General features: G+C 44.7%; 42 protein-coding genes and 2 pseudogenes. 18 read left to right on the top strand and 26 right to left on the bottom strand.

The window, feature by feature from the left end; translation table 11 throughout:
- Positions 1–118: 118 nt before the first annotated feature.
- Positions 119–523 (bottom strand): DUF2007 domain-containing protein, encoded by a 405-nt coding sequence (locus AK965_RS17880; RefSeq protein WP_099080881.1) that lies wholly within the window; start codon positions 521–523, stop codon positions 119–121.
- Between the two features lie 236 nt (positions 524–759).
- Between AK965_RS17880 and AK965_RS17875 the strand changes: the two genes are divergently transcribed.
- Positions 760–1722 (top strand): integron integrase, encoded by a 963-nt coding sequence (locus AK965_RS17875; RefSeq protein WP_099080880.1) that lies wholly within the window; start codon positions 760–762, stop codon positions 1720–1722.
- Between the two features lie 48 nt (positions 1723–1770).
- Here the strand turns inward: AK965_RS17875 and AK965_RS17870 are convergent, their stop codons facing one another.
- From AK965_RS17870 to AK965_RS17835, 8 genes are all read right to left on the bottom strand, one after another.
- Complete coding sequence (locus tag AK965_RS17870; protein WP_099080879.1) at positions 1771–2244, bottom strand: DUF2947 domain-containing protein; 474 nt, start codon at positions 2242–2244, stop codon at positions 1771–1773.
- Between the two features lie 13 nt (positions 2245–2257).
- Entirely contained in the window at positions 2258–2845 is a 588-nt protein-coding gene (locus AK965_RS17865) for an HD domain-containing protein (protein ID WP_099080878.1), read from the bottom strand.
- Positions 2846–3430 carry a GNAT family N-acetyltransferase gene (locus AK965_RS17860; protein ID WP_099080877.1) on the bottom strand — a complete coding sequence of 195 codons (585 nt, stop codon included), beginning with the start codon at positions 3428–3430 and terminating at the stop codon, positions 2846–2848. It lies immediately after the preceding gene.
- A gap of 36 nt (positions 3431–3466) precedes the next feature.
- Positions 3467–5011: a transcriptional regulator TyrR gene (gene tyrR, locus AK965_RS17855; protein WP_099080876.1), complete on the bottom strand. Its 1545-nt coding sequence runs from the start codon at positions 5009–5011 to the stop codon at positions 3467–3469.
- A gap of 100 nt (positions 5012–5111) precedes the next feature.
- Positions 5112–6152 (bottom strand): YcjF family protein, encoded by a 1041-nt coding sequence (locus AK965_RS17850; protein WP_099080875.1) that lies wholly within the window; start codon positions 6150–6152, stop codon positions 5112–5114.
- A complete protein-coding gene (locus AK965_RS17845) occupies positions 6149–7525 on the bottom strand; it encodes a YcjX family protein (RefSeq protein ID WP_099080874.1) in 1377 nt (458 codons plus the stop codon). Before AK965_RS17845 ends, AK965_RS17850 begins: the two co-directional genes overlap by 4 nt.
- A gap of 150 nt (positions 7526–7675) precedes the next feature.
- The gene (locus AK965_RS17840; protein ID WP_099080873.1) at positions 7676–7861 is read right to left on the bottom strand and encodes a hypothetical protein; all 186 of its coding nucleotides are present in this window, start codon (positions 7859–7861) and stop codon (positions 7676–7678) included.
- Between the two features lie 180 nt (positions 7862–8041).
- Positions 8042–9559, bottom strand: coding sequence for a fumarate hydratase (locus tag AK965_RS17835; RefSeq protein WP_099080872.1), 1518 nt, complete (start codon positions 9557–9559; stop codon positions 8042–8044).
- A 290-nt stretch (positions 9560–9849) separates the two neighbouring features.
- Here AK965_RS17835 and pabB point away from each other — a divergent pair, with 290 nt between their 5' ends.
- From pabB to AK965_RS17810, 4 genes are all read left to right on the top strand, one after another.
- The gene (pabB, locus tag AK965_RS17825; protein ID WP_099080870.1) at positions 9850–11211 is read left to right on the top strand and encodes an aminodeoxychorismate synthase component I; all 1362 of its coding nucleotides are present in this window, start codon (positions 9850–9852) and stop codon (positions 11209–11211) included.
- 170 nt (positions 11212–11381) lie between these two features.
- The gene (locus AK965_RS17820) at positions 11382–11981 is read left to right on the top strand and encodes a CoA pyrophosphatase (RefSeq protein ID WP_099080869.1); all 600 of its coding nucleotides are present in this window, start codon (positions 11382–11384) and stop codon (positions 11979–11981) included.
- Positions 11982–12325: 344 nt separating this feature from the next.
- A complete protein-coding gene (locus AK965_RS17815; protein WP_099080868.1) occupies positions 12326–13579 on the top strand; it encodes an aromatic amino acid transport family protein in 1254 nt (417 codons plus the stop codon).
- Between the two features lie 97 nt (positions 13580–13676).
- Complete coding sequence (locus tag AK965_RS17810) at positions 13677–15038, top strand: L-serine ammonia-lyase (protein WP_099080867.1); 1362 nt, start codon at positions 13677–13679, stop codon at positions 15036–15038.
- 129 nt (positions 15039–15167) lie between these two features.
- Here the strand turns inward: AK965_RS17810 and queD are convergent, their stop codons facing one another.
- Positions 15168–15530, bottom strand: a complete 363-nt coding sequence (gene queD, locus AK965_RS17805; RefSeq protein ID WP_099080866.1) for a 6-carboxytetrahydropterin synthase QueD — start codon at positions 15528–15530, stop codon at positions 15168–15170.
- A gap of 508 nt (positions 15531–16038) precedes the next feature.
- Between queD and AK965_RS17800 the strand changes: the two are divergent.
- The 4 genes and pseudogenes from AK965_RS17800 to AK965_RS17785 form a co-directional block, all read left to right on the top strand.
- Positions 16039–16205, top strand: a pseudogene (locus tag AK965_RS17800) (methyl-accepting chemotaxis protein); the annotation flags it as partial.
- Between the two features lie 187 nt (positions 16206–16392).
- On the top strand, positions 16393–17793 hold the full coding sequence (gene asnS / locus AK965_RS17795) for an asparagine--tRNA ligase (RefSeq protein WP_099080865.1): 1401 nt from the start codon (positions 16393–16395) through the stop codon (positions 17791–17793).
- 166 nt (positions 17794–17959) lie between these two features.
- Positions 17960–18199, top strand: coding sequence for a hypothetical protein (locus tag AK965_RS17790; RefSeq protein WP_099080864.1), 240 nt, complete (start codon positions 17960–17962; stop codon positions 18197–18199).
- A 422-nt stretch (positions 18200–18621) separates the two neighbouring features.
- Positions 18622–19812 carry an amino acid aminotransferase gene (locus AK965_RS17785; protein WP_099080863.1) on the top strand — a complete coding sequence of 397 codons (1191 nt, stop codon included), beginning with the start codon at positions 18622–18624 and terminating at the stop codon, positions 19810–19812.
- 67 nt (positions 19813–19879) lie between these two features.
- Here AK965_RS17785 and AK965_RS17780 read toward each other — a convergent pair whose 3' ends face one another.
- Positions 19880–20521 carry an outer membrane beta-barrel protein gene (locus AK965_RS17780; RefSeq protein WP_099080862.1) on the bottom strand — a complete coding sequence of 214 codons (642 nt, stop codon included), beginning with the start codon at positions 20519–20521 and terminating at the stop codon, positions 19880–19882.
- Between the two features lie 208 nt (positions 20522–20729).
- Between AK965_RS17780 and AK965_RS17775 the strand changes: the two genes are divergently transcribed.
- Both AK965_RS17775 and AK965_RS17770 read left to right on the top strand, forming a co-directional pair.
- Positions 20730–22619, top strand: a complete 1890-nt coding sequence (locus AK965_RS17775; RefSeq protein WP_099080861.1) for a putative nucleotidyltransferase substrate binding domain-containing protein — start codon at positions 20730–20732, stop codon at positions 22617–22619.
- An 8-nt stretch (positions 22620–22627) separates the two neighbouring features.
- Entirely contained in the window at positions 22628–23347 is a 720-nt protein-coding gene (locus tag AK965_RS17770; protein WP_172438187.1) for a 3'-5' exonuclease, read from the top strand.
- Between the two features lie 65 nt (positions 23348–23412).
- On the opposite strand, the pseudogene AK965_RS17765 reads toward AK965_RS17770, so the two are convergent.
- Together AK965_RS17765 and AK965_RS17760 are read right to left on the bottom strand one after the other, a co-directional pair.
- A pseudogene (locus AK965_RS17765) lies at positions 23413–23676 on the bottom strand (methyl-accepting chemotaxis protein); the annotation flags it as partial.
- A gap of 60 nt (positions 23677–23736) precedes the next feature.
- Complete coding sequence (locus tag AK965_RS17760) at positions 23737–25308, bottom strand: BCCT family transporter (protein ID WP_099080859.1); 1572 nt, start codon at positions 25306–25308, stop codon at positions 23737–23739.
- 390 nt (positions 25309–25698) lie between these two features.
- Here AK965_RS17760 and AK965_RS17755 point away from each other — a divergent pair, with 390 nt between their 5' ends.
- Positions 25699–26175, top strand: a complete 477-nt coding sequence (locus AK965_RS17755) for a MarR family winged helix-turn-helix transcriptional regulator (RefSeq protein WP_099080883.1) — start codon at positions 25699–25701, stop codon at positions 26173–26175.
- Positions 26176–26227: 52 nt separating this feature from the next.
- On the opposite strand, the gene AK965_RS17750 is transcribed toward AK965_RS17755, so the two are convergent.
- From AK965_RS17750 to AK965_RS17725, 6 genes are all read right to left on the bottom strand, one after another.
- Positions 26228–26866, bottom strand: a complete 639-nt coding sequence (locus AK965_RS17750) for a response regulator transcription factor (RefSeq protein WP_099080858.1) — start codon at positions 26864–26866, stop codon at positions 26228–26230.
- Positions 26859–28214 (bottom strand): cache domain-containing protein, encoded by a 1356-nt coding sequence (locus AK965_RS17745; protein WP_099080857.1) that lies wholly within the window; start codon positions 28212–28214, stop codon positions 26859–26861. Before AK965_RS17745 ends, AK965_RS17750 begins: the two co-directional genes overlap by 8 nt.
- A gap of 142 nt (positions 28215–28356) precedes the next feature.
- Entirely contained in the window at positions 28357–29640 is a 1284-nt protein-coding gene (locus tag AK965_RS17740; RefSeq protein ID WP_099080856.1) for a TRAP transporter large permease subunit, read from the bottom strand.
- Between the two features lie 12 nt (positions 29641–29652).
- Complete coding sequence (locus AK965_RS17735; protein ID WP_099080855.1) at positions 29653–30192, bottom strand: TRAP transporter small permease subunit; 540 nt, start codon at positions 30190–30192, stop codon at positions 29653–29655.
- A 145-nt stretch (positions 30193–30337) separates the two neighbouring features.
- Entirely contained in the window at positions 30338–31429 is a 1092-nt protein-coding gene (locus AK965_RS17730; RefSeq protein ID WP_099080854.1) for a TRAP transporter substrate-binding protein, read from the bottom strand.
- 486 nt (positions 31430–31915) lie between these two features.
- Positions 31916–32317 carry a MarR family transcriptional regulator gene (locus AK965_RS17725; RefSeq protein ID WP_099080853.1) on the bottom strand — a complete coding sequence of 134 codons (402 nt, stop codon included), beginning with the start codon at positions 32315–32317 and terminating at the stop codon, positions 31916–31918.
- Positions 32318–32621: 304 nt separating this feature from the next.
- Here AK965_RS17725 and AK965_RS17720 point away from each other — a divergent pair, with 304 nt between their 5' ends.
- Positions 32622–33287 (top strand): DUF2982 domain-containing protein, encoded by a 666-nt coding sequence (locus AK965_RS17720; protein ID WP_099080852.1) that lies wholly within the window; start codon positions 32622–32624, stop codon positions 33285–33287.
- Positions 33288–33318: 31 nt separating this feature from the next.
- Here AK965_RS17720 and AK965_RS17715 read toward each other — a convergent pair whose 3' ends face one another.
- The 6 genes from AK965_RS17715 to gyrA form a co-directional block, all read right to left on the bottom strand.
- Positions 33319–33975: an MBL fold metallo-hydrolase gene (locus AK965_RS17715; RefSeq protein ID WP_099080851.1), complete on the bottom strand. Its 657-nt coding sequence runs from the start codon at positions 33973–33975 to the stop codon at positions 33319–33321.
- A gap of 96 nt (positions 33976–34071) precedes the next feature.
- Positions 34072–34620: a YcbK family protein gene (locus tag AK965_RS17710; RefSeq protein WP_099080850.1), complete on the bottom strand. Its 549-nt coding sequence runs from the start codon at positions 34618–34620 to the stop codon at positions 34072–34074.
- A 172-nt stretch (positions 34621–34792) separates the two neighbouring features.
- Positions 34793–36337, bottom strand: a complete 1545-nt coding sequence (locus AK965_RS17705) for a murein L,D-transpeptidase (RefSeq protein WP_172438188.1) — start codon at positions 36335–36337, stop codon at positions 34793–34795.
- A 426-nt stretch (positions 36338–36763) separates the two neighbouring features.
- Positions 36764–37411: a GTP cyclohydrolase II gene (gene ribA / locus AK965_RS17700; RefSeq protein WP_172438186.1), complete on the bottom strand. Its 648-nt coding sequence runs from the start codon at positions 37409–37411 to the stop codon at positions 36764–36766.
- 577 nt (positions 37412–37988) lie between these two features.
- Positions 37989–38177, bottom strand: a complete 189-nt coding sequence (locus tag AK965_RS20965; RefSeq protein WP_367379322.1) for a hypothetical protein — start codon at positions 38175–38177, stop codon at positions 37989–37991.
- 653 nt (positions 38178–38830) lie between these two features.
- The gene (gene gyrA / locus AK965_RS17685; RefSeq protein ID WP_099080847.1) at positions 38831–41461 is read right to left on the bottom strand and encodes a DNA topoisomerase (ATP-hydrolyzing) subunit A; all 2631 of its coding nucleotides are present in this window, start codon (positions 41459–41461) and stop codon (positions 38831–38833) included.
- Between the two features lie 309 nt (positions 41462–41770).
- Here gyrA and ubiG point away from each other — a divergent pair, with 309 nt between their 5' ends.
- The 4 genes from ubiG to yfaE all read left to right on the top strand — a co-directional run bounded on the left by ubiG (position 41771) and on the right by yfaE (position 46749).
- Positions 41771–42478 carry a bifunctional 2-polyprenyl-6-hydroxyphenol methylase/3-demethylubiquinol 3-O-methyltransferase UbiG gene (gene ubiG, locus AK965_RS17680; RefSeq protein WP_099080846.1) on the top strand — a complete coding sequence of 236 codons (708 nt, stop codon included), beginning with the start codon at positions 41771–41773 and terminating at the stop codon, positions 42476–42478.
- A 497-nt stretch (positions 42479–42975) separates the two neighbouring features.
- On the top strand, positions 42976–45258 hold the full coding sequence (gene nrdA / locus AK965_RS17670) for a class 1a ribonucleoside-diphosphate reductase subunit alpha (RefSeq protein WP_099080845.1): 2283 nt from the start codon (positions 42976–42978) through the stop codon (positions 45256–45258).
- 79 nt (positions 45259–45337) lie between these two features.
- Positions 45338–46471, top strand: coding sequence for a class Ia ribonucleoside-diphosphate reductase subunit beta (nrdB, locus tag AK965_RS17665; protein ID WP_099080844.1), 1134 nt, complete (start codon positions 45338–45340; stop codon positions 46469–46471).
- Positions 46471–46749, top strand: a complete 279-nt coding sequence (yfaE, locus tag AK965_RS17660) for a class I ribonucleotide reductase maintenance protein YfaE (protein ID WP_099080843.1) — start codon at positions 46471–46473, stop codon at positions 46747–46749. Before nrdB ends, yfaE begins: the two co-directional genes overlap by 1 nt.
- 72 nt (positions 46750–46821) lie before the next feature.
- Here the strand turns inward: yfaE and AK965_RS17655 are convergent, their stop codons facing one another.
- A complete protein-coding gene (locus AK965_RS17655; RefSeq protein WP_099080842.1) occupies positions 46822–48054 on the bottom strand; it encodes a CinA family nicotinamide mononucleotide deamidase-related protein in 1233 nt (410 codons plus the stop codon).
- Between the two features lie 198 nt (positions 48055–48252).
- On the opposite strand from AK965_RS17655, the gene AK965_RS17650 reads away from it, so the two are divergent.
- Entirely contained in the window at positions 48253–49155 is a 903-nt protein-coding gene (locus AK965_RS17650) for a DUF3943 domain-containing protein (RefSeq protein ID WP_099080841.1), read from the top strand.
- Positions 49156–49290 lie beyond the last annotated feature (135 nt).

Here is a 49290-nt window from a genome sequence, read left to right as displayed (position 1 = left end):
GCCTGCGTTCGCAAGATGGTTGTGATACTAAATTCTATGTTAAGAGATGGCGTCATGTGGGATGAGAACATAGCGAAAAATTAGCTATTGACGCCATAGTCGTTTGTTATGCCACGACTCAAAGCTTTTCACTGAACTCGCCACATTGTTTACATTTATAGCCTTGTTTGTAGAAAAATAGTGGGAAACCTAACAATATGAAAACTAGAAATGCGGGACGCTTGCCCTGTGTGTGAGCAGTTATCTCACTACTGCCACAATGGGGACAAATATCTTGTTGCTCTCCCATAGCTTCAGAGTGCTTTTCAAGACTTTCAGAAAAATCACTAGTCAGGATTTCAGTAGCTTCTTCAAAGTCTTTTTCTGAAACCATCAAGCGCACACCTCCAATAGCATTTGAATATAACCATTGTGTATTCACCGTATGCTCATCTGCAATGAAGCTTTCGATGCCAGCACTTTCAAGGTTAGCTCTCGCTATATGAGCTTCATGAGGAAAAGAAAACCTTGCTACTACAATCATGAATTTCTCCTTGTGGCATAACGCTTTCTATACGGCCAATTGCCGCCTTTTAGGCACACTACCGCCTTCTTTCATGACAAAAGAAAGTATGAATACTAGCACTTATCTTAATGAAATAAACAGAAAAGCAGTATGAATATGTGTGCTCAAACACGCAATTAGACGGCGCAATAACGTCTAATTTTCATAATAGGGTTATGTTTATAAGACTGTACAAACATCCAGGTAAAATGTTCATGAAAAGTCAATTTTTGCTTAGTGTCAAAGAACACATGATCACTCGTCACTACGCCAATAAAACCATCAAAAGTTACCTGTTTTGGATAAAACGTTTCATTATCTTCCACCAGCTTGCGCACCCATCAACGTTGTCTGAAGGCGACGTTGAGCGCTTTCTTAGCCATTTAGCGGTTGATCAAAAAGTAGCAGTAAAAACACAAGCACTCGCGCTTAACGCGATTTCATTTTTATACCGAGAGTACTTTCAAATGCCGCTATCACTTGATATGCGATTCCAAAAATCCTTGACAGAAAAGAAGCTGCCGGTTGTTTTAACGAGAGAAGAAATTCGACGTTTTGTGCAGCACATTGACCCAAGATATAAGCTTCAAATTCAGCTGTTATACGGTTCCGGCCTACGGATAATGGAATGTTTACGACTCAGGATCCAGGACATCGATTATGATTACGGTGCGATTCGAGTTTGGCAAGGTAAAGGCGGTAAAAATCGTACGGTAACATTAGCCAAAGAGCTACATGAACCTCTCAAAGCTCAAATGAACTTAGCTCGAGATTACTATTTAAAAGATCGCCATGCCGCGGGTTATTCTGGTGTGTATATATCCGAAGGATTGCGAAGAAAATACCCAGGCGCAGAGTTGGATTTCAATTGGCACTTTCTATTTCCCTCTACCAAGCTAAGTATTGATCAAGAAACAGGAGAGCTAAGACGTCATCATATTAACGAAACAGCCATTCAGCGTGCTGTAAAACGTACAGCCAAGGAAGCTAGAAAAGATAAAATCGTCACCTGCCATACGCTTAGGCATAGCTTTGCTACGCACTTATTGGAGTCCGGAGCAGACATCCGAACGGTCCAGGAACAGCTTGGTCATAGCGATGTGAAAACCACTCAAATTTATACTCATGTTATTGAACGTGGTGCCGGAGGCGTACTGAGCCCTCTTTCCAGCTTGTAGAAATACAAAAGCCACTTTGCAGTGGCTTTTAGAGATACGAGAGTTTAGTTAATTTCGTTCACCTAGCTTAACGTGACCTTTTGAGTCAAACCAGAGCGCTTGTGAACGGCGACGACCAAGTAGCATCGGGCCGTCATCGTAAAACAAGAAGTTCTTCCAGTGCTTTTTAAAGATTGACCACTTGGTCTCGATCACATTGTACTTCTCATAGCAAAAGTACACGGTCACATCGTCTTGCCAATCAATAAACGCATCAACTTCTTCTGGTAGACCAGGCTCGTCTGCTTCCCAAGCGGCCATCCAATCTACTTCCTCTGGCCAATTCGATTCTTTCATTGGCCAGTCTGAAGAGCTCAAACGATCCATATCTGGACTTTGTGCACTAATATTCTCTTTCCAGAACTGAGCGGCACGCGCCAAGCTCATCGGCTTAATAAAAGCGAGATCTTCTTCTGGCACCGGCATCGACTGGTGAGTAAAAATCCATTTTCTTTGGTATTCGTCCAAAGGCAAATAAGACATTCAGTCTCCTTTTTTACGACTTCAGCCAACCTTTTTCGGTGGCTCCTTCAATCAGCTGTTTGGCTTTGTCCCACAAGGTGACAGAACCAAGTTCAATTCTTTTGTTAATCGTCAACGCTTGCTCGCGCGTTACCCCATTCTCAATCCAACTTTGACCATCATTGTGGTAGTTAAGCAACATTGGGATCAGACGATCCAGTGCTTTGGCATACTTGGCGTCATCTGTTTGAGCTGCTTCAAATTCATTCCACAACGCAAGTAGCTCATCACCTTGCTCGCTTGGTAGCATACCAAATAAACGTTGAGCCGCTTGGCGCTCTTTCTCTTCTTGCTCTTGTGATGCAGCAGTATCATAAACAAAGGTGTCGCCCGCGTCGATCTCTACCACGTCATGAATAAGCAGCATTTTCATTACTCGAGCAATGTCAACTGGTGCATTGGCGTGTTCTTGCATTAATACTGCCATCAGCGCAACATGCCAACTGTGTTCAGCGCTATTTTCTAACCGCCCGTTTGCGCTTTTTACACGGGTTCTACGCAACACATTTTTCAGTTGGTCGAGTTCAATTATCAGCGCTAATTGCTTTTCAAGCCTTTCCATTTATCGAGCCTCCTCTTTCCAATTAGGATTGGTCAACGATGTCAGTACATGATCTTGCCACTCACCGTTAATCAAGAGATAGTCCTTTGCATAGCCCTCTTTCACAAATCCAGCATGCTGTAAGACCGCTTCACTACGTTTGTTGTGCGGCATATATCCTGCCTGAATACGATGCAGCTTTTGCACCTCAAACATATAATCACAAGCCATTTTAAGTGCACGGCGCATATAACCATGACCTTGTGCATCTTCAGCAAGAGAATAGCCAACATTACAGGCATAAAGTGGGAATCGTGTCAGGTTACTGAAAGAGAGCGTACCCAGCATTTTTCCAGATTTCGCCTCAACGAGTAAGCAATAGTAACCAAGTCCTAAGCGATGAAGCTCATTAAGTTTTATCAACTTTTGCAACCAACTATTGACCGAAAAGAACGCTTCTTCGCGTTTAGGCTCAAACGGTTCAAGGTATTTTCTGTTCACTTGGAAATAAGCTGCAATCATATCGGCATCACCGATTTCGGCAGTACGTAGAAGCAAGTCGCCGTCCAGCTTATGAACGGCGATAGATGAGCTTTTGTCTTCCATTTTAAATGACAACTTCCGTTTTAAATTCGATACCGCTTAATTCTTACGAATACCGTAATCGCGCAATTTGTTTGCGATTGAAGTGTGTGAAACGTTGAGACGTTTCGCTAACTTTCGGCTTGACGGGAATGACTGATACAAACGTTCAAGTATCTGAGATTCATAATCACGCATGATCTCATCCAGCGAACCATCCAAATTTAATGTCGCACTACCGCCACCAACCGCCTGTGGCTGAGGTAAGTTAAAGTGTTCTGTTTTAAGTAGATGGCCTTCCATCTCCGTCAATGCACGAAGTACCATGTTATCGAGCTGGCGCATGTTCCCTGGCCATTGGTAGCTTGCTAGGGCATCCACTAATTCTTCATCTAAATCTGGCTTATCGATCCCAAGTTGTTGCGAATGTTTCGTCACGAACAGATCCAGTAATGGCGCAACATCGTTAGAACGCTTACGCAGAGGTGGAATCGTTAACGTCAGAACATTAAGGCGATAATACAAATCTTCACGGAACTTGCCTGCCTCTGCGAGCTCGGCGAGGTTGTGCTTAGTTGACGCAATAATACGAACGTCTACATGCATCTCATCTTCTGCGCCTACACGGCGGAAATTACCATCTTGTAAAAAGCGCAGTAGCTTAATTTGCAGATGCGAGCTCATTTCACCAATTTCATCTAAGAAAACAGTGCCGCCATTAGCTTGCTCGAAAATACCTTTGTGGCCTTGCTCATGATTAAACGAACCAGGTGCATGTCCGAACAGTTCCGTTTCGGCAACATCATCCGGCATCGACGCACAGCTCAACACTAAAAATGGCTTATTAGCACGGCCTGAGCGGCTGTGACAGGCTTTGGCTAACATCTCTTTACCCGTCCCAGTCTCCCCTTCAATCAACAGTGGTTGGTCAAGAACAGAGAGTTTTTTTGCTTGATTCATCAACGCTTTATGACGATTAGACAAACCAACAAAATGTTCAAAGCCAAGTTGATTTTGCAGTGGCAGTGTTTCTTCAATTTGCGCACCTTGTTGGCTAGAACGAATAGTCATTAGCGTACTGGCGAGCGTTGAGTTTTGTGCCTCGTCTTTGATGTACACTGGCATTAACTCAATCACGTAATCCAAACCATCAATAACCAAGCTTTCGCGCGTGCGCGCATTAACGCCTTCAGTCCAACGAGAAAAACGCACGCTTGGCAGCAGCGTACCAATTTGCATACCAATGACATCTTGCTTGTGTTGGCCAAGAAGAGAAAGGGCGGCCATATTCGCCATGTCTACCGCACCTTTTAGGTCAATGGCAAACACGGGATCTGGCAAGTTATCCACCAACGACAACAGCTCCGTATTGTGGCGCTCCATTGGCATAAATTGGATTTTACGTACGTCTTTTACCCCCGGAATACGGCGGATTTCAGCCATCAATTCACTAAAGGTATCAAAATCAATATCTGGGCAATTTAAGTAAATGATGCCACTGATATCAATTTCGATACCACGCAAATCGATACTTTTAGACGCTAAAATATCGAGCAATTCTCGGGTTAAGCCGAGTCTATCTTCACAAAGGACTTCAAGACGCACTGAAAATATCCCAATTCACAACTGTCAGGAAAAGTTGACAGTAGTTTCTACCAAGCTTGGAATGCCGTCAAGCAATCCTGACGGTCAAAGATGACATTCGTTACGGTTTCATTGTAATTGATGCAACTTTCGCCACGATCTCTTTACGAATTGCGCTGAGTTTCACTTGTCGCTCTGGGTACCAAGGTAATGGACGCAATAGTGTCATTGCTTTTAAACCTAGACGCGCGGTAAGAATCCCAACCCCCAAACCTTGCCCTGCTCTGGCCGAAACTTTACCCGCAAGATCCATCGACATTAAATCCATACCTGCGTCGATAACCAGTTCACTCGCACCCGCCGCCGCCATGTTGACGAATACCGAGCGTAGTAACTTAATGCGTGACGCATAGCCAAGCTCAACCCCATACACTTTCGAAAGGTTGTCGATCATCTTGAAATTGCGCCAAGCCACTAGCAACATGTCAGCGGCGGCCAATGGGCTCACGGCAACTAACGCGGCAGATTCGGTTGCATGCTGAGAGACCACCTTAGTCGCGAGTTTATCTTGTTGGCTCACCACCATGGCATCGTACATATCCAGAATTTCCGCATCACTGTGTGCGGGATTAACGCTATTCTTCCAGCGATCGAAACCTGGATTTTCTGGCAGTACGCCACTTTGTTCAGCCAATTTGTCACAAAATGCTTTGCCTTTACCAACACTTTGGCTATCGATAAGCGCTTCACTCTCTTCTTGAGCGCTAAAGTGATTACGTAGTTTACGCAATTTCCACAGCTCTTTACCCAGCGCGCCTAAACCAAAAGAGGCGATAGTAGCAATAAAGCCTACCCATCCGAGCGCTAACCAATCTGCGGTTTGAACTGCCGTCACTACGGAATCAACCACTTGCCAGCCAACCAACCCGGTAAAAGTGACAAACAGCCCTGTCGTTAGCCATTTACGCCCAAGTTTCGGCCTGATCACTTGCTCCAGTTGCAGCTCTTGTTCCGTATCGAGATCATTTTCTTCGTTCGTCGATGGGACAAAATGTTCTTGTTTACTGAACGTCTTTTGCGCGGTCAATTCTGGCGATGCACTCTCTTCTTGCTTGTGTATTACTTTTTCTGAGAAGACTTGTTTTTGTTTGAATTCGCTCATTTCAATTTGTCTCCAATTAAGAATTCCAACGCCTTGTCTAACCGAATATGCTTCATTGGTTCATCCGCCTGTAAAGACATAGGGCGGAAAGAAGTAAAATCGAAACCACTATTTTGCCAATACGCAGAATTCGGCAGCTTCTTCGGAACTTCACCCGGGAACATGGTCATCGGCTCACCTTCTAGCGTGGTGCCTTGCAACGCAGAGATTGTTTTGTCACCCGACGAAATGAAGCCCGATGTCGTTGCCTGAATGGAGGCGATGCTCATACAACTCATTTCAATATTCTCATAAGCTGCGGCTTGCCAAGCCGGGTGCACCATTTGTTGTAATAGAGACACCAAATGTGGATGTTGGTCCGGCGTCACATGATCCGCTTTGGTCGCAGCAAACAGCACTTTGTCGATCTTTGGTGAAAACAGCCGGCGTAAAAAGCTACTTCGTCCATAACGGAAGCTGTGCATGATCTGTTCGAGCGCTTGGCGCATGTCGTGAAACGCTTCATCACCTGCGTTTAGTGGCTGCAAGCAATCCACCAGCACGATCTGACGATCAAACGTAGCAAAGTGATGTTTATAAAACGACTTTACAACTTTCTGTTGATACTCGTGATAACGCGCTTCTAATACGGCAAGATTACTGCCTTTTTTCGGTTTAGATTCTGCATTAAATCGGCATGGGAAAAACTGCAGTACCGGTGCTCCAGCCAGTTCTCCCGGCAGAACAAAACGCCCAGGCTGCACCCAATGCAATCCCGCATCTTTACACGCATGCAAATAATCGGTATACGATTGCGACACTTTTTCAAGCTGCTTTTCATTCACATCAGCGTGTAAATCTACCTGCTCAAGCGCATCAAGCCACTCACTGGCGAGATCGCTTCGCTGCCCTTTTAGCGCTTCAAACTGAGAATGGGACCAAGTAGCAAAGTCCATCTCAAGCAAAGGCAAATCAAGTAGCCACTCGCCCGGATAGTCGATGATATCCACATTCAACACGGCGGTTTTACTCAGCCACTTTTTACTGGTCTTATTGGGTTTGTATTTCAATGCTAATCGAATTTCGCTCACGTCACGGGTTGGGACGGGCCATTGTGGTGGCGTGGCATGAATTTGGGTCATCGCATCATCATAAGCAAATCGCGGCACCATCATATTAGTTTGCGGCTCACGCTTCGCGCCGATCAAGCGCTTATCTCGCGCCGCATTTAATAGTGGTAAATTATCATGCGTCGCGGTATGCAGCAGTTGATTGACTAGAGAAGTAATAAAAGCCGTTTTGCCTGCACGAGACAACCCGGTCACAGCGATCCTTACGTTAGAATCCATCCCACGACTGATAAAGTCGTTCACTTCTTGCGTTATTCTTTTCATTCTTTTATCTCATCAATTCATACTACGCAGTGTAATTTTACCAACCTTAATCCACGATGAACAAAATATTCACTGAAAATTATCCCTTCAAAAAAGCAAAAGCCCCTGAAGATTTCAGAGGCTTATAGGGTTTCATTGCTGACGCACTGTCTAATCGTCTTCAATCAACTTGTAGATCACAAACAAAGCGATTTCTAGAATCAGCCACAATACACAAGTAATAGTGACGTATTTCTCATCGAAGATACTAATACCGTTAAGAACCAAGTCGTAGCCTACAAAGCCACCTATCACAACAGCAAGAACTATTTGTAAAATTTGAATAAAACGAGGCATGCCGTCTCCTAATCATGGTCAGCATAACAGTGAGATTTGCTATGCCTATAAGTAAATATAGTCATTATATAGACAAAAAGTGCCGCTTTCGCTGCACTTTTTTCAATTGTTTACCTGTTAAATCAGCACCTTGTCACATTCTACCGACTGAGAGATGAAAGAATAGACACATTGCTTAGCTTATACTTCCATCTCTTGGATTTTCACTTTCCACGTATCTGGACCAATTTGATGAGCATTGGCTCCGCGAGAGTCCACCGCGACAGTAACTGGCATATCTTCGACTTCAAACTCGTAGATGGCTTCCATACCTAAGTCTTCAAACGCCACCACGCGCGCTTTTTTGATCGCTTTCGCGACAAGGTATGCTGCACCGCCAACAGCCATGAGATACACCGCTTTATGGTTCTTGATAGACTCAACAGTAGCAGGACCACGCTCTGCTTTACCAATCATGCCCATAATACCCGTCTCTTCTAACATCATGTCGGTGAACTTATCCATGCGTGTTGACGTCGTTGGGCCAGCCGGACCGACAACCTCATCGCCTACCGCATCAACGGGGCCAACGTAATAGATGAATTTACCTTTCAGATCCACGCCTTCTGGCAGGCCTTCACCGGCTTCTAACATACCTTGAATTCGCTTATGCGCGGCATCACGACCGGTTAGAATTTTTCCTGACAGCAAAACGGTTTCACCCGTCTTCCACTCCTGAACTTCTTCTTTGGTTACCGTATCGAGGTTCACGCGGCGTGTATTCTCACCCGCTTCCCAAGTGATATCAGGCCATTCTTCAAGCTTAGGTGGCGTTAGCTCTGCCGGGCCACTGCCATCTAGAGTGAAGTGAACGTGGCGCGTTGCCGCACAGTTCGGGATCAAGCAAACCGGCTTAGAAGCTGCGTGCGTTGGTGCAGTTTTGATTTTCACATCAACGACGGTGGTCAGGCCACCAAGACCTTGTGCACCAATACCAAGCTTATTTACACGCTTGAAGATATCAAGTCGAAGTTCTTCTTCTGCGTTTTGCGGGCCACGATCAATCAATTCCTGAATGTCGATATGCTCCATCAACGATTCTTTTGCCAGTACCGCGGCTTTCTCTGCCGTACCACCGATACCAATGCCTAGCATACCTGGTGGACACCAACCCGCCCCCATTGTCGGTAGCGTTTTTTCTACCCATTCTGCAATATCATCCGATGGGTTTAACATCACCATCTTGGTTTTATTTTCACTGCCACCACCTTTTGCTGCAATTTGAATTTCAACGTTATCGCCTGGCACCATGTTAATGTGTACAACCGCTGGTGTGTTGTCTTTGGTGTTAATTCGTTTACCTGCAGGATCCATCAGAACCGAGGCACGCAATGGGTTATCCGGATTTGTATAAGCTTGTCGAACACCTTCATCCACCATTTGTTGAACCGTCATGTCGGTAGAATCCCACTGCACACCCATACCGATATTAACGAAACACGTTACAATGCCGGTGTCCTGACAAATTGGTCGATGGCCTTCTGCCGACATACGGGAATTAATTAAGATTTGAGCTATCGCGTCTTTCGCAGCCTGGCTCTCTTCGCGGTGGTAGGCTTTTTCAAGGGCTTGAACAAAGTCTAGCGGGTGGTAGTAAGAAATATACTGTAGCGCATCAGCAACACTGCTGATGACGTCCTGCTTGCGTATTACCGTCATTGCATGCCTCATTATTGTTATGCTTTGCTTCCATTAGTGGCTTGGCTTCTGTCGTGTTTGTTGAGCTTATTGCTCTTAAAATGAGCTTCGTTTTCTTTAAACGTTCGTTTTTATAAACAATTCGTCGAACGGCTGATATCGACACACGAGTGATTGAAGACGCCTTGTCATAGTGTAAAACCACCTCAAAGCCTTTGTATAGAAGTAGTTTGGGTTTATGATACTCTTGCAGCTCATGACATGCCATGCAGTGAATGAACTCTTTGTCACAATTTAAACAAATGAATAACATGGATACGCAATTGCTTGATTTTAAGGCATTGGATTACGCCAACGACCTCGCTATTTCTCTCTTTTCTCGTATTGAACAACTGCCTTGGGCAATGCTGCTGCGTTCTGCGTCTGATACGCACATTGACAGTCGTTTCGATGTATTGGTTGCGAACCCAATCGCAACGTTAGAAACCATTGCCAACGACACTCATATCAAAACGACGTGGCAAGACTACGTTTCTCAAAATGATCCGTTTTCGCTGCTGGATGAACTACAACAACAGCTTCTTCCTAATCTTGAACTTGGGCCTGAATGGGACTTGCCGTTTGTTGGTGGCGCGCTAGGTTACTTTAGCTACGATTTAGGTCGCCGCGTAGAATCGATACCAGAACTGGCCAGCAAAGACCTGCAAACACCCGATATGGCAGCAGGCATCTATGAATGGGCATTAGTCGTCGACCACAAACTCAAGAAGGCGTGTGTGGTTGGGCAAAATATCGAACAGGCATGGCAGTGGTTGACTGAGCAAGCAGCAACGCTTACTGAAGCGTTCAAACTCACCGGTGATTGGCAATCGAACATGACGCAAACATCGTACGCCGCTCGTTTTAATCGCGTACAAGAATACCTACTGAGTGGCGATTGCTACCAAATCAATTTAGCCCAGCGTTTCAATGCCCCTTACCTAGGCAGTGAATGGCAGGCATACCTGAAATTGGAATCGGCAAACCAAGCGCCTTTTTCTGCTTTTATTCGCATGCCAGGATCCGTCATTTTGAGTATCTCACCAGAGCGATTCTTAGAGTTAAAAGAGCGAGTTATTGAAACCAAGCCTATCAAAGGAACGCGCCCTCGTACTCTCGATGAAAAACAAGACCAAGCCAATGCGCATGACTTGCAAACCGCAGAGAAAGATCAAGCTGAAAACCTGATGATTGTGGATCTGCTGCGCAATGACATTGGCCGCGTCGCGACACCAGGTAGTGTGCATGTGCCTAAGCTGTTCGATATTGAAAGCTTCCCTGCGGTGCATCATCTAGTAAGCACCATTCGAGCACAGTTAGATGTGAAATACAGTGCTGCCGATTTACTGCGAGCCTGCTTTCCTGGAGGTTCTATCACTGGCGCACCAAAAGTTCGCGCGATGCAGATCATTGAAGAGTTAGAGCCTCACCGTCGCAGTGCATATTGTGGCAGCATTGGCTATATCTCTCGTCATGGCCGCATGGACACCAGCATCACCATTCGCACCCTAGTTGCCGAAGATAACCAGCTTTACGCATGGGCAGGTGGTGGCGTTGTTGCCGACAGTGATTGTGCTGCAGAGTATCAAGAAACATTAGATAAATTATCTAAGATCCTACCGGCCCTGAAGTAACAGTCTTCTAATACCTGAGTCCCCATCCATCACGACAAGGGGCAAACCCGTCTTCTGGTTTGCCTTCTCTCCTATCCAGAGTGGCTATTGCACTCAATTCAATATAAGTTGAACATACCCAAGCGACTTTAATATGCTTAGGTATTGGCCCGATTAAAAAGGACAGTGCTTTGGTTATCGACAAAACGACCTTACTTCAAAATTTTCAGTTGAATTTACCAACTGGCTATCATGATGAGTCTTTAAAACGCCTTGCAAACGTAAGGCAAGAGACATTACGTGAAGCTGCGGTACTGATTGGTTTTGTCGAAAGGGCTGACGGGTTTCAGGTTATTTTCACCAAGCGTGCAATGCATTTACGCCACCATCCTGGGCAAATATCATTCCCTGGAGGCAAGTTTGAGCACTCAGACGAGCGTTTGGTGAATACCGCTTTACGCGAAGCAGAAGAAGAAATCGGTATATCCCCACGACATATCGATATATTTGGGCAACTGCCAAAGCTACCAACGATTAGCCAATTTAATGTAACGCCTTTCTTAGCTTTCGTTTCACCGGATTACGTCACTTGTATCGATCCAAACGAAGTGGAAGCGGTATTCGAAGTACCAGCCAACCATATTTTGAATCCAGAAAAACTCTATAGTGCGAAGTTCCGTCTAAAAAACACCAGTCACCGAGTGTTTGCTATTCCATTTGAGCAACATTTCATTTGGGGTATGACAGCACAAATCATCGAATCGATGCAAAAACATATCACTCATAATTGACTTCTCTATCAATGATAAAGAGACAATAAGAGCAAACATCATATGCATCTATATTAATTAAAAGTTCTTTTTCAAACATTCTTTCACATTAGTTTTATTTGCCTTTATAAAGCAAACGCTTGCGTTGAGATAGGCTCATATAACCCAAACTTCGCATTAGTTTTTTTAACCCCATTCATTAGCAATAATCACATGTAGCACATTATTTTCGTGATAAGAAGCAGGTTTTTGGCATATCATGCAATGGCTGAGAGCAATACATGATTTAGATCTAAATTTTGCAATGTAAAATATTGCAAAATGCACCCGACTTATTTCCTGTTCCCAAAAATGAGTAACCCAAAATGAACACAACAAATTCGACGGCGACTGCCGTACCATCGCCTAGTAAGTTTACTTACAAAGATTTCACCTGGTGTCTATCTCTATTCGGCACCGCTGTAGGTGCTGGTGTACTATTCCTTCCTATCAAAGCGGGGGCTGGCGGCTTTTGGCCATTAGTTATCCTAGCGCTTATCGCGGCACCAATGACTTGGTTCGCGCACAAATCTCTAGCACGTTTCGTCCTATCTGCGAAAAACCCAGACGCAGACATCACTGACACAGTAGAAGAGCACTTCGGTAAGACTGGCGCAAACCTTATTACTTTTGCTTACTTCTTTGCTATCTACCCAATCGTACTTATTTACGGTGTTGGTATTACAAACACAGTTGATTCTTTTCTAGTTAACCAAATGGGTATGGAGTCGATCCCTCGTTGGTTGCTATCTGGTGCACTGATTGCGGCAATGACAGCCGGTGTCGTATTTGGTAAAGAACTGATGCTGAAAGCAACATCAGCAATGGTTTACCCACTAGTTGTTATCCTACTGGCACTTTCTGTTTACCTAATTCCTGATTGGAATACATCAATGATGGAAGTTGCACCAAACTGGGGTGAAGTACCGACTATCGTTTGGCTAGCAATTCCAATCATCGTATTTTCATTCAACCACAGCCCAATCATTTCTCAGTTCTCTAAAGAGCAACGCCAACAGTTTGGTGATGACGCAGTTAAGAAAACTGATGCTATCACTGGCGGCGCAGCAATGATGCTGATGGGTTTTGTAATGTTCTTCGTATTCTCTGTTGTTCTTTCTCTATCTCCAGAAGCACTAGCAACAGCACAAGAGCAAAACATCTCTGTTCTTTCTTACCTTGCTAACGTTCACGAATCTCCACTGATCTCTTACATGGGTCCACTAGTGGCATTCGCAGCGATTACTTCTAGCTACTTCGGTCACTTCCTAGGTGCACACGAAGGTCTAGTTGGTCTAATCAAATCACGCTCTCAAACACCAGTAAGCAAGATCGAGAAAGCTTCTCTAATCTTCATCGTTATCACGACTTGGATTGTGGCTATCGTTAACCCAAGCATCCTAGGCATGATTGAGACGATGGGCGCTCCAATGATTGCAGGTATCCTATTCCTACTGCCTGTATTCGCGATGCATAAAGTACCAGCAATGGCGAAATACAAAACATCAGCACCTGTACAGCTTTTCACAGTTATCTGTGGTCTTGCAGCGATTACTTCTGTAATCTACGGCGCTCTTTAATCATCGCTCATTTTTTAGCGTGATTAATTCAAGAATATAACGATAAAAACAAGCCTCCCAACTCCCCTTGGGAGGCTTTTGTTCTGAGGTAATCGATATGATTAGTGTTTTTGATATCTATAAAATCGGCGTTGGTCCTTCAAGCTCACACACAGTAGGGCCGATGAAAGCGGGTAAAGAATTTATTGATGATCTTCGTTCAATGGGAAAATTACGCGACATCACTAAAATCACCGTTGACGTTTATGGATCACTATCACTGACAGGGAAAGGTCACCACACCGATATCGCTATCATCATGGGTCTTGCTGGCAATACCCCTGAGAAAGTAGACATCGACTCTATCCCGGGCTTTATCGCTCGCGTAGAAGAAACTGAGCGCCTTCCTGTTGGCATGCACTGTCACACAGTATCGTTCCCTAAAGATGGTGGTATGAACTTCCATACCTCTAATTTATCGCTGCACGAAAACGGCATGCAGATCCACGCTTGGATCGATGACGAAGTCGCGTACTCGAAAACGTATTACTCTATCGGTGGTGGTTTCATCGTCGATGAAGAAAACTTCGGCAAAGAAGAAGAAAACCCTATCAAGGTTCCTTACACATTCACAACCGCTGAAGAGCTTGTGAACCAATGTAAAGAACACGGTCTTTCTATCAGCGCATTGGTTATGAAAAACCAAGCGGCTCTTCACTCAGATGAAGAGTCTCGCACTTACTTTGCCAACATCTGGAAAACCATGCGTGAAGGTATGGAACGCGGTATGAATACGGAAGGTATTCTACCTGGGCCACTACGCGTACCTCGTCGTGCTGCAGCACTTCGCCAGCAACTACTGACTTCTGAAAAGACGTCAAATGACCCAATGGCAGTGGTTGACTGGGTAAACATGTTTGCTTTCGCAGTAAACGAAGAAAACGCTGCCGGTGGCCGTGTTGTAACTGCGCCAACGAATGGTGCATGTGGCATCATCCCTGCGGTACTGGCGTACTACGACAAGTTCATCCAAACCGTAACAGAAAAAGACTACATCCGTTACTTCGCTGCTTCTGGTGCGATCGGCGGTCTTTACAAGCGTAACGCTTCTATCTCCGGTGCGGAAGTTGGCTGTCAAGGTGAAGTTGGCGTAGCGTGTTCTATGGCGGCGGCTGGCCTTGCTGAACTTATGGGTGGTAGCCCAGAGCAAGTATGTATGGCGGCAGAGATCGGTATGGAACACAACCTAGGGCTAACTTGTGACCCTGTTGCTGGTCAGGTACAAGTTCCATGTATCGAACGTAATGGTATTGCGGCAGTGAAAGCGATCAACTCTACTCGTATGGCACTGCGTCGTTCTTCTGCTCCAACGGTATCTCTAGATAAAGTTATCGAAACCATGCTAGAAACGGGTAAAGACATGAACGCGAAATACCGTGAGACGTCTCAAGGCGGTCTAGCAATCAAAGTCATTTGCTAATCCCAAGAGCACGACATCAAGCCTGAGCCGACGCTCAGGCTTTTTTTTCATTAACTTTTCAAAACGTCATGAGTTGGGAATACAAAAAAGGCAAGCTAATCCGCTTGCCTTCTTATTGAAATTCTGGCCTTATTCGCCTTTGTAGATACAACCAGCTGTACAAGTCTCTTTGATCTCAACTTTGCTAAGTAGAGGTAGGTTTGGCTTAAGTTGCTCCCAAATCCACTTTGCTAATACTTCGCTCGTTGGGTTTTCTAAACCTTCAATATCGTTCAGGTAGTAGTGGTCTAAACGGTTGTAGATCGGTTTGAAAGCGGCTTTAATTTCAGCAAAGTCCACAACCCAGCCTGTATGTGGGTCCACCTCGCCTTCTACATAAAGACGAACAAGGAAAGAGTGTCCGTGCAAACGACCACATTGGTGTCCTTCTGGTACGTGCGGCAAGTGGTGCGCCGCCTCGAACATGAACTCTTTGTATAATTCGGTTTTCATCTTGATTCTCAGGCTTTAAAAAACACGCAATACTAAGGAATTCACCTGTCGATGACAAGCCTTAACACCTTCTGAGTTCAAGGCCATGAAGGCAAACGATTCTCCCACCAATCCTAGCCTCCCTTTTCAGCAAATCCTCACAATCATCGGTAACGGCTCTCTCATTTGGCAATCTTGCGGCGCAGTGTCAACACCTTGATTACATCGAACTCACGCCGGATTGACATAACCATATACTGTTTAGAGTCACAAGGATTCCTCTTGTCTATCACTCTCATGAAAATCCATCATTAATGTTGTTACGTTCGTTCCAATAACATTAATAAGAATAGGCGCTCAACCATCAGCTTAAAACTTCTTCTTGCACTGTTCTCGTGTTCAGTTGCGTACTTAATGACACTATCAGCTATCAATACTACCAACAAAAATCGCTGAACAATGATGTGCTTAGTGACCAATGAAGTACAGAGCAACATCGAAACCATCATTCATCATTTCCAACAAGGTAGTGAGCCAGCATATTCAGTCGAAAGTCGACACCATCACGCTAACGACACATCCCAATCGGCCTCTCATACTCGTGATATTTGCGTCGATTTAGAACATCAATCAGAGCGACTTGAGCGATTACTTAACCAATTTACGCTATCAAGAGAGAAAAGCGGGCACAAATAAGAAATTTCTCGTGTTTAAAGTGAATATAAAGGTTGAAGCTGTCGATTTGACAGGTAATATGTTCCGATGAATCTAAAAAATTCTATTCAGCACAACACGACGCCTGTTTTTTAATCAAACACGTAATAAGACAGCCATTTAATCTGTGTTGTGTTGCTTTTATGCCTTAACGGAGAATATTGAAAACATGACTTACGCGCCTGTATCAGACGTTTTGAAAGGTCAACTAGCGGTAGACAGTGAAGTAACTGTTCGTGGTTGGATCCGTTCACGTCGTGATTCCAAAGCTGGAATCTCTTTCCTTGCCATTTATGACGGCTCTTGTTTCGACCCGATTCAGGCCGTGGTCCCAAATAATCTTAATAATTACGACAACGAAGTACTTAAGCTAACTACTGGCTGCTCTGTTGAAGTAACAGGTAAGATTGTTGAGTCTCCTGCTGCTGGTCAGGCTTTCGAGCTTGCGGCAACTGACGTTAAAGTAGTTGGTTGGGTTGAAGACGCTGAAACTTACCCAATGGCTAAAACTCGTCACTCTATCGAGTACCTACGTGAAGTTGCGCACCTACGTCCGCGTACAAACGTAATCGGTGCAGTAGCACGTGTTCGTAATTGCCTGTCTCAAGCAATCCACCGCTTCTACCACGAGCAAGGTTACTTCTGGGTATCTGCACCACTGATCACCGCTTCTGACGCAGAAGGCGCAGGTGAAATGTTCCGCGTTTCTACGCTAGACATGGAAAACCTACCTCGCACTGACGCTGGCAAAGTGGACTACAACGAAGACTTCTTCGGTAAAGAGACGTTCCTAACCGTATCTGGTCAGCTAAACGCAGAAGCTTACGCGTGTGCACTAAGCAAAGTTTACACGTTCGGCCCGACTTTCCGTGCTGAAAACTCAAACACTAGCCGCCACCTAGCGGAGTTCTGGATGGTTGAGCCTGAAGTTGCGTTTGCAGAATTAGACGACGTAGCGAAACTGGCTGAAGACATGCTGAAATACGTGTTCAAAGCGGTACTTGAAGAGCGTCGTGATGATCTTGAATTCTTCGCGCAGCGCATCGACAAACAAGCGATCACTCGTCTAGAGCAATTCGTTTCTTCTGACTTCGCACAAGTAGACTACACGGACGCGATCCAAATCCTTCTAGATTCTGGTCGTGAGTTCGAATTCCCAGTTGAATGGGGTATCGACATGTCTTCTGAGCACGAGCGCTTCCTAGCAGAAGAGCACTTCAAAGCACCAGTAATCGTTAAGAACTACCCGAAAGACATCAAAGCGTTCTACATGCGTATGAACGACGATGGCAAAACCGTAGCGGCAATGGACGTTCTAGCACCAGGCATCGGTGAAATCATCGGTGGTTCTCAACGTGAAGAGCGCCTAGACATCCTAGATTCACGTATGCGCGAAATGGGCATCGACCCTGAGCACATGAGCTGGTACCGCGACCTACGTCGTTACGGTACAGTGCCACACGCAGGCTTCGGTCTAGGCTTCGAGCGCCTCGTTTCTTACGTAACCGGCATGGGCAATGTTCGCGATGTGATCCCATTCCCACGTACACCTCGCTCTGCGAACTTCTAATCGCGTTAATGCAACAGAATTAAAAAGACCTCCCTCGTGGAGGTTTTTTTTTATCTGTCATTTACGCAACATGATTTCTTATTCTTCTCTGTCGCAATTTTCTCTCCTAAATGTGAAATTATGTTCCATACTTTCAAGGATATAAAAACGCTTTTAGGAGAACGTGATGAAACTATTTACAATGGACGATCTTTCATATCGTGGCACACATCAAGGCGTTCATAGTTGGGATCATCCTGACAGTGATACCCCTTATTATTGGCACCCTGATTGGCTCCACATTGCTGAAGATGCGTTAGGGATCCACCCTAAAGCCGATATTGATGTACCTGAGGGAGAAACCGCTACAGAAGAGCATGCAAAAGTAGCAATCATCAAACACCTTAATGAAAATAATAACGGTTAGAAATGCGCTCATTTGCTGAGAATCAGTAAGTTATATATACAGAAAATCTATTCGAATGGCAGTTAAGCCGCAATGAATCCAACCACGCCCATCCTTGCTGGGTGTGGGGATAGCCTATCACTATACACACCGCGCCACCTCATCACGTCGCTCCAAAACCCTCGATTCCACTTTTAAATTCACCCGTAATGCCCCCCACTTTGCTCCCCCCTTTAAGGTGAACAAAATATCACCAACACCCCAGTTAACTCCTCAATAACACGCAACAATTAGAGAACATTACCTAATAAAACCTTCCATTTAGTTGGATTTCTGTTTCAAATCAAAATTATTTTAAGTTTTCTTTTCAACAACGGTTGTAACCGAAATTACTGAAAGGTATAAATATCAGCAGACCCCTTCGATTAACATGGATGAAGATTATGTTTGAAAAAGTCGTTGCCGCTCCGGCTGACCCTATTCTTGGACTCACTGAAGAGTTTAAAAAAGATACTCGCGCTGAAAAAATTAACCTTGGTGTTGGTATTTACAAAAACGAGCAAGGTGACACCCCTGTTCTTGCTACCGTAAAGAAAGCCGAAGCAATACTCGTTGAAACTGAAAAAACCAAATCTTACCTAACGATCGAAGGGACAGCAGAATACGCTTTAGCCGTGCAAAAACTGCTATTCGGTGCGGATGCTGACATCGTCGCAGAAAAACGCGCGAAAACCGCACAAGCACCAGGTGGCACTGGCGCTCTGCGTGTTGCTGGTGAATTCATCAAGCGTCAACTTGGTGATGCCAAAATCTGGATCAGTAACCCTACATGGGCAAATCACAACGGTGTCTTTACCGCCGCTGGTATTGAAACGGCGCAGTACAGCTACTACAACGCGGAAACGAAAGACAAAGACTTTGACGCCATGTTGACTGATCTTCAAACGGCATCTGAAGGCGACATCGTTCTTCTGCACGGATGCTGCCATAACCCAACGGGTATCGATCCAACAGCAGAAGAGTGGGAAACCTTGGCGAAATTAATGGCAGAAAAGAAACTTCTACCGCTATTTGATTTTGCCTACCAAGGCTTTGCAAAAGGTGTAGACGAAGATGCCGCAGGTCTACGTACTTTTGCTAAGTACAACAAAGAAATCCTTGTCGCGAGCTCATTCTCTAAGAACTTTGGCCTATACAACGAGCGCGTGGGCGCGTTTACTCTAGTTGCTGAATCAGAAGACGTGGCTGCAACGGCATTCTCGCAAGTAAAAGCAATCATCCGTTCTATCTATTCTAACCCTCCGGCGCACGGTAGTGCTGTCGTCACTCACATTCTGAACGACGCTGAACTGCGCGCAGAATGGGAATCTGAAGTGGCAGAGATGCGTGACCGCATCCAAGAGATGCGTGAGCTATTTGTCGCCACACTCAAAGCGGAAGGCGTAGATGCAGACTTTAGCTTTATCGAACGCCAAAACGGCATGTTTTCGTTCTCTGGTCTGTCTAAAGAGCAAGTGAACCGACTGAAAGATGAATTTGCTATTTACATTGTTGGCTCTGGACGAATTAGTGTTGCAGGCATGACCAAGTCAAACATGGGTCCACTCTGTAAAGGCATCGCAGCGGTACTATAATGCCAGCCAAATAAAATAAAAAGGTCAGCAATTGCTGACCTTTTTATTTATCGGCTGATTGTTCAATTTAGTAAACAAATTTAAGGCTGAACCCAACTTCGTTGATCTCTTCCGACGCTTCATTTTGATAATCCGTGTCGCGGTACTGATAGTAAAGCCCTGCCCCTATCACTTCATGCCATTGGTAATTGAACGCAATCTTATAATTGTTCTCATCCACAATATCACTGCGGTTCAAATGCACTTCAGCGATTGCCATCCACTTTTCGCTGAAGAGGTAATTCACACCGAGTGTCACTCTGTGAATGAATTCTGTTTCCGAAGAAAGTGCCTTACCCGTTTCATCGTTGGTCGCTTTAGCTTTAATCGAGCCTAAGCCATAAACGCCATAAATATCGAATTGTTCGTTGATACCGTAGCGGTAGCCACCACCAAACATTAAACGGTCAATTCGCAAAGTGAATGTGTCTGGGTGAAAGAACTGCGCGGTGTAATCTAAATTAAGTAGCCAATTATCCGTCAAAAGGTAATTGCCGCCTATACCTACCGTGGTCGCGTTAGAATTGTCTAACCATTCTTCATTAGTTGTACCAGCCCCAACATCAAGTTGTATGTGCTCATAACCAAACTTTTGAACCTGTTCCGCCTCTGAGGCAATACTCATTATAGGTAGTGCTACAAGAGGTGTAGCTAATAACCATCTTACCATTCTATTTCCTTCCATGAGGGGTCTCTAAATTGTTCTCACTGAGCGCTCTAATTCGGTAAATTAATGACAGGGTAACCGAATCAAAAAGTACGTGCTGTGCGCTCAGTCTTGATCTTACCACCCGCAACCAAAAAGAGTAACCCGATAAGATTCTGATTTAAAACTAGGTTAAGATTAACCTATCACTTCCAAATCAAAAGGCACCTTAATGGATGCAGAACTTCTCGAGATATATAACTTTCTCGCCAAGTATCCCCCATTTAACGAGCTACCAGAAGCAACTCTCACTAAAGTCACTGAAAGTATTGAAATCTCTTACTGCCGACAGGATACGCCAATCATTCACTTAGGCGATCACATCCACGATCTTTACATGGTAAGAAGTGGTGTAGTTGAAGTGTATCGTCGCAAGGGTGAGTTGTATAACCGACTCGACGAAGGTGACCTTTTTGGCCAAATGGGTCTACTTACCAATAATAAGGTTCGCTTTCCTGTAAAAGCGATTGAAGATTCCCTGCTGTACTGCATTCCTGAAGACGTTTTCCAAGAACTGTACGATAACTTCGAGACGTTTGCTGACTTTGTTGAAGTGGAAAATAGCGCACGGTTGCGTCAAACAGTGTCTGAAAACAGCGACGCCAACGATCTGACAACCTCTAAAGTGAAAACCCTACTCACTCGTGATGCGCCAACCATTGATCGCGACCAAACCATCCAGGAAGCAGCAAAGTTAATGGCTCAGGACAATGTCTCTTCACTGCTCATTGTTGACCCTGATTTTGTTCTGGATGAAGATGACCCGCAATCACCAGTAGTGGGCATCATCACTGATCGTGATCTGTGTACTCGCGTTTTGGCTGAAGGCCTGTCACCGCAAGACGATGTGTCGACGGTGATGACGACAGAAGTGATCTCTCTTGATCATAACGCCTACGTATACGAAGCGATGCTTACCATGCTGCGCTACAACGTTCATCATCTGCCAGTGGTTAAAGATCAGCTGCCAATTGGCATCATCGAAGCAACCGACATTGTTCGTTACGAATCGCAGAACTCGCTATTACTCGTCAGCAGTATCTTTCAACAACAAACCATCGAAGATCTGGCGATTGTTGCCGATGAAGTAAAAAGCAGTTTTGTACGCCTAGTCAACGAAGACGCTAACTCCCACATGGTAGGCAGTGCGATGTCAGTGATAGGACGAAGCTTCAAACAACGCCTACTTGAAATGGCTGAAGAGGCATTAGGCCCTGCACCGATACCGTATTGCTTCCTAGCTTTGGGCTCCATGGGTCGAGACGAGCAATTACTGGTAACCGACCAGGATAACGCGATTATTCTTGATGATAGCTATCAAGAAGAGCAGCACGGCAAATATTTTGAAGCGCTAGCGCAGTTTGTCAGCGATGGGTTGAACGTGTGCGGCTACAAATACTGTACCGGCGACATTATGGCGACCAATCCGATGTGGCGCATGACCCGCACACAATGGGAAGCCTGCTTTGCCGATTGGATTGATGACCCAAATCCTAAAGCCCTACTCAACGCTTCGATTTTCTTCGATTTAGATGGCGTTTATGGACGCTTAAAGTGGGCTGAGCAGTTAACCAGTTTCATTGTTCGTCGTGCTCGTAAGAACAATCGCTTCTTAGCCTGTTTAGCAAGAAATGCTCTGAACCGTACGCCACCTTTAGGCTTTTTCAAAGACTTTGTGATGGAAAAGGATGGTCAACACAAGAATTCTATCAACCTCAAACGTCGCGGCACTGCACCACTCGTCGATCTGATTCGTGTCCACTCACTTGCCGTTGGCTCACGCGCACAAAACTCATTTGAACGACTCGACGATATTATGGACGCAGGCATTCTGCCAAAGGGGCGAGCACAAAATCTAAAAGATGCGATGGAGTTCATCTCTATGGTACGCATTCGCCACCAAGCCATTGACGTAGAACTGGGGATCGAGCCAGATAATAATATCGAACCAGAAAACCTATCGGACTTTGAGCGACGCAACCTGAAAGATGCATTCCAGATACTGAGTAATGGTCAAAACTTCCTCAAATTCCGCTATCAAGCCAGCAATAGCTTCAAATGAGGTTTGTCATGATCAAAAAGCTATTTCAAAAGCCGGCTATCCAATGGCCAACAAAGTTCCACCATAAGCAAGAGCAAGCAAGCGACGAGCGTCTCATCGCCTTCTATGGCCATGTCCTCCCATCGTCGGATACGCCAATTTCGGACATTGAGTTCGTAGCTTTGGACTTTGAGACAACGGGTTTGAACCCGCAAAAAGATGGCATTATCACCATTGGATTAGTACCATTTAACCTCAATCGCATTTTTTTGCGCCAGTCCAAACATTGGAAGGTAAGACCGCAGGAAAAACTGGATGCGAATTCCGTCATCATTCACGGCATTACACACAGTGACTTGATAGATGCCCCCGATTTGAATGACATTCTCGGTGATTTTTTACACTGTTTAGCCGGCAAGGTTGTGGTCGTGCACTATCGTAGGATCGAGAGAGAGTTTCTAGACCAAGCCCTGCGCACACGTATAGGTGAAGGTATCGAGTTTCCGGTTCTCGACACCCTAGAAATCGAAGCTAACATACAACAGAAACTGTTTGGCGGCCTGTGGAATAAGCTGAAAGGCAAACAGCCAGAATCTCTACGCCTAGCGCAATCGCGTCGCCGGTACGGTCTTCCTGATTACACCCCCCATCACGCACTAACGGATGCGATAGCAACGGCGGAATTGTTGCAAGCTCAAATTGCCCACCACTATCGCCCTGAGCAACCTATCCGTGATTTTTGGTTATAGCCCCTATCCTTAAAGAGCAAATAAAAAAGGAGCCTTTTGGCTCCTTGTTATTACTTTCAATGTTCTCACAGTTTAAAGCGGCTGGTCTCTTGCGCTAACTCATAAGATAGCTCTGACAGATGCGCGGCTTGCTGTGCGGCCTGCTACGCTTCAACAGAAAGCTCACTGGAAGCATCACGAAGCCCTTCTGCATTACGTGTGATTTCAGTTGATACCGAAGCCTGTTCTTCCGCCGCAGAGGCAATTTGAGTTGCCATATCACTCATACGTTCTACTGCGGTATGAATTTGAGTCAGACTCACTGCCGTCGCCACCATATTAATTTCGTCTTGTTGACACGAAATTTGCTGGCTCTTTAATCATGCAACACTTGCGCTTCAATCTATTATTTATTGACGCTCTGTTCTCAATCCCATCACTAAGCTGACACACATTGCAAGCAGAACAAAAGTAAAGGGTAATGCCGTGGAAATTGCACCAGCTTGAAGGGCCTGAACGGCTTCAGAGCCACCTACCCACAGTAGTGCAACTGCAATCGCACCTTCCATAAACGCCCAAAACACGCGTTGCAGAACTGGGGCATCAACTTTACCACCTGCGGTGATGCTATCAATAACGAGCGACCCGGAGTCTGAAGAGGTAATGAAAAATACCAAAACCAAAACAACAGCAATAATAGATAGCATGTTACCGAATGGTAATACATCAAACATTTGGAACATCGCCAATGAAACGTCTGTTAGGCCATTGGCACCCAACTCACCCACTTTATTGATGACTTGGTCGATCGCTAAGCCACCAAATACTGACATCCAAACAATGGTTACAAACGTTGGCACAATCAAAACCGCGGTAATAAATTCACGAACTGTACGACCACGAGATACTCGAGCGATAAACATACCAACAAATGGTGACCATGAGATCCACCATGCCCAGTAGAATACCGTCCAACCTTGGAACCATGCTTCATCTGAGCGACCAAATGGATTACTCAGTGGAATGATGTTTTCTACATATGCCATCAGCGTTGTCGGAATAGAGCCTAGGCTTACAGCCCAACCAATCAACCCAACAAGAATAAGCAGTAAGAATGCAACAATCATGTTGATGTTACTGATAACCTTAACACCGCCATCAATACCGCGGATTACTGATACAACCGCTAGCAAGGTAACCACGGTGATAACAACAATTTGAAGGCCTAAGCCCGGCTCAACGCCAAACACGTGGTGAATACCACTTGCCGCTTGCTGCGCCCCAAGACCTAGAGAAGTCGCAAGACCAAACAGTGTTGCCAGTACGGCGAGAATATCAACAATGTGCCCCGCCCAACCCCATGCGCGATCGCCCAACAGTGGGTAAAAAATCGAACGCATAGACAAAGGTAGGCCCTTATTGTATGTAAAGAAAGCTAGAGAAAGTGCGACAACACCGTAAATTGCCCAAGGGTGCAAACCCCAGTGGAACATCGTCGCACCCAACGCAAGCTTTGCGGCTTCAGGCGTATTAGCTTCTACACCTAGTGGCGTTTCGTACCAACCTGTAAAGTATGCCACTGGCTCTGCCACACTCCAGAACATCAGTCCGATCCCCATACCCGCTGCGAATAGCATCGCAAGCCATGACATGAAAGAGTAATCCGCAACCGCATCTTTACCGCCAAGGCGAATCTTACCCATTGGCGACACAATAAGTGCTAAACAGAAGATAACGAAAATGTTGCTAGAAATGATGAACAGCCAATCGAAGGAGCCGATGATTTTCCATTTCAGACCATCTAGTGCGGTTTTGGCCGTGTGTGCATCAAGAACGAGCGCTGCAATAAGAAATAGTGCAATGAAACCAGCGCTAATACCAAAAACCGGATTATGGACATCAAACCCCCATTTTTGGACGTTGTCTTGCCCAACCGTATAGTCGGTACTATCAATGCTGTACTTATCTATACCTTTTGTCATTGTTCCTCTCTTTTGTGTTCAATTTTTAGCAAGAAACCAAGAATACTTTGAACACGATACATTTTGTTTTCCAGAAAGTCGGAGATCCTACCATTTGAGGCTTTTTTGTCTAGAATTTGCTGATATAAAATCCAATAACCCATTTATCAGCCAGTAAGATCAACCAAAAATAGTAAATAAACCCGCATGCACTTTTAGACTTCAAATATTTATTACTATAATCACTTTAGGTAATCCTGACTTACTTGCATCAATCCGTGTAAAGATTGTGAATAGAGAATACAATTCGTTAAAAATGATGCCCTCATTCAGCACTAAGCGCTTTTAATAGCAACGCTTTTGAGTTAGTGTCATCTCGTAACAAGATCCCCTTATGACTGGATGAAAAAATTGGAAAAGTACGAAGAAGTCTTGGTCTCGATTCGTCAGATCATCCGAGCTATTGATTTACATTCAAAAAAGTTGAGCAAAGAGTCTGGTTTGACTGCACCCCAGTTGATCCTCATGCGTGCCATTAGTGAATTGGATAATGTCACTATTAAGCAGCTGTCGAGCCATACCAATATGAGTCAGGCAACCGCGACGACCATCTTAGACCGACTAGAACGTAATCAGTATGTGGAACGCCGCCGCAGTGTTGAAGATAAGCGCAAGGTACATGCAGTTTTGACAGAACAAGGCCAATCCGTACTAGATCAAGCACCGACACCGCTTCAAGAGCACTTTATCAGCCGTTATCAAAAACTTGAGGAATGGGAGCAAAGTTTGCTTTTATCTTCCGTTCAACGCATCTCTGCCATGATGAATGCCGAAGATATTGATGTCGCACCAATGCTAGAATTAGGCAGCATCACTAAACCAGAATAAGTGTCTTTGTGTGCGCTCATGAGTTGGAATACACCGAATATGTGCGCCACATTTACTCAACCAGTCCAGTTTCAAAAGCGTATTTGGCCAACTCTGCCGTTGAGTGTAAATCCAGCTTATGTTTAATATTGTGGCGATGCGTTTCGACAGTCCTATAACTGATATCTAGCAGCGCTGCAATTTTCTTACTACTGTTTCCTTGTGCAACAAGCTTAAGTACGGCTTCTTCTCGGCGACTCAGGGGATTCACTTTTTGTGCCGCAGGTATCACATCCTGAGTGAACAAGGTTTGTGTAACAGATTCACAAAAATACGTCGAACCTTGATTGACCGTTTTGATCGCTTGTACCATCTTCTCCGCAGAAATCTCTTTAAGCATGTAGCCTACCGCCCCCGCTTGCATCACCTTCATTATGTACTCACGGTTATCATGCATAGTAAGCATCAAGATTTTGCTCTCAGGGCGCGCTTCCTTAATCACTCCCGTCGCCTCAATGCCGTTCATGATGGGCATGCTGATATCCATCAGAATCACATCTGGGTGGAGAAGTTTGGAAACTTCGATCGCCTCTAGGCCATTGCTCGCCGTGCCAATAACATCGATACCAGACTCGCGTTCTAAACGTGCGATAAAACCGTCCAACACCACTTGGTGATCGTCCACTATCACCACACTAATTGGTTTATCCATAAACTAATCCATCCAAATCTAACAATACGGTGATTTCTGTTCCTAACCCCGGCTCGCTCATCAGTTCGAAGTCGCCACCGATGAACTCCACGCGCTCGCGCATGTTACGTAAGCCGATGCCTTGTCGGTGAAGGGAAGAATTGACAACAAAGCCAATCCCGTCATCTCGGATCAACAATTGAAGTATATTGCCCATTTGATGCAACGTAATCGTCACCTTTTTAGCGCGAGCATGTTTCTCAATGTTGTTCAACGACTCCTGGGCAACTCGATACAATGTCGTCGACACCTCAGATTTCAACTTGGATTGGGCGGTATCAAAATGACTTTCAATCCCAATACCCGAATGAGAGTGAAAATCTTGTAATAATGTCGTCAGTGCCGCCTCAAAGCCGATGTCATCCAACGCACTAGGGCGAAGCTGATGAGAGATATGACGCACTTCGCTGATTGCGGTCAACAATGAACGCTGTGACTTATCGAGGTGAGATTTGACTTGCTCATCTTGTATGCGATGCTCCATCAATTCTAAGTGGCATTTACTCGAAACCAATAATTGGTTAATACCATCATGCAGTTCTCGCGCTAAGTGCTTTTTCTCATCTTCTTGAAACATCACTGTTTTGTGGGCAAGTTCTTTGAGGTTTTTATCGGCAAGTCGATATTCATGCAGGTTAATCGCCAACGTAAAGACGATAATCACCGCGACTGTGACAACCAAAATTACCACGACTGAGAAAAATGTCGTTTCAATATTCCGGTTAACAGCGGATCGCATATTGGAAACCTCTCGGCTGACATCTTCAATATATAGCCCGGTTCCGATCATCCATTGCCACTTATCAAGCCATGCAGCATAACTGAGTTTTGGTACGGTTTCTCCCGTGGACGGCTTTTGCCACAAATATTGATGGAAACCACCACCTCGCTGAGCTTGATGCAATAGAGCCTCAATCAAGCGGTCTCCATTTTGGTCTTGGATATGGAGTAAGTTTTGTCCCATCAAATCAGGTTGAATGGGGTGAACAAGATTAGTGCCGTATTGGTCATACGCAAAAAAGTACCCATCTGAGCCATAGCGTAGACGATTAAGAATGGCTTTGACTTGGGCTTTAGCAACACTTTCATCAAGATGGGCATCATTGTAAATATGCGATATGGCATCAAAAGCGAGGTCGACCGTATCTTTAAGCGCAGCTTCTTTCGATTGGATGAGACTTTGATGAAAGATTTCCACTTCTCGTTGACCAAGCGTTTTAGCCTGATAGATAGAAATCCAACTGATGCTCGCGGTCACCAATACCACTGGAATTAAAGCAAGCAAGATGAGTTTCGCTTTAAGAGGCATTTCATCCTCCATGAAAAAACTGCCTATTCATACGATTAGGCAGCTTAACAACTTGTACAACAAGGTGGAAACTTACAGCTCACAGTTTCCTAATTTATCTCTCATACCAATCACAGTAAGTTGCTACGATTGGTATCGACCACTACATGCCATAAAAACCCGGGAAAACCAATATCGAAGCGAGGACCGCAATCTGAATGGCAATGAATGGCATCACCCCTTTGTAAATATCACGAGTGGTGACCCCTGCAGGTGCGACACCTTTCAAATAGAACAGACTAAAACCAAATGGCGGTGTGAGGAACGAAGTTTGTAAGTTCATCGCTATCAGTATGGCAAACCAAGTCATATTAATCCCCATCAGCTCAGCAACAGGAGCAATGATTGGCACGATAATGAAACAGATCTCAACAAAGTCGATGAAAAAGCCAAGAATAAGAATGACGAGCATGGTAATGATCAAGAATCCCCACTTCTCTCCTGGAATTTGTAGCATCCATTCTTCAACTAAATAATCGCCACCAGTGTAAGTAAAGGCCATTGAGAATGCGGTTGCCCCCAAAAGAATCGCAAACACCATTGCGGTCACTTTTACGGTTTCTTTCGATGCATCGTAAACCATTGACCAGCTGAACTGTTTGTACATCAGCGACAACACTATCGCGCCAGCACCACCAAGCGCAGCCGATTCTGTTGGTGTCGCTATGCCAGCAAAGATAGAGCCCAGAACAACAACGATAAGTGCAAGTGGCGGTATCACCGCTTTCAATGCTGTGATTACTTCATCTCTTCGGCTGATAGATTCATCACGCTCGATGGGTTGAGCGGCTTCCGGGTTCAATTTGGCGTAAATAAGAATATAGATTACATATGCGCCCACTAGCATTAATCCCGGCCAAATCGCCGCCTGAAACAAATCACCTACTGGCACACCTAATACATCACCCAGCAGAATTAGTACGATGGAAGGCGGGATAATTTGTCCGAGCGTACCAGAGGCACAAATCGTGCCGCACGCTAGGCCCTTGTCATAATTGTACTTAAGCATCACGGGTAGAGAGATCAATCCCATCGCCACAACCGATGCCCCCACGACACCTGTAGAAGCGGCAAGCAAGGCACCAACCAATACAGTAGAAATCGCGATACCGCCACGCACGCCACCAAATAAACGCCCCATCGATTCAAGAAGCTGTTCTGCTAGTTTGGTTTTTTGTAATACTAGTCCCATGAAAACAAACAGAGGCACTGCCATCAAAACGGTATTTTCCATGATGGATTGAATACGATATGGCATGAAAGCGAACATCTCCATCCCTTCCGCCCATACACCAAAGATCAATGCAATACCGCCAAAGGTAAAGGCGACAGGAAAACCAAGCAGTAGCGCAAATAAGGCTACAAAAAACATCACTATACCGATCATGCTGACTTCCTTTTACGACTTACCGTTATTACCGGCATAGATAAGATGAGGGTTAACAATTTTGTTGATAGAGTGCAGCAGCAATCCCACGCCACTGATCGCCATAAACAGGAATGACAGTGGGATCATCGCCTTAATGATCCAGCGGTATGGTAAGCCTCCAGGGTCACCCGACGTTTCCCCTAGTGCATAACTCTCTTTGGCAAAATCAATTCCATACCACGCCACCAGCAAACAGAAAGGAAATAGAAAAAGTAACGTGCCCAAAATATCGATAATAGATTGCGCTTTGTGTGATAGACGCTCATAGAAAATATCGACGCGAACATGACCGCCAGACTTAATTGCGTATGGCACACCCAACAAAAATACAGCGGAGAATAAGTGCCATTCCATCTCTTGAAAAGCGATGGAGACATCATTAAACACGTAACGCATCACAACGTCATACACCACGTTCGCTAATAACAAAATGAACAAGATACTGGATAACCACCCTAGAAAATCTCCAAAGCGGTTAAAGATTCGCTCAATATAAATAAGGCTTCTCATTCCTGACTCCATGGAACGTGTAGAAAGGCTCCACAGCTTGAGCTTGTGGAGCACTTTCATTTCTTATTATCTTCCCTAAGAGGATAAGTTTTTCTTGGGCTTCGCTAGCGGGCTAAACCGTGTGGGTTTAACCAGTCTGATGAAGTTATTGTTGAGCTTGGCTGTTTAGGTAAGCTCGATGAGAGATGTCAGACCAAGGGCGTACTTGCCCAATGTAGTTCGCTTGAGACTCCTGAATCTCTTTTGCTAGCGCATCTTTCGCTGCATGATCTTTTAACAGACGCTCATTCGCTTCACGAAGTGCAGAGATGACTTCTGGCGGGAAGTCCTTCACTTGAACATCTGGGTATTCCGATTGAATTGACGCCCAGTTCTTACCGCTTTCATGCTTAGATTGAGTATACATGTCATAAGCCGCCGCTTTCATCGCCACTTGTAGAATGGCTTTCAGATCATCAGGCAGACGTTCCCAAGTCCGCTTATTCACTAGGAATTGCAGTTCCGTACCTGGTTCATGCCAACCGGTGTAGTAATATGGTGCAATCTTGTGGAAGCCCATACGTAAATCTAAAGATGGTCCTACCCACTCCAACGCATCAATCGTACGACGCTCTAATGAGGTGTATAACTCTCCCGGGGCAATATTGGTTGGTTTCGCGCCTAGCTCAGCAAGGATTTCACCCGCAAAGCCTGGAATTCGCATTTTCAGACCTTGAAGATCATCCACAGACTTGATTTCTTTCTGGAACCAGCCCCCCATCTGAGTATCGGTGTTACCACCTGGGAAGGAAAGTAGGTTATGAGGTGAGTAAACCTTCTCCATCAACGCCATACCGCCACCGTAGTAGAACCATGCATATTGTTCAGTCGGCAGCATACCAAAAGGCATAGAGGTAAAGTAAAGCGTGTTAGGAACTTTACCTTTCCAATAATAAGACGCCGAGTGGCCCATATCGTATTGACCGGATTTCACCATGTCAAAGACCCCTAGCGGCGCTTTATGTTTGTTTGCAGAATCAATGCGAATCTGAAGGCGTCCATTTGACATTTCCTCAGCCATTTTCGCCATGTTTTTGGTCGCCTCCCCAAAGATTGGGAAATTGGGTCCCCAAGTTTCCGCCAATTTTAGGCGATACACTTTATCCGCAGCAGTCGCAGAAGTGGTCACAAATGTCATTGCAGCAACCACTGCGGTTGCTTTAAGCACTCGTTTGAAAGATTTTTGGATAAGACTCATCGTTTACGTCCTTTGTCACCAAGGTTATTGTTGTCATCCATTTCGTAAGGGTTGGGGGCAGTATAGCCCCCCCATGACTTCAAGATGCAGGATTCACAGCGCTGTCTTTCTTACAGAGCCCTATATCTCAAGGTTACTTGGCTATAAGGATTAAACATTGAGCGCTAATTCGAAATGGGCATGAACACGCAAGCCGTACCAAGTAAAAACAATACACTCGCCGTTAGTATTACGTAATAGTACGTAGGAGATACTAAAAATAATTTCTATAACCAATCAATATCAACGAGTTAGTAGCAGGACAAGATGAAGCAATATAGGTCTATACGTACGTAGTTTTCTGGGAAAGAATTTACACAGTATTTAAGAAAATGTGACAAATGACAGATTGATATCGCTAAACTGCGACAATCTAGAATTCGTGGGATTTCGAGAAAAAAAACCCCGACCGAGGTCGAGGTATTAAAAACAGGATTACAGCGGTAATTAAACTGCTTTATAGATAACTTTGTTACCTGCCAACTGCTCTTTTTGAACTAGGTTTTCTTCAAGAAGCTTCTTCAGCGCGCCAGTAGCCCATGATGCCGCTTTAGTGTCTTCTTGACCTGCTGCTAGGCCGATACCCTTAGGGTTGATGCCTTCAGCGTTTGCCGCAACGATGTCAAATACTTGTTGTTGTTTAGGAGTGAGTGCTACCTCAACCGTTTTTACTGCTGCTACTTTCTTCTCAGCTACTGCTTTCTCAACAACAGCTTGTTCAGCAACAGGCTTTTCTGCTTTTTCAACGACTGGCTTCGCTGCTTTTGGTGCTGCAGCTAGGTTGGTTACTGTCGCTTTAATGCGTTTTTGCAGTTTCATCTGCACTTTACGCTTATGAGCAAGTCTCATTGAATATTTCTCCAGTTCACTGCATCTCAGCAGGGATGAAAATTTGAAGCGCGTTTTATACCAAAATTCCCGAGCGATTTGTAGGTTTTCGCAGCGAAACGCAATGAAAAATGCGCTCCATGTATAGAACGTCTACTATTTAAGCAAATAACTTGTGAACCGTTTTATTAAATACTGGGTATAAAAACAGAGGTATTTATGTCGTGTTGACAAAATTGAACTGCGAAAGACAACACGCCTTTGAACTCAATGTGAAACGCTTTGAGTCACGAACCTAACGCCACCGTCCATCGAGGTTCAAAGTATGAAAACACAGCATATCACCAACTCGCAATTCCAATTTGACGCCCCCATAAACAAACTGATCATGCTCTTGGTCGTCATCATTACGCTATTTCTCGTCTTCATTGCCCCTGGATGGAAACAAGCGATGCTATCCGTTACTCTGATGGCGCTTATTGTTGGCTTTGCAGTAATGATGATTAAAAAGAGCCAAGTTTCCTTTACGCTCACCGCTTCCCATTTTCAGCAACACTTATTCAAAGGCGGTTGGGTGGTGCGTTGGAGAAACATTGACTCAATTGGTATTTGCACCTATCAACAGGATGGCTGGCATCAACCGCTGCCATGGGTTGGCATTCGACTCAAACACTACTCACCCTACCTCGATGCCATTTGTCCACGTATAGCAACAGAAATACTGTTGAGCCAAAGAGCCTTATTATACCTCGGTGCAAAGCAGAACCACTGTGAAACTCAATTTGAAGACATGGTGTTAGATCCAGCGCCTTACATCAGCAAAGATGGGAGGCAATATAATGGACTACTCGCGATGCTAGCTAACCGAATGAAGTACCAAAGGAAGTTTCATGGTTACGATGTGTTTATTTCGGCTGGTGATTTAGACAGAGATGCGGAAGCGTTTATTGGATTGGCTCGACGTTATTTAGCGGCCGCCGAGCCGGAATAGTGCGAGATTATGTTACGTTAATGTAAGTGTCTCAGTAGATAGGCATCTCATCAGCAACAAACGGGTTGGTCTTTCGTTCATGTCCAAACGTAGACTGTGGTCCGTGGCCAGGAACAAACGTCACGTCATTACCCAGCGGCCACAACTTTTCTTTAATGGAGCTGATCAGCGTATTGAAATCACCTTGAGGGAAATCAGTGCGCCCAATGCTGCCATTAAACAAAACATCACCAACAAAGGCTAAACGTGATTCTTCACTGTATAGCACAACGTGGCCAGGCGTGTGACCTGGTGTATGGATCACATTCAATGTTTGATTACCAAAAGTGACAGTGTCACCATCATTCAGCCATTCATTCGGCTCAAATGCTTCTGTTAGTGGGAAGCCAAACATTTGGCTTTGACCTTCCAAGCCCTGAAGCCAGAAGTTATCCGCTTTATGAGGGCCAACAATTTCAGTACCGCCAAGCAATGCAGATAGAGGCTCTGTACCTCCAACATGGTCTAAGTGCCCATGAGTTAGTACTAAGTTCACGACATCAACACCCAGCTCTTTGATCAGCGCCGCGAGTTGCTTTTCATCACCACCAGGATCAACCACGATACCTTTCATGGTTTCATCACACCAGACGATAGAACAGTTTTGAGAGAAAGATGTCACAGGAACAACTTGGTACTTCAGAGCCATAGATAACCTATATCGAGTAAATTTGCATAAAAACTGCTGCAACTATGACACTAACCTTTTGGGACTTCAAGCTTTGAACAATACCTTGCCGACCGCCTACCAAGAACGGACTGCACCCGTATCGATATGCACGAAGTTACTGCCAGGATAGTACCCCACACCACCCGCTTTCAAACTCAACGCGGCATCGCGAACTGTTGAGAGTTTGACGCCATCTAAACGGAAATCGATCGCTTTGCCTTCCATGTGCATGCTTTTCTTTGCCACACCCGAAGAACGATTACGTAGAGATGCGTTCGTTGTTGGAGATCGATAGCCTGAAATAATAATTACTTCTGATTGTGTACCAATCGCCTTCTGAATTTGGGTAATTTGATCGAATAAGCGTCGGTCTATTGGATGGACTTCATTCCGACGGTGATCACGACAGAATCGATCCAAACGCTTAAGCTCTGCATCAACATAGCCGTTGCCATCGAAGTAGCAAGACTCAAGCAATTCACCCGTGTTCAAATTGTTCATTGCAAGCACTCGAGGTGCATCTGGAAGTGAAGCCCATGAAAGGGTTGGCATTGCAGAGGCAACAACGATACCACCAACGGTCATCTTAAGAAAATCACGACGGGAAAAATTACGACTTACCATTTTAAAAATACTGCTCAATCAATGCACGAACAGCGGACATTACCGAAACCCATTTGCCACGTCAAACGCATAAATGGGGCTCAGTTGTCACATTTTGGCTGGATTATTTGTTTAGTTCTTGAACAATAAATGAATTTTCAAAATTGTAACAATAATTACTAGTGTAAGTTGATTACCCCTGATCGTCGTATTGATATATATCATCGCGGTAGTAAAGGGTTCCCTCTTCTAACCATGCTGTCTGGTAAATGATATGTACTTGGATGCGCTCGCCCAATGGCACCGACGTGTTCGAGCGCCGTTTACTTTCACGCTTCTTAGCAAGTCGCTCTTCCAGACCTTGGGTCTTAAACAAGAGTTCAGCCAATTGATCTGCATTTTCAACTCTCACGCAACCAGAACTAAATGCTCGACGATCTTTCTCAAATAGGTTTTTACTTGGAGTGTCATGTAGGTAGATGGCTTTTGGATTAGGCATATTGAACTTGTACAAACCTAACGCATTATTCGCTCCAGAAGACTGTCTCATTCGATAAGGGAAGCTTCTTGGATTGACAGCCGCCCAATTGATAGTGGTTGGATCGATAATTTCTCGAGAGGTCCACGAGCGGATGATCTGGATATTATTCTGCACTAGGTACATAGGGTTTCTTTTCACCTTAGGAATGATGTCCTTCACCATAATTTTCCATGGTACATTCCAGGTTGGATTAAGAATCACCGAATCCAAGGTACTGGTCATGATTGGGGTTTTCCTTGTTGTACGACCTACAACCACTTTCGACTCAAACAAAGGTTGACCATCATGCCAATACGTCACCTCATACCCAGGCACATTCACAAACACAACGTTATCACGCTCTTTCGCCCAAATCCTTGAACGTTCAGCGTTTAATGCAAGTGAATGCAAACGCTGCCTTGGTGAAAAGTTGATCCAACGCCTAGTGTTAGGGCCGATCACACCATCTTGCTTCAAGCCATGAATACGTTGGAACTCTATCACCGCAAGCTCCAAGTTCTCATCATACTGTAGCGTGTCAGGATTGAGATAACTAACATCCACCCCAGCGATAGCCAACCGATCGAGTAACGCGACCTTATCATTGATCGGATCTCCTAAACGAATGAGACCTTGTTGTGTATAAAGGGGATACGCAGCCTTTGCATGTTCAGATAAGGCGTAAAAAGCCGTATTAAAAGCCTCGTCCATTTGGAGGGGTGAACGAAGCCCTTCTAAAAATTGATTGAGTTTGCCAACGGTGATCTCATTGCTGAGTTTTGACAACGTTTCTAAACTCGGTGCTGGAAGGTTTACATGTGCTTTGCCTGCAAACAGCCAATTAAGCCCTTCTTCTGGTAACTGTTCGAGATAGCTTAAGTACATAAGCAATGAATCGGTCATGACCAAATCAAAATCAAGCTTATCTCCTTGCTCTCGCACACTTTCAATGCGAAGCAGTTGATCGTCAAATTCCTTGGTCACATCGGCTAACGAGGCCAACCTGATTTGAAAAATAAGCCGCTCTACATCATCTCTGCTTTCCCAGTTCAGACGATAGTTAGTCATTTGGTACAACTGTTCGATAACATCCGGATAGTGGATCATCTTTTCAATAGACAACTTCTGAACGACCCCCACTTGTTCGGTCTGTGCGGAAGCACCGTGGGAAACCACCGTTGAATCGCTGTAAAACGACACCATAAGTGCCATCACCATTAGAGATCTAGCAAACACTGGAATGATCCTTACCCTACCTGCCATAAAAAAAGTATGGCAAATATCTCACGGCTTGCTGCGTTAATAGTAAGAACCTTAAAACGATATCGGCACCTACGTGCTCAATTGACGCTTAATCAATTATCTATATGAGTCATTTTCGTCCAATGATTATCCCGTTGTACGCCACTTACACACTTAAACTGCCGAAACGGGTTCACATTCATGGTGAACTCTTATCTTCCTATCATTTCCTGCAGGCCCTGCCGTAAATCAGTAACGAGCTTGCTATTCGAATTATCTTCCCCTCACAAGGTGATTCAGATTTGTTTCAATCTGATGGGGTTGTTAGCCTCGCTGTACAAACACAAAAAAACCTCACATAAGTGAGGTTTATAATAAAAATGGTTAAATATAGCCACAGCGTCAGACCTTAAGATGGTGCTTACCGTGAGAAACTTTTGCTTTTAGATAGTTTTCATTGCCATCTTTAATATGTGCCGAAGTATTAATTACTTCTTCAATCTCAATACCGTATTGTGACAGCTCTCTGATCTTTTTAGGGTTGTTAGTTACAAGACGAATTTTGCTTACCCCTAACGCTTTTAACATTTGAGCCGCTTCAGTAAAGTCACGTAAGTCATCATCAAAACCTAGGTGGTTATTAGCTTCGTAGGTATTCATACCCTGGCTTTGAAGACGATATGCGTCAATCTTGTTGTATAGACCAATGCCGCGCCCTTCTTGGCGTAGGTACAGAATAATGCCACCAGATTTCCCCATACGCTTAATGGTTTCTTCTAGTTGCTCGCCACAATCGCAGCGTGAAGAGTGAAACACGTCACCAGTCAGACACTCAGAATGCATGCGCACTAGAGGGATATCTTGCATTTGATCAGCCTGTTTGAAGATAACTGCTACATGCTCTTTGTCTGTTTTTAGGCCATTAAAAGACAGGATTTCAGCATCGATATTACTTTTAGCCCCGACTTTAAATTCTACTCTGGCACGAACTTCCGCCATATCTACACTCACTCGATTTATTGCTTGATGCATTTTCGTTATTGCATTCATGGGATTGCTCTCATCTGCCTTTCAAACATGGGGATTGATACCTCATTTTTCAATATTGGGACCACTATGAGAGTTATTCTTATTTGGCATTTTGGTCAATCTTCAACTGAAACATGACTAATGGCCGACTTAATAATTGTTATAATATAACATTTACGATGAACTACAATAAAAAAACCCCAGACAAAAATGCCCAGGGTTTGCAATGCGCTTAATTGAAACCAAATCAGTGCTTCTGGTTGCGTTTCCAGACAACTAACTCAATCCAAACGGCTTCAAGTTCTTGTATTTCCTCGTCAGTCAATACAGCGAGAGACGAAGTGACTTGTGGCAGTGTCGGTGCCTGCAATGCACGAATCTGCGAATAAAAATCCTTTTTTAATTGCGATATAACTGGATCCACTGCGTACACCTACCTAACTCTTTATTACATCTCTAGCTCAATTTATCGAGTTTTATATCACTGGAGCTTTCTAAACTTTTGGCAAATGATAACATTCTGTTCGTTATTCGCACAATTTATTTCTAATACTGGAATTATAATCACATTAATCAAACTTAATCATTCTGAGCTAATTTAGTACATAAAGATCAAAAAGATCCACAGGATGTCTTTGAGATAATTGAAAAAGCGGGCGATACAGAACAATATTTCGATATTACTCCGGCAGCCGCTCCTCAATTTATCCAGCTTAGCTCGGTTCGCGTTTGATTCAACTGCGTTCTGGTTTTGACACTGTAGGCAGCACAACACCTTGAATAACATAGTGATCTTCTGTTGAAATTCAACCGAATGGAATTCGAAAAGGTCGAATTTATGCCCAATATCACTCGAATTTTTAAAATTTGAAAATGGGATAAAAAAGTAAAATGTAATATTAAATCGATACGTCTAAGTACCCTAAAAATATATCATTAAATCGGTTATCTCACCCCGGTATTTGATCAACGCCATTCTATTCTGATCAATCAAGAAAGTTCTAGTGTTACTATTACTTCCAATTCTATGATAAGTCTTTTTTTTGGATACTACTCACCTCTTGCTATCGGTTCTCTTTAGAGCTCAGATAATTTCATGTCGCGAGATTTTAATCGCGATAATTCAAACCGATTATCTGCCGTACTAAAGAAAAGGCTAGCGAACTAAAACAACATGAACGGAACGGTATTATTGAGAATTGGAGGCTGCCGCTGACCGCACAGCCTAAGCGCGAATGAAATTCCGTTATCTACTTGCAACTAAGGACGCAATGCACACCCTTTGTTTATGATCGAGTTAATAACTAGTGACTGCGCACTCTAGATGTTGCCTTACATGTGGTCGTGTTTTGAGAATTTTCCCATCCGGACGAGTAACGATACAAAGAAGCCGAACATATTGCTCGGCTTCTTAATTCATTGATTAAAAAGAAGAATTAATTACTCTTCTTCAGTACCTTTCGGTGCGTCGTCTGCTTCAGGCGCTTCAGGTGCTTGCCCCTCTGCATTCACTTCAGCTTCCTCGCCTTCTGGCAATTCGACTTCTTCAACTTCATCGATACGTTGTAGACCAACGACAGACTCGTCAGTGGCGGTGCGGATTAGCGTCACACCTTGGGTATTACGACCGACTTGGCTCACTTCCGCAACACGTGTACGGACTAGAGTACCAGCGTCGGTGATCATCATCATCTCGTCGCCTACTTCTACTTGAACCGCGCCCACTACCGGACCGTTACGCTCAGAAACTTTGATAGACACAACGCCTTGAGTTGCACGACCTTTAATTGGGTACTCAGCCAGCTCGGTACGTTTACCATAGCCGTTCTGTGTAACAGTCAGAATATCGCCTTCGTTTGAAGGAACGATCAGAGACACTACTTGGTCGTCATCTGCTAGTTTCATACCGCGGACACCAGATGCGGTACGGCCCATTGCACGGACTTTGTCTTCGCTAAAGCGAACGACTTTACCAGCTTTAGAGAACAACATAATATCGCTGTTACCCGTTGTGATATCAACACCGATTAGGGAGTCATCATCACGTAGGTTCACTGCTATTAGGCCGTTTGAACGTACGTTCGCAAACTGATCAAGCGAAGTCTTCTTAACGGTACCATCGCCAGTTGCCATAAAGATGAACTTATCCGCGCTAAACTCAGAAACCGGCAGAATAGCAGTGATGCGCTCGCCGTCTTCAAGAGGTAAGATGTTTACAATTGGCTTACCACGAGCAGTGCGACTCGCCTGTGGCAATTGATAAACTTTCAAGCGGTACGTCTTACCACGAGTAGAGAAACACAAGATGTTATCGTGAGTATTGGCAACAAGCAGACGCTCGATGTAATCCTCTTCTTTCATCTTAGTTGCACTCTTACCTTTACCACCACGACGCTGAGCTTCGTAGTCGCTTAGTAGTTGGTACTTAACGTAACCTTCGTGAGACAGCGTTACAACAACATCTTCACGAGCAATCAGTTCTTCGAGGTCGATGTCATGGCTAGCCGCTGTAATTTCAGTACGACGAACGTCACCAAACGCATCACGCACCGTTTCTAGCTCTTCACGAATGACTTCCATCAAACGCTCAGTACTTGCAAGAATGTGCATTAGCTCAGCGATTTCATCGAGAAGTGCTTTGTATTCATCAAGAATCTTCTCATGCTCTAGACCCGTTAAACGGTGTAGGCGAAGTTCTAGAATCGCTTGTGCTTGAGTTTCGGTTAGGTAGTACTGACCATCACGGATACCGTATTGATCTTCTAGCCATTCAGGACGAGCGGCATCAGTACCTGCACGCTCAAGCATTGATGCAACGTTACCAAGATCCCAACCACGCGATACCAAGCCAACTTTTGCTTCTGCTGGTGTTGGTGCGTTTTTGATTAGCTCAATAACTTCATCAATGTTTGCAAGCGCAAGCGACAGTGCTTCAAGGATGTGCGCCCGTTCACGTGCTTTACGTAGTTCGAAGATAGTACGACGAGTCACCACTTCACGACGGTGGTCAACGAAGCACTTCAACATCTCTTTCAGGTTGAATAGCTTAGGTTGGCCATTGTCTAGCGCAACCATGTTGATACCGAAAGTCGTTTGCAGCTGAGTTTGTGCGTAAAGGTTGTTTAAAACCACTTCGCCCACTGCATCGCGCTTACATTCAATCACGATACGCATACCGTCTTTATCAGACTCGTCACGTAGCGCACTGATGCCTTCTACTTTCTTATCTTTAACAAGCTCAGCGATCTTCTCAATCAAGCGAGCTTTGTTCACCTGGTATGGGATTTCAGTGACGATGATGGTTTCTTTACCATTTTTCTCCACTTCAATTTCCGCTTTAGAACGCATGTAGATTTTGCCGCGACCCGTTTTGTACGCGTCTACAATGCCTTTACGACCGCTGATAAGCGCCGCTGTTGGGAAATCAGGACCAGGAATGTAATCCATCAGCTCATCAATAGTGATTGCTTCATTATTGATGTATGCAAGACAGCCATCGATCACTTCGCCAAGGTTATGTGGCGGGATGTTGGTTGCCATACCTACCGCGATACCAGAAGAGCCGTTTACCAGTAGGTTAGGAATTTTAGTAGGAAGAACCGCCGGGATCTGCTCAGTACCATCATAGTTAGGTACATAGTCTACGGTTTCTTTATCTAGGTCAGCCAGAAGTTCGTGGGCGATTTTCGCCATACGTACTTCGGTATAACGCATTGCCGCAGCAGAGTCGCCATCGATCGAGCCAAAGTTACCTTGGCCATCGACCAACATGTAACGCAGTGAGAACGGCTGAGCCATACGTACGATTGTGTCGTACACAGCGCTATCACCGTGTGGGTGATATTTACCGATTACGTCGCCGACAACACGGGCTGATTTTTTATATGGTTTGTTCCAATCGTTGCCTAGTACGTTCATCGCGAATAATACGCGGCGGTGTACTGGTTTTAGGCCATCACGCACATCTGGAAGAGCACGACCCACGATTACAGACATCGCGTAGTCTAGATATGAACCTCTAAGCTCATCTTCAATGTTTACGGGCGTGATCTCTTTAGCTAAATCGCTCATAGAGCCATTATCCCTCTATTATCTGATCGTAATTACGATACGTGTAAGGTGCAAAAATATAACACACAATTCATCAGTGGGGCATCACTTTCCCTCTCCTTTTATCAGGTTGTGAGCTCGGTTAAGCATCAAATGAAGAGAATTTGCACACTCATCCCATATCTTTCTGATAACTGACTACATTTCCACCAATCTGCGGCAAAAATGCTGCTTACTGTAATGGTAAGAAAAGAAGCTGTTTTAACGTATCGTACCATTGGAGTATAATCCCGCATTCCAAAGGACTATTAGCGAAGCGATATAACTATCATGACTAAAGCACAAAACGTCGACCCTAGTGAAATTAAGAAATTCGAAGAGATGGCTTCTCGCTGGTGGGATTTAGAAGGCGAATTCAAACCACTTCACCAAATCAACCCGCTTCGCTTGAACTACGTCCTTGATAAAGCCAATGGCCTGTTTGGCAAGAAAGTGCTAGATGTAGGCTGTGGCGGCGGCATCTTGGCGGAGAGCATGGCGAAAGAAGGCGCTATCGTTACTGGTTTAGATATGGGTAAAGAACCACTAGAAGTCGCTCGTTTGCATGCCCTAGAGACAGGTACAAAACTTACTTATATTCGCAGCACCATTGAAGACCATGCGGCAGAAAACGCGGGGACTTATGATGTGGTCACTTGCATGGAAATGCTCGAGCACGTCCCTGACCCACTTTCTGTTATCCGTTCTTGCGCAGCTTTGGTAAAACCTGGCGGTCACGTTTTCTTCTCCACTTTGAACCGCAACGTGAAATCTTACCTATTCGCCATTGTTGGTGCAGAGAAACTGCTCAAAATCGTTCCTGAAGGCACGCACGATCACGAAAAGTTCATCAAGCCCGCTGAAATGATGAAGATGATTGACCAAACCGACCTCACAGAGATCGGCATTACTGGGTTGCTTTACAACCCACTTAATGACAGCTACAAGCTAGGCCGCAATGTGGATGTGAACTACATCGTGCATACGACAAAGTACTAAGCAGCATGACATTCTGCAGATAACAATATCGACACAAAATGAGAAAGCGGTGGTTAAAACTCACCGCTTTTTTAACGTTTGTATACAGTAAGTCATCCTTTAAATTTTTATTTCTCTTGTGCTTTTTTCTGTGCTTTTTTCGCTAATAAAAATTATCAAAGATCAAGGAAAATATTTTTACATGCGGTTATTTATAAACCAATCTGAAAACCGTTTTTTTTCCCATTCAAGTCCGACCTTTTCTCATCGGTTAGTGTTCACTTACTGATTTTTTTCTTTTCGCTAGTTATCCACAAGTCATCCCAAACCTGCACCTTGATAATTTAGGTTAATAGCACTATCTTGTAACCCGAAAACAATTTAACCCCTACATCTTGTGTTTCAGCTACAATATGTAGATAGACTTTGATCACAAAGCCGCCGCAAATTTTACAAGTTTTGTACATAAACCAACAAAAATACGGCTTTTATCAGTTTTCTTAGGGAAATAAAGCAGAATGAACCAAAAACTTACCGTCACTAAGCGTGATGGCCGCAAAGAAAGTATCGACCTGGAAAAAATTCACCGCGTCATCACTTGGGCAGCAGAAGGTTTAAACAACGTTTCTGTCTCTCAGGTTGAACTGCGTGCGCACATCCAGTTTTACGAAGGCATCACCACGTCCGATATCCACGAGACGATGATTAAGTCTGCGGCGGACTTGATCTCTGAAGAGACACCAGACTACCAGTACCTAGCTGCACGTCTAGCGGTGTTCCACCTGCGTAAAAAAGCATACGGCCAATATGAGCCACCAGCGCTGTACGATCACGTGTCTCGTCTTGTTGATATGGGTAAGTACGACAGCCACATTCTGGAAGATTTTACCAAAGAAGAATTGGACGAACTTGATGCGTACATTGACCACAAGCGCGACCTCGATTTTTCTTATGCGGCCGTAAAACAGCTAGAAGGTAAGTACTTCGTTCAGAACCGTGTTTCTGGCGCAATCTACGAGAGTGCTCAGTTCCTTTACATTCTTGTGGCAGCTTGCCTGTTCGCGAAATACCCTAAAGAGTCACGTCTTGAGTACATCAAGCGATTCTATGACGCGACATCAACTTTCAAGATTTCACTACCTACACCAATTATGTCTGGTGTACGTACGCCTACTCGTCAGTTCAGCTCATGTGTACTGATCGAGTGTGGCGACAGCCTTGATTCTATCAATGCGACAGCAAGCTCAATCGTTCGCTACGTATCTCAACGTGCGGGTATCGGTATCAACGCAGGTCGTATCCGCGCATTAGGCTCGGAGATCCGTGGCGGTGAAGCATTCCACACGGGTTGTATTCCATTCTACAAATACTTCCAGACAGCAGTAAAATGTTGTTCTCAAGGTGGTGTTCGTGGCGGTGCTGCAACGGTGTTCTACCCGCTATGGCACGGCGAAGCTCGCTCTCTGATGGTGCTTAAGAACAACCGTGGTGTCGAAGAGAACCGTGTTCGTCATATGGACTACGGTGTTCAGTTGAACAAATTAATGTACCAACGCTTGGTAGAAGGTGGCAACATTACGCTATTTTCACCATCCGACGTACCAGGTCTATACGACGCATTCTTCGAGAACCAAGAGCGATTTGAGCGTCTATACGTTCAGTATGAGAACGATCCTTCAATCAAGAAAGAAACGGTTAAAGCAATCGAAATGTTCACGCTGCTAATGCAAGAGCGTGCATCAACTGGTCGCATCTACATTCAGAACGTGGACCACTGTAACACTCACAGCCCGTTTGATTCTGAAGTCGCACCAGTTCGTCAATCGAACCTATGTTTAGAAATCGCACTGCCAACTAAGCCACTGACGAACGTTGAAGACGATTCAGGTGAAATTGCGCTATGTACGCTTTCTGCGTTCAACCTTGGTGCAATTAAGTCACTGGATGATTTAGAAGAGCTTTCTGAACTGGTTGTCCGCGCACTTGACGCCCTGCTTGATTACCAAGATTACCCACTACCAGCGGCGTACAAATCGACAATGAACCGCCGTACTCTAGGTGTAGGTGTCATCAACTACGCATATTACCTAGCAAAGAATGGCGTGAAGTACTCTGACGGCAGTGCGAACAGTCTGACTCACCGTACATTCGAAGCCATTCAATATTATCTATTGAAAGCATCGGTAGCACTTGCGAAAGAGCAAGGTAAATGCCCACTGTTCCATGAAACGAACTACGCGAAAGGGCTATTACCAATCGACACGTACAAAAAAGACGTTGATCTAATCTGTAACGAAGCTCTGCAATACGACTGGGATAGCCTACGTCAAGAGATCATGGAACATGGTCTACGCAACTCAACGTTGACGGCGCTAATGCCATCTGAGACCTCTTCTCAGATCTCTAACGCAACAAACGGTATTGAGCCACCACGTGGTTATGTGTCAGTGAAAGCATCAAAAGACGGCATCTTGAAACAAGTTGTGCCTGATTTCACAGAGCTTAAAGATAACTATGAACTGCTGTGGAATATTGGTTCGAACAACGGTTACCTGCATCTTGTAGGCATCATGCAGAAATTTATTGACCAAGCGATTTCTGCTAACACAAACTACGACCCATCAGGTTACGAGAGTGGCAAGGTTCCAATGAAGAAACTGCTTCAAGACCTGCTGACGGCGTACAAGTACGGTGTGAAAACGCTTTACTACCATAACACTCGTGATGGTGCGAAAGATGACCAGAAAGACGCAGTTCAACCACAAGATGACGATTGTGCAGGCGGCGGTTGTAAGATCTAATCTTCCCCACCCTAACAATCCATAAAACAGACTATCGACCCTCCCCTCTTTGGGGAGGTCTAAAAGGAATTGAGGCATTATGGCTTACAGTACTTTTAATCAGAATAAAAACGACCAACTAAAGGAACCAATGTTCCTAGGTCAATCTGTAAACGTTGCTCGCTACGACCAGCAAAAATTTGAAATTTTCGAAAAACTGATTGAAAAACAACTATCTTTCTTCTGGCGTCCAGAAGAAGTAGACGTATCGAGTGACCGTATCGATTACAACAAGTTGCCAGATCATGAGAAGCACATCTTCATCTCAAACTTGAAGTACCAAACGCTTCTAGATTCAATCCAAGGTCGCAGCCCGAACGTAGCACTGCTTCCTCTGGTATCTCTACCTGAGCTAGAAACGTGGATTGAAACTTGGTCTTTCTCTGAAACAATTCACTCTCGTTCATACACGCACATCATTCGTAATATCGTGAATGATCCAAGCATAGTATTTGACGACATCGTTGAGAACGAACACATCCTTAAGCGCGCGAAAGACATCGCTCACTATTACGATGACTTGATCCAAGCGACAAACGATTACCACCGTTACGGCGAAGGTAACCACGTTATCAACGGTGAAACGGTCAAAGTCAGCCTGTACGATCTGAAAAAGAAACTGTACGTGTGTCTGATGTCTGTTAACGCGCTAGAAGCTATCCGCTTCTACGTGAGCTTTGCTTGTTCTTTTGCTTTCGCTGAGCGTGAGCTAATGGAAGGTAACGCGAAAATCATCAAGCTAATTGCACGTGACGAAGCCCTTCACTTGAGCGGCACACAGCACATGATCAACTTGCTACGTAACGGCCAAGATGACTTCTCGTTTATGCAAATCGCAGAAGAAGCAAAACAAGAGTGTTTTGACCTATTCAAACAAGCGGCAGAGCAAGAGAAAGAGTGGGCAGAGTACCTATTCAAAGACGGTTCAATGATCGGTCTGAACAAAGACATCCTGAGCCAGTACGTTGAATACATCACCAACATTCGTATGCAAGCCGTTGGTCTACCTATCGCATACCCTGGTGCAACAAGCAACCCAATCCCATGGATCAACGCTTGGTTATCATCGGATAACGTTCAGGTAGCACCACAAGAAGCGGAGATTTCTTCTTACTTAGTTGGTCAGATTGACAACGAAGTAAGCGCAAACGACTTCGAAGGATTTGAGCTGTAATGCCAACCATCAAAATCAACAAACTCGTCAGTATTGAGTCCAATCCTTCCAATACGATTTTGGAGACAATGGAACAAGCGGGCTTATTGCCTGAATACAACTGTCGTGATGGTCACTGCGGTGCTTGTCGTTGTTCGCTGGAATCGGGCGAAGTGGAGTATGTTGGTTTTGCCATGGCTTATACTCAGCCAGACGAAATTCTGCCTTGTATTTGCAAAGCGAAATCCAATATTTCGCTAAGGGGTGTGAACTACGCGATGAAAGAAAAACGCGCATAAATTCAACCTGAAGAATACAAAAAAGCCAAGACAATTGCCTTGGCTTTTTATTATCTGCAATTGGCAAGTGGCTCAAAGTACACTGCTTGGGATGAACATCTCTTTCATTTTTTCCAAAAACGCATAGTGACCAAACATTGGTTTTCGCTCTAAATAGCGTCGCAACATATCAAGCGCTGCGGCACTGATCACCTTTACCTGATCATCGCGTGAGTACTTTCTCGATAACTTGCACAACACGCCCCACTCTCCAGTTGAAGTGGAAAGCGCAACGGAAAACACGCCGTCTTCAATTTTTCCGGTAACCAACGCTAAGTCTGTTCCGCATTTCTCACGCGTTGCCCCTGCAAGAGCAAACGTAGCGGCAAGAGGATCGCCGTCATCCATCAGCATCTGGTTGTGGCCAGACAACACCCATCCGTGGCCGAATTGTCTTTCAGCATTTTCATTACCATTGAGCCAGTAGGTTAAATACCCTGCGCTGCTCTTCTCTGACACGGATAACGTAAGCGCCTTGTCCACCAGCAACTGACCAATATGCTCTACCATCGGAACATCGATACTCACGGTATTACCATCAAGGTGCTTATGGATGATCTGCATCAACTTCGTGCGTTGTTCTATTTGATTCGAAGGCCCAAACAGCTTTACTTCAATAAATGGCAAATAAGAGCGGTAGCCAAATTCATAACCTTGCGGCAGCTTCATTTGATCCAACTTATCTGAAATACCCGACTCAGAAAGACCAAAAGTGTAAAAACGGCTGCATGTCGCACTTTCCACTTCTGGATAGTGTTTTTTCAAGTCTGGCAGAATTTGTGTTTCTGCCATGAGCTTAAACTCACTAGGAACACCTGGCGTGAAGTAAAACAGTGCATCATTAATCAACATCTTAAAGCCACAAGCCGTACCGATCGGGTTATCTAAAATCACGGCCGTTTCCGGTAACATGGCTTGCTTCAAATTGCTGTCTGGCATTGGGATGCCACGTCGAGCGTAGATGGCTTCCAATTGCTCAAGCCATTGTTTGAATAATACCAACTTACACTCTGCCGCTTTTGCTGCTGCGGCAGCGCTCATGTCATCGGTAGTTGGCCCTAAACCGCCGTTAACAATCACAACGTCATTGTTAAAGCTGAGCATTAAGAGCTCTTCAATCAAACTCGATAACTTATCACCAACCGTCGAGCGTTTGGTTAAGCCAAATCCATGTTGATAAAACACGCTCGATAGCCAAGCTGCATTTGTATCAACAATATCACCGTGAAGAATCTCTTCACCGGTACTAAGCATTGCTATTTTCACCACTGACTCCAAAAAATAAGCACAACGTCTTTCAATAAAGAGGGGCCTATATCACTTTCTTATTATTCAACTCATTTCTCATGCGAATTTGTTGAGATTAAATCAAAGACAAGTATTTAAATGGCTGTTCTTTTAGGAGATAATTGAGAGTTCGATCATCAAACTAACAACTCGGAGACCTCTGTGTCAAAATCATCCATGTTCAAGAAAACGCTCTGTGGTCTTGTTCTAACAGCGTCCGCTGCGGCAAACGCAAATCAGTACGACCTGAGCAATCACATCGAGTTTTCTTACACGCCTGATTGTCTGTCAGGTTACTGCGAAACGACCACGCTGTACACCTTCGAATCTCAAAATCGTCGTGTCGCTTTTGAACAAAATAATGATGATTCTCTTAATCTTGATGCGGGTATGCAACCAAAACATCTCATTGTTCCGCAGGACAAAGATTGGGATTACTTAATGGGGCAAACCTACACGATTCTAGGATTGAGTGTTGCCACTGTCGGTTTGATGACCTTTCTGCCAGAAAGCATCACGAAGTGGGACGAAGAAGATCGCGACATGAGCAAGTTAGGCAGCAAGTGGAAAGATAACGTTTCTGCGGGTCCGGTTTGGGATCGAGACGAGCACTTCCTTAACTACATTATGCACCCATATTTTGGCGGGGTTTACTACACCGCGGCTCGCCATGCTGGCTACAACGAATTTGAGTCATTCTTATATTCAGCAACCATGTCCACGTTCTTCTGGGAATACGGCGTAGAAGCTTTTGCAGAAGTCCCTTCTTGGCAGGACATCTTCATCACGCCGTTCTTTGGTGCTGTTGTGGGTGAAATGATGCTAAGCACTGAGCAAGCAATCATCGCCGATGGTGGTGAAGTTATGGGTTCGGAGACAATGGGAGATGTATCACTGTTCTTCCTTAACCCTGTTGGCCACATTCATCACTGGGTAACTGACGCTTGGGGCGGAAGTGCAGAACTGCAATTTAGTTCATCACCTTGGTTTGGTAATCAAGATGCTGCGAAATTCGCGCTGGATGCCGGTGCAAGTTTCGATCGCCAATTCTACGGTGTTGAAATGAAGGTCACGTTCTAGAAAAGTGATGTAAAGAAGCAGCCAATTGGCTAATGCCGATCAGTTAAGAGATAAATGATCGGTTGAACGATCCTACAGATGGCTTATAAAGGCTCTAAGTTCCCAAAACTTAGAGCCTTTTATTTTGCAATTAAC

The organism is Vibrio sp. PID17_43, from assembly GCF_002608565.1.
GTDB lineage: Bacteria > Pseudomonadota > Gammaproteobacteria > Enterobacterales > Vibrionaceae > Vibrio.
This window is presented reverse-complemented; position numbering and strand designations above follow the sequence as displayed.

Coding starts and splice junctions, on each gene's coding strand:
- AK965_RS17865 (WP_099080878.1), bottom strand. CDS start 2,845: ATGGAAAGGCTTGAAAAGCAATTAGCGCTGATAATTGAACTCGACCAA.
- AK965_RS17770 (WP_172438187.1), top strand. CDS start 22,628: ATGATCAAAAAGCTATTTCAAAAGCCGGCTATCCAATGGCCAACAAAG.
- yfaE (WP_099080843.1), top strand. CDS start 46,471: ATGCCAACCATCAAAATCAACAAACTCGTCAGTATTGAGTCCAATCCT.
- ubiG (WP_099080846.1), top strand. CDS start 41,771: ATGACTAAAGCACAAAACGTCGACCCTAGTGAAATTAAGAAATTCGAA.
- AK965_RS17720 (WP_099080852.1), top strand. CDS start 32,622: ATGAAAACACAGCATATCACCAACTCGCAATTCCAATTTGACGCCCCC.
- AK965_RS17840 (WP_099080873.1), bottom strand. CDS start 7,861: ATGCCTCGTTTTATTCAAATTTTACAAATAGTTCTTGCTGTTGTGATA.
- AK965_RS17790 (WP_099080864.1), top strand. CDS start 17,960: ATGAAACTATTTACAATGGACGATCTTTCATATCGTGGCACACATCAA.
- AK965_RS17650 (WP_099080841.1), top strand. CDS start 48,253: ATGTTCAAGAAAACGCTCTGTGGTCTTGTTCTAACAGCGTCCGCTGCG.
- AK965_RS17715 (WP_099080851.1), bottom strand. CDS start 33,975: ATGGCTCTGAAGTACCAAGTTGTTCCTGTGACATCTTTCTCTCAAAAC.
- AK965_RS17815 (WP_099080868.1), top strand. CDS start 12,326: ATGAACACAACAAATTCGACGGCGACTGCCGTACCATCGCCTAGTAAG.
- pabB (WP_099080870.1), top strand. CDS start 9,850: ATGGATACGCAATTGCTTGATTTTAAGGCATTGGATTACGCCAACGAC.
- AK965_RS17735 (WP_099080855.1), bottom strand. CDS start 30,192: ATGAGAAGCCTTATTTATATTGAGCGAATCTTTAACCGCTTTGGAGAT.
- AK965_RS17875 (WP_099080880.1), top strand. CDS start 760: ATGAAAAGTCAATTTTTGCTTAGTGTCAAAGAACACATGATCACTCGT.
- AK965_RS17870 (WP_099080879.1), bottom strand. CDS start 2,244: ATGTCTTATTTGCCTTTGGACGAATACCAAAGAAAATGGATTTTTACT.
- AK965_RS17810 (WP_099080867.1), top strand. CDS start 13,677: ATGATTAGTGTTTTTGATATCTATAAAATCGGCGTTGGTCCTTCAAGC.
- nrdB (WP_099080844.1), top strand. CDS start 45,338: ATGGCTTACAGTACTTTTAATCAGAATAAAAACGACCAACTAAAGGAA.
- AK965_RS17835 (WP_099080872.1), bottom strand. CDS start 9,559: ATGACGGTAATACGCAAGCAGGACGTCATCAGCAGTGTTGCTGATGCG.
- AK965_RS17860 (WP_099080877.1), bottom strand. CDS start 3,430: ATGGAAGACAAAAGCTCATCTATCGCCGTTCATAAGCTGGACGGCGAC.
- AK965_RS20965 (WP_367379322.1), bottom strand. CDS start 38,177: ATGTTATTCAAGGTGTTGTGCTGCCTACAGTGTCAAAACCAGAACGCA.
- AK965_RS17710 (WP_099080850.1), bottom strand. CDS start 34,620: ATGGTAAGTCGTAATTTTTCCCGTCGTGATTTTCTTAAGATGACCGTT.
- gyrA (WP_099080847.1), bottom strand. CDS start 41,461: ATGAGCGATTTAGCTAAAGAGATCACGCCCGTAAACATTGAAGATGAG.
- AK965_RS17775 (WP_099080861.1), top strand. CDS start 20,730: ATGGATGCAGAACTTCTCGAGATATATAACTTTCTCGCCAAGTATCCC.
- AK965_RS17750 (WP_099080858.1), bottom strand. CDS start 26,866: ATGGATAAACCAATTAGTGTGGTGATAGTGGACGATCACCAAGTGGTG.
- AK965_RS17745 (WP_099080857.1), bottom strand. CDS start 28,214: ATGCCTCTTAAAGCGAAACTCATCTTGCTTGCTTTAATTCCAGTGGTA.
- AK965_RS17780 (WP_099080862.1), bottom strand. CDS start 20,521: ATGGTAAGATGGTTATTAGCTACACCTCTTGTAGCACTACCTATAATG.
- ribA (WP_172438186.1), bottom strand. CDS start 37,411: ATGAATGCAATAACGAAAATGCATCAAGCAATAAATCGAGTGAGTGTA.
- AK965_RS17760 (WP_099080859.1), bottom strand. CDS start 25,308: ATGACAAAAGGTATAGATAAGTACAGCATTGATAGTACCGACTATACG.
- AK965_RS17725 (WP_099080853.1), bottom strand. CDS start 32,317: ATGAGACTTGCTCATAAGCGTAAAGTGCAGATGAAACTGCAAAAACGC.
- AK965_RS17740 (WP_099080856.1), bottom strand. CDS start 29,640: ATGATCGGTATAGTGATGTTTTTTGTAGCCTTATTTGCGCTACTGCTT.
- AK965_RS17845 (WP_099080874.1), bottom strand. CDS start 7,525: ATGAAAAGAATAACGCAAGAAGTGAACGACTTTATCAGTCGTGGGATG.
- AK965_RS17850 (WP_099080875.1), bottom strand. CDS start 6,152: ATGAGCGAATTCAAACAAAAACAAGTCTTCTCAGAAAAAGTAATACAC.
- asnS (WP_099080865.1), top strand. CDS start 16,393: ATGACTTACGCGCCTGTATCAGACGTTTTGAAAGGTCAACTAGCGGTA.
- AK965_RS17730 (WP_099080854.1), bottom strand. CDS start 31,429: ATGAGTCTTATCCAAAAATCTTTCAAACGAGTGCTTAAAGCAACCGCA.
- AK965_RS17785 (WP_099080863.1), top strand. CDS start 18,622: ATGTTTGAAAAAGTCGTTGCCGCTCCGGCTGACCCTATTCTTGGACTC.
- AK965_RS17880 (WP_099080881.1), bottom strand. CDS start 523: ATGATTGTAGTAGCAAGGTTTTCTTTTCCTCATGAAGCTCATATAGCG.
- AK965_RS17705 (WP_172438188.1), bottom strand. CDS start 36,337: ATGGTGATGGCACTTATGGTGTCGTTTTACAGCGATTCAACGGTGGTT.
- queD (WP_099080866.1), bottom strand. CDS start 15,530: ATGAAAACCGAATTATACAAAGAGTTCATGTTCGAGGCGGCGCACCAC.
- nrdA (WP_099080845.1), top strand. CDS start 42,976: ATGAACCAAAAACTTACCGTCACTAAGCGTGATGGCCGCAAAGAAAGT.